Raw genomic sequence first — 50,964 nt, 5'->3', positions numbered from 1 at the left:
GGCCAGCGATTCGTTGCGATAGGCGGCCAGGCTCGCATGCATCTTGCCGAAATGCGGATTGCTCTTGGAAAGATCCGCGTAGATCTCGTTGGCCGCGTTGTAGCAGGCTTCCAGCACCTCCTGCGGGAATGGTCGCAACTGCGCGCCGGCCACGATCAGGCGCTTCAGCGCCGGCGGGTTGACCGCGTCATATTTGCCGGTCACCCAGGTGAAGGTGTCCTCGGAAGCCGCCTGGATCGCTGCCTGATAGTGCTTCGGCAGCGCGTTCCACTTGTCCTTGTTCATCACATTGTGGCCCTGGCCGGTGCCTTCCCACCAGCCGGGGTAGTAGTAGAACTTCGCGACCTTGACGAAGCCGAGCTTCTCGTCGTCATACGGCCCGACCCATTCGGCGGCGTCGATGGTGCCTTTTTCCAGCGCCGGATAGATGTCGCCGCCCGCGATCTGCTGCGGCACCCCGCCGACCTTGGCGATGATGGTGCCGGCGAAGCCGCCGACCCGGAATTTCAAGCCCTGGAAATCCGCCATCGACTTGATCTCCTTCCGGAACCAGCCGCCCATCTGGGCGCCGGTCGAGCCGGTCGGAATGCCGATGCAGTTGAATTCTGCGAGCAAATTGTTGAGCAGGTCGGTGCCGCCGCCCCATTGCAGCCAGGAAATGTGCTGGCGCGTGTTGAGGCCGAACGGCAGCGACGTGCCGAAGGTGAAGGCGGGATTCTTGCCCCAGTAGTAATACAGCGCGGTATTGCCCATCTCGACCGTGCCGTTGGAGACGGCGTCCAGCACCTGCAAGCCGGGCACGATCTCGCCGGCGGCGAACGGCTGGATCTGGAAGCGGTTGTCGGTGATCTCGGCGACGCGCTTGCAGAAGAATTCACACCCGCCATAGAGCGTATCGAGTGCCTTCGGCCAGCTCGCCGCGAGCCGCCACCTGACCTCCGGCATCGATTGCGCGACCGCGGGCGCGGCGACCGCCGTCGCAGCCAGGCCGACGCCGCCTGCCTTCAAGAATTCACGACGTTTCATGCGTATCCCTCCTGTGTGCCGATACCTCGACAAGGGGAACGATCTTGGTGTCGTCTTTCTTCGCCGATCGATCGACGTTCTGTGATGAATGTGTCCGGTGGCCCTCGACGGGCTCTTGTTGTGGAAATCCGAGTTTCCGGTTCCGCCGGTCAGGATGATCGTTTGCCGGAGGAAATCAAGCGCCTGCCTTCGTTGCAGGTGCGAAGGACAATCGGCGCTGTCGGTCTCATCCGATACCCGCCGCGATGGCTGCCGGCCCTGCTGCGATCTGCTACGCAGGGCGGGTGGGTTGATGGGAGTTCAAGGACATGGCCAACAAGAAAATCGTGGTTGCCGGCGCAACCGGCCTCGTGGGCAACGCCGCCTTGCGACACTTCGGCGCATCCGACGATTGCGAGCGCATTGCGCTGTCGCGCCGCAAGCCACGCGATCTCTACGGCGCACGGCATGTGCGAATCGATCTCACCAGCGCGGAGGATTGCCGTCGCGCCGCGGCCGAGCTCGCCGGCGCAACGCACCTGATCTACGCCGCGCTCTATGAGGCGCCCAGCCTGGTCGATGGCTGGCGCGATGCCGGGCAGATCGAAACCAACGACCGGATGCTGCGGAATTTGATGGGCGTGCTCGAACCCGTCGCGCCCGATCTTAAGCATGTCGCGCTGCTGCAGGGCACCAAGGCCTATGGCGTGCATGTCCGGCCGCTCACGGTGCCGGCGCGCGAGGGCCGTTCCGAGATGTACGAGCAGCCGAATTTCTATTGGGCACAGGAGAATTTCTTGCGCGAGCTGCAGCGGGGCAAGAACTGGCACTGGAGCATCCTGCGCCCGGTCCTGATCATCGGCGAAGCCATGGGCGGCGCGATGGACCTGATCCCGCCGCTCGGCGTCTATGCGGCGGTGCTGCGCGCGCAGGGCAGGCCGCTGGATTATCCGGGCGGCGCGCCGCGCGTCGCGCAAGCGGTCGATGTCGATCTGCTGGCACGCGCGATCGCCTGGTCGGGCGACGCCGAGGCTGCGCGCAATGAAGCGTTCAACGTCACCAATGGCGACGTCTTCACCTGGGAAAATATCTGGCCGGCGGTCTCGGACGCGCTCGAGATGACGCCGGGCCGGCACGTGCCGCTGTCGCTGGCGCAGGAATATCCGAAATGGATCGAGCAGTGGGACGAATTGCGCAGGATGCACGACCTGATCGCGCCCGGCCTGGAGGAGTTCGTCGGCCTGTCGTTCCAATATGCCGATTACAGCATGCGCTACGGACAGACTGAAGCTGGTCCGCCGTCGATCGTCTCGACGGTGAAGATCAACCAGGCCGGCTTCACCGAGATGATGGATACGGAAGCCATGTTCCGGAAGTGGTTCAGGCTGGCGAAGGCGAGCCGGCTGCTGCCGTAAGTCGTTCTGCCCGCGCTCTCTCTACTCCCTCTCCCCGTTCTTACGGGGAGAGGGTTGGGGTGAGGGGCTTCTATCCGGCAGGCAGAACAGAACTTGTTGAGCACCGCGCCTCGCCCCTCACCCGGATCGCATCTTCGATGCGATCCGACCTCTCCCCGCAAAGCGCGGGGAGAGGTGAAGAGCACAGCTCGCGCTGTGAGTTGGCCGACGAGTTAGCGAGAAGCGCTACCGCGAGAATGCTACTTCCATCGCCTTGCGCGTCTTGATCGTATCGTTGCTCTCGTCGACCTCGACATCGCTCCAGCGCACGACAGCGCCATGGGCGACGTCGTTCTTCAGCTTCACCCGATGCGCAAGCCCGATCGGCAATGCGCCGGCGGCGAGGCTGGCGGCGGCCGGCATCAGCTTGCCCCACACGGTGTAGCCGCCCTCGCCGTCGAGCATCTCGCCGGCGCGCAGATTGCGCTTGGCCACCGCTGCGACGTCGCCGCGGAAGCCGCGCGGCTGCCCGGTCGGCTCGTTGCGCAGCGCCGCCGACAGCACGGAAATGTTCAGCTCGAGTCCGATCAGATGATACGGCTTGTACATCGCCGCATAGCGGCCGGAGGCGTCGGTCTTGAGGCCGTACTGCTTGAAGCAATCGGCGGCATAATCGTTGGGCGCCTCCAGCACCACATAGACGCCCCAGCGCAGATCGCGAAACACCGGACGGCCGTCGCGCTCCAGCGACGACACCACTTCGACGATGCCGGATTTCTCAAGCACGCCGCCCTTGTCGCGCGGCCGCATCACATGCGGCAGGTCGTCGACGCCGCAGGGCGGAAACAGCAATCCCTCCGACGGCACGTCGAGGGTGCAGGCATTGGCGATCGCCGCCATCTCGATCGCGGATTTGGTGCCGTCGAGGAAGGAGTTGAACATCTGCGGATTCATGCCGGCGGATTGCGCCTCGCCGGCGGTGAGCCCGTAATGCTGCCACACACCGTCCGGGGTGACGTCGTGATAGGCCGGCAGGTACTTCGTGCCTTTGCCGGCAGCGACGACGCGGAAGCCTGTCGCGCGGGCCCAGTCGACCATCTCGGCCGTCAGCGCCGGCTGGTCGCCATAGGCCAGCGAATAGACCACGCCGGCCTTGCGTGCCTCCTCGGCGAGCAGCGGCCCCGCCAGCACATCGGCCTCGACATTGACCATCACGACATGCTTGCCGGCGGCAATCGCCGCGCGGGCATGGCGGATGCCGACGGCGGGATTGCCGGTCGCTTCCACCACGACATCGAATGCGCCGCCGGCGATCGCACGTGCACCGTCGTCGGTGAAGGTGGTGGCGCTGATCCGCGCGTCGTCCCAGCCGACCGTGCGGCACGCCTCGCGCGCGCGGTCACGGTCGAGATCGACGATCACGGGCACTTCAAGCCCCGGCGTGTGCGGCACCTGCGACAGGAACATCGAGCCGAATTTTCCGGCGCCGATCAGGACAACGCGCACCGGCTTGCCGGCGGCGGCGCGGGTTTTGAGGAGGTGATGCAGGTTCATGATGCTTTCCAATTAGAGAGTCATTCCGGGGCGACGCGTAGCGTCGAACCCGGAATCTCGAGATTCCCCGATGCGCAATTGCATCTGCGGTTCACGCTTCGCGTGCCCCGGAATGACGGTCGAAGACTTTACTCTGCCGCCTGCCGCGGTGCACGGGCGAGCCGCAGCAGCGCGTCGTCGGCAACCGTCTGGATCGGCGTGAAGTCGCGGTGCGCAATGTAGTCGGGCCGCGTCGGGGTGCGGATGTAATTCGAGACCGCGTTCAGCGTCAGGTAGACGATCTTGCGCGGGTAGGGCGTGATGTTGCCGCTCGATCCGTGCACCAGATTGCCGTGGAACATCAGCATGCCGCCGGGCTTGCCGGTCGGCGCGACGATGCCGCCCTGCTTCACGAGGCGGGTCACGGTTTCCTCGTCCAGCGTCCACAGCGGATAGGATGTGGTTTCGAGATCGTGCGAGGCTTTCAGATCGCCCGCGGTCTGGCTCTGCGGCACCAGCATCAAGGGGCCGTTGATCGGCATCACCTCGTCGAGGAAGATCGCGATGTTCATCGCGCGCGGCTCCGGCATGCCGTCATCGCGCTTCCAGGTGCCGTAGTCCTGGTGCCACTGCCAGACGTCGCCGGTGAAGGCCGCCTTCGCGTTGATCTTGAACTGATGCATGTAGACCTTCTCACCGAACAGCTGCTCGATGGGGTCGATCATGCGCGGATGCGCGCCGAGGGTGCCGAACGCCTCATTGTAGAGATGCGCGGCGAAGGCCGTGCGCGGCGCGCCGCTCTTCTCGCGCCACACCTCGGGGCGATTGGCGTCATAGATCGAGACTGCCTCGCGCGCGAGGAAATCGACCTCTTCCTGGCTGAACAGCTCGGGCAGGAACAGCCAGCCTTCGCGATGGAAAAATTCGACCTGCTCTTGGGTCAGTTTCATGGTGCTTTCCTCCTGTTGTTATTGTCATTCCGGGGCGATGCGTGAACGTCACGCCGCCACGTCGATTGCCCTCAGCTTCTCCTCGGTCATCCGTCCTGCCGTCTGCGCATGCGCCAGCGCCGCGGCTTCTGCCGCTGCGGCATTGCCGGAAAAAACATGTGCGGCGATGGCCTCGTGCTCGGTCCAGGCGCTGCCGCGGTAATCGAGCTCGGCGAGCACGGTCGCCATCGAGCGGCGCATATGCGGCCATTGCGGCGCGATCATCTCCTCGATCGCGGAATTGCCGGCGAGGCGATAGATCGCGCTGTGGAAATCGACGTCGAGTGCGATCAGGCGCGCCAGCGGCGTGCCGTCGTCAATCGCGCGTCCGGCTTCGAGCGCGGCTTCGAGCTGCGTACGTGCCGCGGCATCTTCCTTTACACGCGCAGCGGCAAGCCGCGCCGCCAGCGCATCGATGGCGCCGCGGACTTCATAGAGTTCGCGGATGCGCTGCGGATCGAGCTGCGTCACCTCGAAGCCGCGTCTGCCGCTCTCCGCGACGAGGCCCTGGCGATGCAACAGATGCAGCGCGTGCGAAATCGGCTGGCGCGAGACGCCGAGCCGATCGGCAAGTTCGTTCTGGGTGATGCGCTGACCAGGCAGCAGCGTGCGGTCGATGATCGCTTCGAGCAATCGCCCGTAAACCTGGTCGATGAGGTTTGGAAGCGGGTCCAACGGGATCATACCGACTGTCCAGTTTGGAATACGGAATTCCGTGTTCGAAAAGGAGGCTACTGCGGGTTGCAGGAGCGGTCAAGGCCCCGGTTTGCGACCACGATAAGCGATTGAGAATGGGGCGGTTTTGACCGGGCCGCGCTGCGGCAGCCGTCCCAACGTCGTGATGGCCAGCCGTCCGCGTCTTTTTTGATGTGGGACCAGAGACGCGGATGCCCGGGACAAGCCCGGGCATGACGAGTTTTTCGGAAACGCTACTTCGCCTTGCCCAGCTCCATCAGCGTCCGCATCATCAGATAGAGCCGCGGCACGATCGAGTTGGTGTCGATGTATTCGTCGCGGGCGTGATAGCCCCAGCCGGCGAGGCCGAAGCTTTCGACCACAACGGCCTTGCCGCTGCGCGCGGCGTAGCCGGCGTCGGTCGCGCCGCCGGTCATTTCCGCGATGTCGAGCGTGCGCCCGAGCTCGGTGTAGATCGCCTGTCCCTGTCTGGCGAGCGCGCGGCCGCGATCATCGGCGACGAAGGGCGGACGGCCCGCGACGACCTTCACGGTCACCTCGGTGTCCGCGATCAGTCTGTTCTTCGCCTTCTCGTCGAGCGCGGCCTGCAGCTTTTGCACGCCGTCGGGAATGGTGAGGCGGATGTCGGCGCCGGCGGTGGCGTGATCGGGGATCTGGTTGCGCACGGTGCCGGCCTTCGCGGTGGTCCAGTTCAGCTGCGTGCCCGGAATCGATTTCGCAACGTCCTGGGTCTGCAGCAATTGATGCGCGAGCTCGATCAGCGCGTTGCGGCCGAGCTGCGGCGCGGCGCCGGCATGCGAGGCCTTGCCCTTCACATCGATCGTGCCGGTGGCGGTGCCGCTGGCGCCGAGCAGCAGGCTTTCATTTTTCGCGACCGGCGGCGCCACCGTCGGCTCGAAGGACAGCACCACGTCGTGCTGGTCGGCGAGCTCGGCGATGATCTCGCCGGAGCCGATCGAGCCGACCTCCTCATCCGGATTGAACGACACCGTGAGCTTGGCGTAGTCGCGCCAGCCTGCATCGTTCAGGATCTTCAGTGAATGCAGGATGACGGCGATGCCGCCCTTGTCGTCGGCAATGCCGGGTCCATAGATCCTGTTGCCGTCGACCTTGTAGGGCTGGGTGTCGAGGATGCCGTGCTCATACACCGTATCCATATGCGCGATCAGCATCAGCTTCTTCGTGCCGGTGCCCTCAAAGGTGCCGATCACCATGTCGGCGCCGGCGCCCTTCGTGGTCTTGCGGCGTTCGGTCTTGGCGCCGAGCGCCTTCAGCCGTGCCTCGGTGTAGTCGGCCATCTTCTTCAGGCCTTCGACATCGCTGGAGCCCGATTCGATCAGCACCATGTCGTGCAGGCTCTCGATCACCGCCGGCTGGGCCTGCTCGGCGGCCGCACGTAGTTTTTCGTCTGCGGCGGCTAAAGCGGAGGAGGAGGCAAGGGCGAGCAGGCCGGCCGACGCGAGCAATTTGATGGATAGTTTCATGATCGTCCTCCCTGCGCAGATGCAGGGAGACACTAGCATTGCGACTTTGCTGCCTCCAGCTGTGTCAGCTGCGCTCGAGCACCTCGACATCGAAGGTCTCGATCTCCGAGGCGTCGGCGGTCGCGTCGATCGTTGCGATCCTGTCGCCTGAGATCGTGACCCGCAGCACAATGCGCAGCGCGCCGCCGAAGATGACGGCAACGCCGATCCCGCCGTCGACCAGAGCGGCTTTCGCCGCCTGCGCGCGTCCCTTGAAGCTTTCGGCAACCGCTGCGGCGCCGCGGATCACCGGCAGCGAGCCGAGCCGCTGTGCGGCCTGATCGGCGCGCACCACGACGTCGGGCGCCAGCACGGCCAGCAGCCCTTCGAAGTCGCCGTTGCGGGATGCGGCAAGAAAGGCCTCGACGATGCCGCGCTGCCGGCTGAGATCGGCATCCGGTGCGGGCGGCGTACCCTGCACGCGACGCCTGGCACGGCTGGCGAGCTGCCGCGCGGCGGCCGGCGTGCGCCCGACGATCGGCGCGATCTCCTCGAACGGCACCGCGAACATGTCGTGCAGCACGAAAGCCAGCCGCTCGGCCGGCGCCAGCGTTTCCAGCACCACGAGCAGCGCGGCGCCGACGGAATCGGCCATCTCGGTCTCGCGCTCGGACGGATTGTCCGCGATCGGCTCCGGCACATGTGGGCCGATCGGCTCCTCGCGGCGCGATTTGCGCGAGCGCAGCATGTCGAGACAGATGCGCGCGATCACCGTGGTCAGCCAGCCCCCGAGATTGTCGACCGCAGCAGCGTCGGTGCGGCCGAGCCGCAGCCAGGTTTCCTGCACGGCATCGTCGACTTCGGCGGTCGAGCCCAGCATGCGATAGGCCACCGCCCGCAAGCGCGGCCGGTTGGCCTCGAACTGCTCGGCCAGAAATTGTTTCTCGTCCATCGGTCACATTCCCTTTGTCCGCTCCGTCATGGCCATGACGAACGAAACTGCGCCGATGTGACAACAGATCGGCGCAGCGGCGTCAAAGGACAAATCAGGAGAATGACATGATGAAAGCCCGCATGAACCACCCGGTGATGGTTGTTCCCGAGGCCATGAAGGCGTTGCAGGCGCTGAGCGAGAGCACCAAGCCGGCATTGCCGGAAAAGCTGCTGGAACTGGTGCATCTGCGCGCCAGCCAGATCAATGGCTGTAGCGTCTGCGTCGATATGCATCCGAAGCTCGCCCGGCGTGCCGGCGAGACTGACGAGCGGCTGTTCGCGGTCGGTGCCTGGCGCGACGCGCCGTATTTCACCGAGGCCGAGCGCGCCGCGCTGGCGCTGACCGAAGCGGTGACCCGGCTCAGCGACCGCGAGGATCCGGTGACGGATGCGGTGTGGGACGAGGCGGCCAAGCATTTTGACGAGCAGCAGCTCGCGTCGCTGGTGCTGGGCATCGCAGCGATCAACGTCTGGAACCGGCTGAACGTCGCGGTGCGCCAGCCGGTCGGCGCCTGGAAGGTGTGAGAGAGTAGCTTTCTTACTTCGCCTCTCCCCTTGTGGGAGAGGTTTCGTGCCTAAAATACTATAAAAATCAATTAATTAGATTGGCGGCGTCCCTACAGTGTCCTTATCGTCTCCGGGCTTGGGCTCGGGAGTAGCGGGTGGCCGTTCAGCCGGTTGTTGGGCAGCCAGCGTTGACAAAACGCCGCCAAACATGTCCGCGATGGACTTTCGCGGCTTCTTCTTCTCCACCTGTCGCTCTTTAAATTCCTCATAGCGGTCAGTTAGATCATAGACGTACTCAGTAATCGCGTTGACGAACGCCTGCAAATCCTCAGCGTCATCGCGCGAAACAGTGATGTCTTCCGGATGAGCGACCAGGTTTCGAATTGCGTGAAGGCTCTGGCTCCACTCATACAGTCGCTCATCAATAATTTTCCGCTCGTGCAACTGCCGGATGCCCTCTCCAAGCATGAGGTACCTTTTCCGATTTGATGCAGCTCCCGCTGAAGCTGCAGCGGGTTTGCCTTCCTTCGGCTCAAGAACATCGCGGCACAGTGCTTCGAGAGCGCGGCCAAGCATCATGCAAGCAGCAATGTTTGCTCCCACTTGGAGGGATAGGTCAGCTTCGAGCAAGGATTGGCGGAGCGTCCTTGGTATGCGATAGCTCGTAAATGCTTTCGGCGGGCTGGGATACACCCTGACTACGTCGCCGTATACATCGTATTCGGACCCCTCGTATCCAATGAAACGGGACTGCTCCGAGCGGCCCACCAAGACAATCTTACAATGTGGGCACTTTCCGACCGAGATGCGATGGCCATACGGCTCTCCTGCGTCGTCGTCGTAGTACGAGCTATCGACGTGAACTCCCTGTTCGGCCCCCACCTTGGCTCTGCAACGCGGGCAATCGATGATGAAGGTTGTCATGTGGTCGGCGGTTCACTTTGCTTTGGCGGGTGCAGTCATCAAGTCGAACAAGGTGGGCTGACGCCTAGACAGAGGCTCTTCTGTCTTGGTCATCAAAGGCGAGCTACGAGCAGGACGTCGGGGTCTAGTCTTGCGTTCCAATTTAAGTGCCTTGGGATCGGCAGTCGATACTTTGCGCAACTTAGCCTTTTCGTGCCAGCTGAGCGGAATGTGCCAAAAGCCAGGAGCTTTCCCCCGCTTGATACGATTTGCGATGGCTGGCCAATGGTGGATCAATAGAGAGCACTTGCGGAAGAAGTCCCACTGACTCCATTTTCCATCGAAGAAGAAAACTAGCATTCCGGCTTGAATGAGTGCCAACCTTTCGTGCGGCACGTATCGCATTTCCGTATCACCGGAAATGATTACCTTGCCGCCCGCATCAGCAAACCTCTTGATCCATGGCGCATCGTTCTTCTTGAGGTAATCGCCGTCGGCCTGCTTCGGCGTGTACTGCTTGGCGCTCGTAATCTCAAACGCGCCGATCTTCCGCTTTAATTGGCGTTCGTTGGCGAAAGTCTGGAAGACTTTGACCATTGCAATTGGAACATTCTCGTCAAACGCTATTTTCAAGCAGCCTTGCGCAGTTCTTGCTCAAATTTCACAGCTTCACGGACTTGACGTTCGGGCACTTCAAAAATGTCAGCCACAAACGCCACGCTTCCTTCGACCTTCACGGATTGTGCCAACGTTGCGGTCGGAATTCGGCTAGCTCTCAGGACGGGGCGCCCGAACGAAAAATGCGGGTGTACGATGACATTCGGCGCTATCCTTGGCCGTGGTCTCCACGAAATTGCGTCGCCCTGTGGGTCATACGTGATGTCGTCCTTCAATGACTTCATCACGACTGCAAGCATTTCAAAGTTCTTGGTGCGAAGATCATAAATGCTCACGCCGTTGCGTTGAGCGATTTCAGCAACAATTTTCTTGCCGTCTGTCTTGAAGACCGTATGCGTGGCGAACGGGTGTGGATGTTCTAACGTTTCCTTCACTTCATCCATGATCTTGCGGATTTCGCGCAAGCCAACACCCGCATTTGCGAACGTCGCTACGAAACGCAATTCCATGAGATTGGTGAAACTCACAGCGACCTTGCCGCCGACCCGGCCGAGCTGATTGTCGATCACGGCAAGTTGCTTGCCGGTATGTCCCTCAACCCAGACCCGAACTGTGTCCTGCGGCGCTTGCACAAGCTCAGCGACCTCGGGGATTGTGTAAATCCCCGTCTCCAGCAGATCTGGCTTGGAGGTCTTTTCCATCTGGCGAGCCGTGCACCCGGTATGCGTGCAACTCTCTTATGCACTAAATCAGGACTTGTTGGCAAATCGGACTAAAGGCTAAGCTTTGCCAGGGATGACTTTTCTCACCCCGGCCGCGCGGTAACCTTCCAACGCCCCTATCTGGACGGTGACTGCCTGTCGGCGTTTCGATAAAAGCAAAGCAAATGGGGGACCAATACGTGTTCGAACAAACTTTTAAAAACATCGACGATGTTCTGTGGAAAGAGGCCGGTTGCGCCACGGAACTGGACTACACCGAGCAGACCTCGTGGATTTTGTTTCTCAAGTATCTTGATGATCTTGAGCGGGCCAATGAGCAGAAGGCCGAGTTGGAGGGCAAAACATACCAGCCGATTATCGACGCAAAACACCGCTGGTCCGTGTGGGCTGCGCCCAAGAAAAAAGACGGCACGTTCGACCACGACAAGGCGAGGACCGGCGATGACCTCATCGCGTATGTCGACGACAAGCTGTTTCCCTACCTGAAAGGCTTCCGCACCCGAGCGGAAGGCGCGAACACAATCGAATACAAGATTGGCGAAATCTTCTCCGAAATCGAAAACAAGTTTCGCAGTGGCTATTCGTTGCGCGATGCGCTTGAACTCGTCGATCAACTCAGCTTCCGATCGCAGCAGGAAAAACACGAGCTATCGCATCTATATGAGGCGAAGCTTCGCAACATGGGCAATGCGGGACGAAACGGCGGCGAGTACTACACGCCTCGTCCCCTGATCCGAGCGATGATCCAAGTAGTCGGGCCGCAGGTCGGCGAGCGCATCTATGATGGCGCGTGTGGCTCGGCTGGCTTCTTATGCGAGGCATTTGAATATCTGACCCACGAGCGCGCCAAGCTTTCGACCAAGGACCTCAAGACGCTTCAGGAGAAGACATTCTTCGGCAAGGAGAAGAAGAGCCTCGCCTACGTAATCGGCATCATGAACATGATCCTGCACGGCATCGAGGCGCCGAACGTCGTCCACGTCAACACCCTCGCTGAGAATATCAGCGACATCCAGAACAAGGAACGCTTTGACGTAGTGCTGGCTAATCCACCATTTGGTGGCAAGGAGCGCGCGGAGGTTCAGCAGAACTTCCCGATCAAGACCAGCGAGACGGCATCCCTATTTCTTCAACATTTCATTAAGTCTCTGAAGGCGGGAGGCCGAGCAGCTATCGTTATCAAGAACACGTTCTTGTCAAACACTGACAATGCGTCGGTTGGGCTACGCAAAGAGCTTTTGGAGAACTGCAGCCTTCACACAGTGCTGGACATGCCTGCGGGTACGTTTCACGGAGCGGGTGTCAAAACCGTGGTGCTGTTCTTCGCTAAGGGCGCTCCAACTCAGAGAATCTGGTTCTATAAGCTCGATCCAGGCCGCAATCTCGGAAAGACCAATCCGCTCAACGATGGCGACCTGAAGGATTTCGTCGCTCTGCAAGCGCAATTCAAAGATAGCGAAAATTCGTGGTCCGTTGAGATTAAGAGCATCAACAAGACGACCTACGACCTAACGGTGAAGAACCCGAACAAGTCCGACGTGGTAGTGCCGCGCGACCCCAAGGACATTATCGCCGAGATGGCGGCACTTGATGCGGAAAGTGCCAAAATCCTCGCGCGAATTGGGAGCGCGCTGTGACGGAGCGCTGGCGTCGAGCTACGATTGGGGAAGTCTGCGACGTAGTAAATGGCGGAACCCCGAAAACGGGAGTGGCGGCCAATTGGGGCGGGCCGCACATGTGGATTACGCCGGCAGAAATGGGCGGACGAAGTGATCCCTATATCGCAGAAACGGAAAGGCAGCTTACGGACGCGGGGTTGGCAGCCGCAAACTTGCTGCCGGTCCATTCTGTAATTTTATCGTCCCGCGCTCCCATAGGTCACTTGGTGATCAACACCGCGCCGATGGCTACCAATCAAGGCTGCAAAGGATTGGTGCCTAAACCCGACCTCGATTACAAATATCTTTTCTACTATCTCAAGAGCATTGTCGGATTGCTTAACGAGCTGGGAACCGGGGCAACATTTAAGGAGCTTTCAGGAGGCAAGCTGAAGGAAGTGCCTATTCCTCTTCCCCCACGCGACCAGCAACAAAGCATTGTTGATATTCTGGACGAGACCTTTGCGGGACTAACGGCCGCGACCGTCAATGCCGAAAAAAATCTGGAGAACGCCCGCGAGTTGTTCGAAGCCGCGTTGGTTGCCGATGTTTTCGGCAATGCCGATGAGCAGGACTGGCAAGTAACGACAGTTGCAGAGCTAGCGCTAGCTGAGAAGGGCTCAATAAGGACAGGGCCGTTCGGGAGCCAACTGTTGCACAGCGAATTTGTTGATAGCGGCATAGCCGTTCTCGGGATCGACAATGCGGTCATGAACGAATTCCGGTGGGGGAAACCACGTTTCATTACGAAAAAAAAGTTTGCGCAGCTTTCTCGATACCAGGTCCAGCCAGCCGACGTTCTGATCACTATAATGGGCACTTGCGGCCGTTGCGCCATCGTGCCTGACGATATTCCTGTAGCCATCAATACAAAGCATCTTTGCTGTATTTCTCTCGACCAGACGCGATGTCTCCCACAATTTTTACATGCCTATTTTCTGTATCACCCCGTTGCTCGGACATACCTGGCCGAACAAGCGAAAGGCGCAATCATGGCGGGCCTGAACATGGGCATTATCCAGAGGATGCCTGTTCGTTTGCCGCCGATACCGCAACAACGGCTAATAATTGAGAAGATGGATTTGCTGTTGCAGGAGACGCGGTGTCTAGAAGAGAATTACAAGGGTAGGATCAAGATTATTGAAGAGTTGAAGCGAGCCATCATGCACAGGGGGTTTTCTGGCAAGCTGACCTCATCGCTGTCACAGGCCATTGAAGAGGCTGCCGAGTGAACGAGGCCGAGACCCGCGCCGAGCTGATCGATCCTGCTTTGAAGGCAGCCGGTTGGGGTGTCGTTGCCGATAGCCGGGTCCGCCGCGAGGAAATCTGCCCCGGTCGGATCGAAGGGGCGGGGCGACGAGGTAAGGCCGAGATCGCAGACTACGTGCTGACGTTTCGCAATCACAAGCTGGCCGTTATCGAAGCCAAGGCGCGTGACAAGGGCGATACGGACGGTCTCGCGCAGGCGAAGGCATATGCTCAGCGCCTGCAGGCACGGTTTGCTTATTCGACCAATGGCCGCCGTATCTACCGCGTCGATATGGCGACCGGAGCCGAAGCCTACGTCGAAGGTTATCCGACGCCGGAGGAACTTTGGGCCGACGTTTTCAAGTCGAAGAACGAGTGGCGTGACCGCTTTGCCGCCGTGCCATTCGAGGAACGGGGCGGCGCCTGGCAGACGCGATATTACCAGCACAATGCCATCGAGAATGCACTGGAAGCGGTGGCCGTAGGCAAGCAGCGCATTCTCCTGACGCTTGCCACCGGCACCGGCAAGACAGCCATCGCATTTCAAATCGCTTGGGCATTGTTCCAAAGCCGCTGGAACTTGTCGCGGAAGCCGGAACGGCGTCCGCGCATCCTGTTTCTTGCCGACCGTAACATCCTGGCCGATCAAGCTTACAACGCGTTCTCAGCGTTCCCTGAGGATGCGCTGGCGCGCATTAAGCCGGACGAAATCCGCAAGAAGGGCCGCGTGCCGAAGAACGCCAGCATCTTCTTTACGATCTTCCAGACCTTCATGAGCGGCGCTGGCGAAGATGGTGAACCGGCACCCTATTTCGGTGACTACCCGAAGGATTTCTTTGACTTCATTATCATCGACGAGTGCCATCGCGGAGGCGCTAACGACGAGAGCAACTGGCGCGACATCCTGAACTATTTCTCACCAGCCGTACAGCTTGGCCTGACCGCTACGCCGAAGCGCCGGGACAATGTCGATACTTACGCCTACTTCGGCGAGCCGGTTTACACCTATTCACTGAAGGACGGCATTAATGATGGCTTTTTGACGCCGTTCAAGGTCAGGCAAATAGCGACCACCCTCGACGACTACATCTACACACCGGACGATACTGTCGTCGAGGGCCAAGTCGAAGAAGGCAAGCGTTACACCGAAGCGCAGTTCAACCGCATCATCGAAATATCGGAGCGGGAACGTCATCGTGTGAGACTATTCATAGAGCAGATAGACCAGCGCGAGAAGACGTTGGTCTTTTGCGCCACGCAGGAGCACGCTCGCGTGGTGCGCGATGCCATCAACCAGTTCAAGACCAGTAGCGATCCTAACTACTGCGTCCGCGTGACGGCGGAAGACGGTGCGTTGGGCGATCAATGGCTACGCACGTTTCAAGACAACGAGAAGACTATCCCGACGATCCTGACCACTTCGCAGAAGCTTTCAACCGGCGTCGATGCCCGCAACGTGCGCAACATCGTTTTGCTCCGGCCGGTCGGGACCATGATCGAGTTCAAGCAAATTATCGGGCGCGGCACGCGGCTGTTCGACGGCAAGGACTATTTCACGATCTACGACTTCGTGAAGGCATACGAGCACTTCAACGACCCGGAATGGGACGGAGAGCCGATTGCGCCGGAGGCCGGAAGCTTGCGACAAAAGGGAAAGGAGGAGCCCGACAAGAGGACGGGTGGCGACGACGAACCGCCGCGCGAACGTCCAGCACAAATCAAGATCAGGCTGGCGGACGGGAAGGAACGAACCATCCAGAACATGATGGCGACGAGCTATTGGAGCCCCGACGGCAAGCCGATATCTGCTAACCAGATGATCGAGAGGCTCTTTGGCGAGTTGCCGCGAATGTTCAAGGACGAGGACGAACTGCGAAGCCTGTGGAGCAAGCCAGACACCCGCAAGGCGCTGCTGCAAGGGCTCTCCGAGAAAGGCTTCGGTCCCGACCAGTTGGACGAGATAGGCCGGATAATCAACGCCGACAATAGCGACGTTTTCGATGTACTGGCCTACATCGCATTCGCGCTCCCGCCAATCACGCGGCTGGACCGGGTTCACGAACGTCGCGTAGCGATCATGCTCGGGCATGATCCTAAACTCCAAGTGTTCCTCGATTTTGTTCTGACGCAGTACGTTCAACAGGGCGTAAGCGAACTAGATCAGGGAAAACTCGGACGTCTGCTCGAACTTAAGTATCACACGATTGATGACGCCACCTCAGCGCTCGGCAACGTTGGAGTAATCCGGGACGCCTTCGTCGGCTTCCAACGGCACCTTTATGAACGCACAGCGAAACCAACGGGGTGACGAGCTATAATTTAGTTTGGAGTATTGGCGATGACCTTTAAGACTAAAACGTTTTCTGAGGCGAGATCAATATTGGACAATTTTTGTCAAAGGATAGACAACAAACCGGCGTCAACGAATAAGACCTCGAAAACGAAGCCAAACCCCTATGGAAACAGCGAAGCATGGTGGCTTGCTCATAAAGGAACGCCGTCTTTCGATGGCGATCGCAGCAGAGCGTATCTAAGTGCCTATGTTGAAATCGCGGGGCCGCATTTCTACGGCTCCGGAATTCCTCTCGAAGACGGGTACATGTATCCGGATCGAGGGGTGATGAAGGCAATGCTTCACGCAGGTTGCGTAACAATCGGGAAAAGTGAACAGGGTCTCTTCGAACTGACGCCCAGGGGACGAAAGTTGATTTCTGTAACTGAAATCGACCCACTTGCACGGCTTCGTCCAGATCGAAAGCGCTTGGTTTTTGATATTCTCAAGGAACTGAAGATCGATGTCAGTGATTGGGCAAACTATAAGGGGCAGCCCGCTGCAAATCCAAAGTACTGCTACGAATGGGCATTCGAAAAGCCGGATAAATTCGTAGTCTTGTGCTTGTGGCACGATGAACTGGAGGAAGAGAACGGAAGTATTCTTCAGATCAAGAATTATCGTCATCGTTCAAAGAACCCTCATCCGGTGCGAGTGAGGCGCGCCGAAAGAGCCGATGAATACGTAGCCAAGGCATACATCCGGGGCCTCCCGATCAGGGTCATTGTCGTTGACGGCGGTGACAGTGTGGTCAAAGACGGCGCAAAGGGACGCATTCTTGACGATGTTGCCTGGGCGGTTACGTCCTATGACTTTGATACAGGTGAACACCTTCTGGAGCGCGGGGCGACGCCGGAGAAGAACGAAGGCTATCAGGAGCTGGAGTACAGCACCCATGAAGGCGAGGCTTGGAAGCGCATAGCGCTAATTACACAGCGAAGGCGCGAGCACAAATTTCGAACAAAGAAGATCGAACAAGCTCTAGCCAAAAATCAAGGGCGTCTGATCTGCGAGGTCAAAGGCTGCGGCTTCGATTTCTTTCGTCGGTATGGTGACATCGGTCGCAACTACGCTCACGTGCACCATCGGGAGCCGCTGAGCAAAGTCCCCACGTCGGGGAAGAAACTAACACTTGCAGACCTTGCAATCGTCTGTGCGAACTGCCACGCCATGGTGCACATAGGCGGTGCCTGCCGCGAGCTCGATACGCTAATTCCACTGCCAAATAGTTCGCGACCAACCTGCATCTCAGGGTGATGGTCGACGCTTAGAGGGCGCTGCCAGCGAAGCGGCAGCACGGGGATACAAGAACTAGCGGCGATGTATGGACCGACTTGGAGGGCGAGGACTTGAAGTACGACGCAGTTACCGTCGACACAAACATATTCGATCAGAAGAAGCTAAACCTTGAACGAGGAATGCTCGCCCAACTCAAACAATTCAAAGAAGGCTCGGCAAAGTTCATTTTGTCGGAAATCGTGGTCCGAGAAGTGCATCGCCATTTGACAGTGCAAGCTGAAGCCGCGAAGCAAGAACTAAAATCGGCGATACGCAGAAGCGAATTAACGGGGCTCGTTGACGATACCTCGCTTAAGGCATTGAGCGAGATCAACGAAAAAGCTCTCCCACCTCGCGAGGCTGCAAAAAATGGCCTCAAGCGCTGGATTGAGGCGACCGGCTGCGAAATCGTGCCTGCAGAAAGCGCAAACATGAAGCGCTTAATAGCAATGTACTTCGCGCCAGAGGCGCCGTTCGAAATCGGCGAGAAGAAGAAAAACGAATTCCCTGACGCGATAGCGCTTATTACACTCGAAGATTGGGCGAAGAGGAGCCAAAAGAAGGTCCTTGCCATTACGCAGGACAAAGGTTGGATCGACTTTTCTGCTAAGTCTGATTGGATCGACACCGAAACAGACTTGTCGAAAGCACTTCAGCGCTTTCAAGAACAGACAGAGAGTGCGCGCCAGGTCGTCGCTAAGTTGCTCAGCGCATTCGATCAAGGCGTTAGAAACGATGAGCTTGATGAAGTGAAAAAGCGCGTCGCCGACGCGGTTGGAGAGTTGAACCCATACGCAGAGGCCACCTCAGCGTATCACTACGACTACGACTACGTCGAAATGAGTTTCAAGGACCTGCATCTGGTCAAATCTGACGACGACAATTTTGAGTTCCAGATCGTACAGACGGGCGAAGACGAAATTGTCGCTAGGCTAACTGTCGAGATATCTGCTGAAGCTCGAGCTGAGTTTAAGTATTACCTGTACGATGAAGGGGATCAGGTACGTCTTGGTGAGAGCAGCGACAGAGTGGAAATGACGTTCGAGGCTGGCGTTCTGATGACCCTGCAAGGGGAGTTTCCCGAGAATTATGAAGTTACCGATGTTGAACTGGTAGATGCGATCGATGGAGTGGATTTTGGCGACATCGGTCCTGACTACAGCGACGACCGCGATTATGAGGAATGAGGTATTGGCCGGTGCACGATATCTGCGCTCAACCGAATGCCTCGTAAGAAATGGCTCCGACGCCTGCACGTCGGAGCTATCCAAGATCATGGGACACGGGTACATCCGCCGCGCCTTCAGATCATTTCTGCCGCCTAATACACCATCTGATTATGAGCAAGCTGCGACAGCGGCACGGCGCTTGTGTGTTCACATTCCCCGCGAAACCAGCGCGCCGCCAACTCGCTCTTGCGCCAATCCGCCCGGCGCTGATGCTCAACTGCCAACGCCTTGCGCGTCTCCACGTCCAGGATGATCCGATCAATCTCGGCGCCATCCAACGTTCGCTTGGTCCGCAAAACGACCGACAACGCCATCAAGACATCGCCGTAAGGCGTCAGCGTGTCACGCGAAGCGAAGTCACAATGCGCGATGAATGCATCAATCGCGTCTTCGCTGGCGCAGATCAACATAGCCAACTCTCGCGCTTGCCGGAGATCATCGGTAGGCAATGGAGGCTCGCCTTCCAGCAGCATACGTTCCGCCGCCCGGCCTGCCATAAACTCGATGCACTGAGCGTAGATGCCTGCAAAAACATCGGCGACGGGCTGACGATCTTCGCCCGCTTGCGGCATGACCGAGCGAAGCGCATCCTGCACGTCGGAGACATCCCCGCGACCTTCCGCAAACGCCTCAGCGTGACCAACGCCCCAACACAAGCCCTCTGAACCACGAACCATGTCGGGGTTCACGGTAATGCCACCGACCTCATGCCCCAAGAGACGCGCGCAAACGGCGTGCCCAGCTTCGTGAACCGCGATCCGCTCGTCGTCCTCAAGCGTACGGCCGAGCGACGCAAGCAAGCGATCGTAGTCGTCATTCTCCACATCGAGGCCGCCGTCGAGATCGGCCACCAATCCGACCCCGACAGCGGCCTCCGCCTTGGCGAGAAAGGTCGCTGATCCCTCCTCAGCCGGAACATTTTCAGACATAGCCGAGCACCTTCTTGTGCCGCGCGATCATGCGCGAGCGGATAGCTGCGACAGCGCTGTCGCGCGAAGCTGGCGAAGCGCGAGCGATCACCTCGCGAACAGCCGCCGGGAGGCGGCCGCCGCTCTTCGGATCGACAATCCAGCCATCGATCCGCGTGACAATCTTATGAGGCTCCCAACCGGGAGGCGCAGATTTCATGTGCGCGGAACCTCAATCCGGATTGAACGCGCTTCGTCGCGGCGGTCGATCTCGGTGAAGTTCGCCGCGCGAAGCACCGGGTTGGGTTCGATCTGCGGCGCGACCGTGGGCTCGGCGAGAGCAATGCCCGGGATAGACATCGGCGCCCCCGGGATAGCCTGTCGACCCGCGCGGATCGCATCGGGCATCGCCGCCAACTCGGAAAGTGCGAAGTTGGCAGCCACCTCGATCTGAGCCGTCGTGTTCTGGGCAAACTTGGCCATTTGGTCGCTTTCAAAATGCCAATCAGCAATCTCAGACAGAGCATCAGCGAGCACCCGCGAGTTCTCAAGGTAACCCGGCAACGCCGCCTTGATGGCGGCAACCTGGTTAGTCAGCTTCTCTGCCGCCGCGGCGCGCCCGATACGCTCGCGCTCGGCAGCCAGCCGATGCTGGGCTTCTGCTTTCTGTTGCGCCAGCACGGTGATCGCATCATCGATCGCCGCCAAGTCCATGCTTGCCATCGCGGCGGCACTCTGCACCTTGTCGAGAGCCCGATGGTCGTCGAGATCGGCCGACAGCAAGGCATGCTGGCGGGCCTTGATCGCCGTGTCCGCCGCCCCCTGTGCCGCGATACGCTTGATGGCAAGCTGTTCGCCGCGCTTCGTGAGCGAGACGATGGTGGTTTCAAGTTCCTGCATGGGTGATTTTCGGAAAGGATTTCGCATCCCGTCAGTCTACGCGGCGGAGAGCTTATTTGGCAGGTCCGCTCCGTGGAGCACGCCACGTTCGATGCAATTCATTTTGGAGCGTTCCATACTATGGCGCCATTTCGAGCTTTAGCTAATCTGGCATTGCTCCGAACGGGTGGTGTCGCAGACACACGCAGGCATTGTCGTTAACGAGACGCTGGCCATTGTAAAAGGGCGGGGTCTTTCGCAACAGCTAAGTCGCCGCCGGGTGCGACAATTGGGCTAGAACAAGCGCACGTCAAATAAGTTGCATCCCTACAACTTTAGGTACAGTCTGGCCACGTAATTTAATTCGTCTGCTCAGGGAGGGTGCAATGGACCAGCTTGGACCCTTGGGATTGCTAGAGAGCGTGGATAAATCGATTTCACAACAGCTTCGCGACAAACTGACGTTGTTACAGGATGTCGATTTGAACGACGAAAAGACCTCGTATTTGAACGCTTATCCGGGCCGAGCCATTCAAGTCCACTTGATTGAAAAAGAGATGAAGCGCTTCTTGTCGCTTAATTTGCTGGTTCAAAGCCCCAGATATTCGTTTGTGCCGTCCCTTCCCGTCGACGACATGTGGCATTTCTTTATTTTGAACACGCCGAAGTATCGAAGGACGTGCAACAACGTTTTTGGTCAATATGTAGATCACGAACCAGCACCGGGAGGGAAAAGCCAGGGCCTCGCGGCGGCAGGCGGCGAAATAGCTGGCTACACCAAGGAGTGCCTAAAACAATTCTACGGGCACATTCCGGCACCAATTTGGGGCTACGCGGCAGGCTGTGACACTGTTGCACCTTGCGCCGCTTGGTGAAAACTTCGCCCACACCGACTAGGCCCTCCTCCTTTACCCAGTCGAACGCAGTTCCTGCGGTTCTGACCACATCGGCCAGAATTCGCGCAGTCGACGCTCCGCCTTGACACGCGCGGACGCGCCCCCGCGATGCTTGTCGACGTATGCGAGAAGCCGCGCCGTATCAATGATCCAGACGTTGGCGCGCTTTTCAGCGATTGGTCGACGCATCCGCGCGGCGTGATCGATCCAGTTGTAGATCGCTTGGTCGGTAACAGCGCATACGGTAGCCGCCTGAGCGACGGCCAGGAACAAGCCCTCGCGAAGATCGTCCATCGCGTCAGCGGTTCGGCCAAGCCGACGCACGCGGTCCGCAAGCCGCGCGGCTTCAGCGGACAACCGGTCAAGTTCGGCAGCGAGCGTCTTTTGGTCGTCCGTCATTGCTCGACCCCTTCATTCAGAATTGACCAGCATTCATCCAGCGTCCATTCACACGGCTTTTCGAAGTTCCGCATCGCAATCCGGAAGTGTTCGTCGCATCGTAACGAGGCCCGCAGTTCATCCTCACGGCGCGCGCGGGCATCGGCGCGCATAGCGGCGTCAAGCTCGACCAGCGCCGCCATCAACCGACGCGCCTCACGGCGCCGAACTTCGAGGTTAGGCAAGCCGTCGAGGCGCTTACAGCCGGTATCGAATGCCTCAAAGAGTGCGTCCAGGGCGGTGGTCGCAGTGGGCGCAACGGCGGCGCTATTCCGCCCGAAGTATCGATCGACGGCGTCGATAATCGTCTTCAGGCGCCAACGGGGCTGCTTGTTCTCGTGGCCGTCCGGCCTCACGTGGCGCAAGGCGCGGCGCACGGTTTGTCGGTCAAGTTCCAACGCGTCGGCGGCGCCGAACGCGGACATCAATTTCACGGCTAAACTCCCTGTCGTTGTTGTAGGCGTTAGAAATGCTGGGACTGGTCATCCTGGGGGCGCAAGCGCGAACCGCATTCGCCGGAGGACCAAGAGGGACCCCGGCGCCGATGCTCCGAAGTGTCGCCAGGGGTGATGCGTGACGTGAATGACGCGCAAAACGTCCTGTTTCGACAGATCACTTCTGCACCCATGCGGCCCCATAAAACTTCCGTTCAACCTCTATGTTCAATGCAATGCTTAGATATCGTGTCACTCGCGTCACCGGATCGAAAAGAACAAACTATGCCAGCCGGTTACGGCGGTGACGTGAGCGGTGACGCGCGATGCTCGTACCCCACCGTTCGCGTCACTCGTCACCTCGATCGGTGACGCGGGTCGTGGCAGTGACACGCTCGTGACACGCCCGCATTGCTTTAACGCTCTCCTTGTCGTCCCAACTCGCCGGGATCAGCGAATTCACCTCGCATTCCGCCGCCGTTGCCATGGCGGTTTTCCCTTCGAACAGGCGCCGCTCCAAGGCGGCTTTGCGGTATTCGAGCCCGAGCTTATTAAGTGCAACACCGCAATAGTATCGGTTGCGATTGTCCCGCATCTCCTTGTCCATGCCAATGCGACCGTCGCCGATCGCCTTCAACGCTTTGCCAATGCCGTCATTCGTCGGCATGCGCCGATCCTCGCCCTTCAACTCCATGAACCAGGCCGAATGCGCGAGACAGAAATCGGAGACCCGCACGCGCGCCATCGGATCGAACTCGACACATTCCTCCAAGAAGCCCGCAACGAGATTGCTGTCGCGGTGGATCGCGTCGGCGGTTTCCCGGATAGATTTGGTCTGCTCGATGGAACCACGGTCCAGTGCCCGCTTGAGCCCGGCAATCGCCCAATTGAGAACGCCCGGCAACTCGGTCGCAATGATGAGTTCGCCGGGCTTGCTGTAGCCCTGCCGGATCGCCTCAGCGGCGGCGCCGATCGGGTTCATCTCGTCAAATCGCCGCGACACCTCGATGACAATCATGCGGCTCACGATCGCGCGCGTCGCTTCTTTGAACTGCGGCTGGAAGTTCGTCGCCCAAAAGATCGGCGACCGCACCACCTGGCTGACCACGGGACCGTTCTTAATGTTGATATTCACCGGATCATGCGTGATGATCGATTTCACCGTGGAGGAGAGGTGCCACTTGTTATCGAAAGCCTCGTGCAGCACCCAAGGCCGACGCTTAACGAACGGCATGAGACCGTGGGCGGTCTCGACCGTCGCGATCGGAGCGCTGATCGGATCACCGCCGAAAAGGCCACCGACGACTTCGAGCGGGCCAGACTTCCCGATGTTCTCGACGCCCCAGAACACCAATCCCTTCGACAGCGCGCGCGACTTGCGATCGATAAGCGCAGCGCCCATGCACTCCTGGACGACGCGCACGAGCGCGGCTTGTTCGCCCGCCTTCCTGTCGCCGAAGACATCGGCGATCATGATCTCCCACCACGGGCACTTGGCGTCGGCGTCAAAGTCGACCTCGACGCGCCACGTGCAGTAGTGATCCGGACGCGCAGGCTCCAACTCGCCCGTGCGCGGATCGACGAGACCCGACCGCGTCGGCACCTTGCCGTGCTGATCCCAGGGGATGTCATCATCACGCCAAAGCTCAGGGCGCCGCAGAATCCGATTGCAGGCTTCTGATGTCAGCGCGTTCGTATTCGTGACGCCCATGCCTTCGCACGCTTCCTCGATGCGCACCCCCAACCACGCCTTAATGTCGGTGCGCATCTCCCAAATGCCGCCCGAGTAAAGCCAAGTACACTTCTCTGTGTTGATCAACGCCTCGCCGCTTGCGTGCATGCGCGCAAGCACCGCCCCGCCGATAACTACATGCAGTTCACCCTTGGCGACCCCAACAGCGCGCGGGAACTCCACCACGTTGTCAGAGGCCGCCGCGCTCCGATCCACGATCTTGTCCATCACCGGGCCTCCCGGCGCTTGTCGTTGCGGCGCGAGCGCTTCTTCAGCCAAGTCTCACACATCTGACGAACTTTGCGCTCTTCGCGACGCCAGTTCCACCGAGCGCCGTACTCGCCCGCAGCGGCCCGCGTCGCGACGAGCACGCGTTCGACCACGGCGTCGAGGTCCACGCCGCTATTCAGGAGCGATGCGGTCACCGAGCGCTGCGTGATGTGGATGGAATTGTCACCGCCGGCCATGTACATCATGTCGCGCAATCGCTGCCCGACATTGATGCGCGGCTTGAACCCTTCCCGCTTGGCGTACTCAGCAAAAAAGTCGATCTCGCCGGACACCGTCTGCGATTCCACCGCCATGTTCTCGCCCGCCGTCCTCGCGTACGCACGATTGCGGCGAAGCATGACGGGCGACTGCTCGCTGAGCCATTCCTCGATGTCGTCGAATTCGTACTGCCGCTCGGGGTGGAAGTCGGTGACCTTGACCTCCTTCCACCCGCCATCCTTCGTATTGTGCGAGCCAGGCAGGCGCATCACACGGGAGACTTCGCACACCGCGAGGTCGCCGGCGACGAGGTCCGCAAGCTGACGGAGCACCGCTTCGATGCGATCAATCTGATCCCGGGTGTCCATGGGTTCAGTGAGACGCCAATAGGCGTGCACGCCGCCGCCGGACGCCACAGTGATGCTCGGCAAGCAGCGCAGGCGGCCCAAATGGCGCAACACGTCGCCGAGCGGATCGGCGCCGAGGGGATCGACGTGCTTGAAATCGATATCGGCATGGAGAAAGCCGACTTCGTGGCAGTTCTCCTTGTTGCGCTTCTGCGCCGCATCCTTCTGCGTGGCGATGCAGAAGAAAAGGCCGCGTCCCGCCTTGTCCCACTTCTTGATGAAGGCAGTGATTTGCCGGGGCGTCCGGCTGATGACGTGGCGCTCGGCGCCGCGCTCGCGCTCGTTGGTGAACGTGCATGTGTAGATCGGTCCGCCAGTGTAGGCGAACAACGCCTTCAGAAACTCGATGGGGCCGACGACGGTCGCGTTGGTGGGGTAGTATTGCGCAGACGCGCCAGCGCTGCTATCGGTGAGATACATCGTAAAATTCCATGCTAGATGATGATTTGGAGAGGCGGCCTGTGGCGGGCCGCTTTTCTAGCGACTAGGCCGCCGCGTTCTCGGTCGCCTGAGGTGCATGCTCGCGTGCGCGACGCCAATCCGCCGCCGCTTCGAAGCTGATCGTCACGCGGCGCCCCGTGCGCATCTCGCGCGGCCCGAGACCGGCGTCACGCAGCTTGAAGTACATCGCCGGAGAAATGCGATGGGCTTCGCAGAATTCCTTGATAGTGAAGGCGGCGCGCGGCACCTCGGCTTCCGCCTCGTCGGACAGAACCTTGTTTTCGGCCTTGCCGCTAATAGCGATCGGTTTGACTACCATTGATGCTGACCTCCAATTTTCAGCATGGATGGCAGTAGAGTGTTATGGAGAAAGCGTGACGGGGGGTTTTGGACCGTCAGCTCTCCTTAACTTTGCGTCGCAAAGTTCGTGCTGGCTTTCGCTTTTTGGAAGCGCGGCGGTCACGCAGTTTCTTTGCTCTGTTGATGATGTCTCTGAGAGTATATGGACTGGGCGGCTCTCCCATTATCGCGGTGAGCGTCACCTCAAGAAATCGGATCAATGGACCGATTGGCTCGTCGAACTTATTCTTGGAAGACCCGAGTCGCCCATGCAGCTTGATCTCCCAGATGGATAATAGCTGGTCGCGCAAGGTGTCACGAATTTGGTTGTTTCTGCCGCTGAAGGGAGCGGACCAGATATTGTACTGAACACGTAGATGCTTTAGTCGAGCTTCGTATCGACCGGGATCGGGTAATCCATTCAAATCATCGCCCGATGGCGATAAAGATTCCAATCGAGATAACGCCGCCCGGAAGCTCCTGAGGTTTCGCTCTGCCGTATCCAGGGTCTCCTTGTATTCTCCTGATCGCCTCCTTTGCTCTCGCAGGTTCTCGATTTCCGAGTACTCATGACCAGCCGACTCTAGTGCGCGCCGGGCCTCCGTCCAGTCGATGTTGTCAGGCCACGTAGCACGAACCGCGCGAACGGCTTGCCATTGTTCTTCAGTGAACTTGGTGAAGACGATTGATTGTGAGTCGGGCATGCCACTGCTCCATCATGGGAAGATGCGTGGTCTGAGATATGTCGGACGGCATCCGGGCTTGAGCCCATGAATGAAGCGTGGCAGCGCTACGTCGGATTGATCGGCGCAGTATCGAAAAGCTGTCGGCGCGAGCTAATGACTATCGATGTAGTCCGTCGCGCTCAATGCGCTTGCGAACTAATGAGAACCTAAGCTGCCTTCGTCAGCCTAGACGATTTCTCGAAGTCAAGCAATGTTGCGCGCGTCAGCGCTTCGCTCGGATCGCCGATGATATATCGAGAGTAGTTCTTCTCGATCATCGCGACCGACGTGTCGTGATGTGCGGCGACAACGCGCGTCGGCACGCTCTTCAGCAATTGTCTAACGATCGACGAATGCCGCAGCGCGTAGGGCGTGATTTCCGCGCCGAGACCGAGCCGTTTTGCGATCGGATGAAATCGACCCGACAACTTCGGAATACGGTCAAGCAGTCGATCGTGCGGCGCCTTGTTCTTCGCCTGTTGTCGCAGCCGCCGCGCTAAGCGTGCGGAAATAGGCAACGGGCGTTGTTCGATCTTGCGGCTCTTAGCCTTACGGCTACTCGGCATCATGAGCCTGGGTGCACCGGGATTGACATCTTGGAGATCGTCCACCCGCAGCCTGAGCACTTGGCTCTCGCGCGCGCCAGTCTCGGCAAGTGTATCGATCAGCACGCCATAATCATGATCCTCCGCATAGGAGCCGCGCACCAAATCGGCGACGACATGATCCAGCAAGATCACATTCCGCGCGACGTCGCTGTCGGGAAGTTTCTTTAATCCGTTCTTCCACGCAGCAGCGTTGCCGATACGCTTGTCATTGCGCGCAGCGAGCGCCAACGCCGCCTTGAGAGAACGAGCGATGCGGTCGGCGCTGGAAGGCTTCAGACCATCCTTGATGAGACCGGCGCGCCAATCGCGTAATTCGCGCTCGGTGAGCAGGGCAACGGTTTTGCTTGCCAGTGAACCTAAATGGCGACGGACCCCGGTCGCGTTGTACTTGCTGCCGTCGCGGGTTCCGAGATCGGCCTCGTAGGCGTCCACGGCGTCGGCGACACTAATCGGCTGTTCGGTGTTGCCTTCACCAGCGCGCGCCAGCTTCTTGGCATGCTCCAACGCCTGCCAGTACGTCATGACGCTGTTGCCGTTGGCGTTCTCGTGATCATCGGCAAGCGAGAACCGCTTCAGCCAACCGCTGCACTTCACTGACCATGTCCCGGGGCCAGTGTTACGCCGATACGCCAGGAAGATGCCAGGCGCGATTAGCGCCGTGTAAGGCTTCTTGCGCACGGCGAGTTTCAACCGATTGGTACGGTTTTCGAGTGATGCAGAGCGAGTGCGGCGAGCCATGATCCCTCCCGAGTGTCCCCCAAAGTGTCCTCAGGATGGGGGTGGATGAGCATGGCGTCGAGTCTACCGCAGTAGACATAAAGTCAGCAACTGCAATGGGTTAATTGAGCTGCATGGAGCGCAGTAGAGTGCCATAGAGTTGGAATTCTCCCCTTGTGGGAGAGGCCGCCGCCGATGCGTCGCATCGGTGGCGGGTGAGGGGTCCGCCTCCGCGGAGAGAACCCCTCACCCGGCACGATGCCGCTGCGCGCCATCGCGCCACCCTCTCCCACAAGGGGAGAGGGTGCATCGCTTACGCGGAGAGAAACTCCAGCACGATCTCGCAATAGCGCTGCGGCGCCTGCTCGAACATCGGATGCGTGGTGCCCGGGATCATCTCGATGCGCGAACCCTTCACATTGGCGGCGAGCGCGTGCAGCGCCTTCGGCAGCACGCCCTTGGTGTTGGCGCCGCCGATGAACAGCGTCGGCGTCTTGATCGCCTCCGCGTCCGCCCTCGAGAACGGCGGGCGCTGGTCGCGGGTCTGGCCGATCAGCGTGGTCGCATTGTCGCGCAGCAGCTGCTTGGAGGTTGCCGGAATCCGTTTCCACGCGCCGGGGCCTTCGAGCGCGTCCATGAAGATCTGCAAGCCGCCGTCGATATCGCCCTTGGCGATTTCCGCCGCGCATGCCGCGAAGCGTGCCGCCAGCGGCGAGGGGCCCGGCTTGAAATCGGGGTCGAGGGTCTCGTCGAGCTCGCCGCCAGGCTCGGCAAGGATCAGCTTGCGTAACAGGTCCGGCCGGCGCTGTGCGGCGCGGAAGCAGATATGGCCGCCGCGGGAATGCCCCATCAGGTCGACCGGTCTGGTGTCGAATTTTTCGATAAAGGCGATCACGTCGTCGACGTGCTGCGCGATCGAATAGGTGTCGCCGATGCCGTCCCAATGCGCCGGGAAGAAATGCCGCAGGCTGACCGCGATGACGCGATGCGCCCGCGTCAGCGGGCCGAGCACCGCCGACCAGATTCGGAAGTCGCACAGCGAGCCGTGCACGCAGACCAGCGGCGGGCCCTCTCCGACATCGAGATAGGGCATGTCGAAACCGTTGACGTGGAGGCTGTGCATTTTGGGCTCGCGGAGGGGCAGGAGATGTTGTTGATTTGGCCGAAGTTCCCACGGAATTCGGGTGGATAGCAACATTCTCCAAGCCTAGATTCCGGATCAACAGCAAGCTCACGCGAGAGCTGAAGGGAACATCTGGAGCGAGCCATGACAGGCCAGCATTTTGCAATCTTCGAGACCATGATCGGCGCCTGCGGCGTCGTCTGGGGCGAGCACGGCGTCACCGGCGTGCAGCTGCCGATGGGCACCGAGGAGAAGACCCGCAAGCGGATTGCCCAGCGCAACGGCGAGGTCACCGAGGCGGCTCCGCCGGCCGAGGTGCAGCACGCGATCGACGGTATGATCGAGCTGCTCGCCGGCAAGCCGAACGACCTTGCCGACATCGTGCTCGATCTCGACGGCGTGCCGGAATTCAACCGCGGCGTCTACGACATCGCGCGGAAGATCCCGCCGGGCAAGACCGTGACCTATGGCGATATCGCCAAGCAGCTCGGCGGGGTCGAGCTGTCACGCGATGTCGGCCAGGCGCTCGGCCGCAACCCGTGCCCGATCGTGGTGCCTTGCCACCGCGTGCTGGCGGCGGGCAACAAGCCGGGCGGCTTCTCGGCCAATGGCGGCGTCGTCACCAAGCTGAAGATGCTGCAGATCGAAGGCGCGATCGTGAACCACACGCCGAGCTTGTTTGATTGAGGTGCACGCTCTTCTTATCCTCCCCTGGAGGGGGAGGATCGGTTCGCATGAAATGCGAACCGAAGTGGGGTGAAGGTCTCTCGTAACGGGCGCTGCCCGCGTTGAGAGATCACCCCACCCCGTCTCACATTGCGCTGCGCTTCATGTGAGCCGACCCAGAGAGCGAGCTACGCTCGTCTCGACCCCTCCAGGGGAGGGTGGCAGAGAGCGACTATCGCGAGTTTGGCTCACGCTACACCGTCTCGCACACAAACCCGCTGCCCTTCCGCCTGATCTTGCCAATCGACGGCGAGGGGAAATGCGCGGGGCAGCACAGCGTGTCGGTGTCGCAATAACGCTCCAGGAAACCGCGCCGCGTCTTCGCGGCTTGCGCCTGGTCGACATCGAACTTCGCCGACAGCTCCGGATAATGCGTCTGGATCGGCGAGTGCATCAGATCGCCCGAAAATACCGCAGCGTCCTTGCCGCGGCCGAAGGCGAAGGCGACGTGGCCCGGCGTGTGGCCGGGCGTCGGCAGGATGCGGGCATGGTCGCCGATCGCAAAGTCATGGCCGACGATCTCGGCCCGCTTGGCCTCGACCACCGGCAGCACGCTGTCCACGAAAGGCGGGACCTCCGCCTTCGCGTTGCTCTCGGTCCAGTAGTCGAACTCGGCCTTGTCGAACACGTAGCGCGCGTTTGGGAAGGTCGGCACCCAGCGGCCGTTCTCCAGCCGCGTGTTCCAGCCGACATGATCGACATGCAGATGCGTGCACATCACATAGTCGATGTCACCGACGGAGAAGCCTGCCGATGCGAGGCCGCGCAGATAGGTCTCGTCGGTCTTCATGTTCCATTTCGGCCGCGCCGGCCGCGGCTTGTCGTTGCCGATGCAGCTGTCGATCAGGATGGTGTGGTGCGGTGTCTTCACGACATAGGACTGGAACGCCAGGATCAAGGTGTCGCTGTCGTCGAGCGCACCCGTCGCTTTCATCCAGCCGCGGTTCTCGGCGAGCACGTCCGGCGTCAGTCCGGGCAGCATGTCGTGGGCGGGCAGGAACGTGGTCTCCTGCTCGACGATGCGATGAATGGTGAGATCGCCGGCGGCAAACTTCAGGCTCATGGTGATTCCTTGGCGTTAGCGCTTTCGAGCGAGGTGGAGTCCGGTTCGCGTGAGGAAAACGCGCAAGAAAGTTCCAGTGCGCGTCGCGCGCGGCGGGATGTTGGCAAGGATATCCATCGCCGCAAGGCCTTCCTTGGGCTCGCCGTACCGGGCTGCCGCCGCCATCATCACAAGGTCGAGATCGCGACAATGACGGCGGGATATTGTCCGGTCGTGGTTGAGCCCGGCCGGCGATGCACAAGACCTGCGCCGGGAGGTGAGAGGCGGGGAGGCATTCGCGCGTCACATGCTCCCCGCTGTTGCCGTGGTCACGCCGCCGGCGGCGCCGAGATCTTCACCGACGGCCGCTCCAGCATTTTCTGGTAGAAGGCGTCGAGCTTGGGATAGGCCTTGCGCCAGCCGCAATCGGCGAAGCGGAAATCGGCATAGCCGAGCACGCACACGAGGCCGATCTGCGCGATGTCGAACGACGCGCCATCGAGAACATCCGGCCGGTTCTCGAACCGCGCCATGCCGGCCCAGGCCCTGTTCCAGTGATCGTCATGCCAGGCCTGCCACAGCAAGCCCTGCGGCCGCACCATCTTCTCGTAGCGGCACAGCAGCATGGAATCGAGCATGCCGTTGAGCAGGGAGTGATCGGTCTTCAGCTTCCAGCGCCGCGGGCCGTAGCCCGGGATCAGCCGGCCGCCGCCGAGCTCGTTGAGATATTCGACGATGACGTAGGAATCCAGAATGACGTCGCCATGGTCGAGGATCAGCACCGGCAGTTTCTTCAGCGGCGAGATCTTCGAATATTCGTCGTTGGCCGTGCCGGGCGCGACGGTCGCCGGCACCAGCTCGATCTTGTCGATCAGGCCAAGCTCGATCGCCGCGATGCGCACCTTGCGGGCGAACGGGGAGGCGGGAGAGAAGGTGAGTTTCATGGAGAAGACCTCTGTCCGAGTACACCACCGTCATCCCCGCGCAACGGCTCTGCCGTTGTCGCTGGAGGAGCGCGCCATCGGCGCGCGTCTCGAAGGATGGGCAACGATCAATACTATCTCGTCACCCATCCGCGGGAATGACGGTGTGCTGGGCTCATCCTTCGAGACGCCGCTTCGCGGCTCCTCAGGATGACGATCCCGTAAGCTACGCCCCAACGATTTCTTGGCGCTGCTCGCCGAGGCCTTCGATGCCGAGCGTCACGACGTCGCCGACATTGAGATATTGCGGCGGCTTCATGCCGGTGCCGACGCCGGGCGGGGTGCCGGTCGTGACGATGTCACCGGGCAGCAGCGTCATGAACTGCGAGACGTAGGAGATGCACTTCGCCATCGTGAAGATCATGGTCGAGGTCGTGCCGGTCTGGCGGCGCTGGCCGTTGACGTCGAGCCACATCGACAGTTTCTGCACGTCGGCGATTTCATCCTTGGTGGCGAGCCACGGGCCGACCGGGCCGAACGTGTCGTGCGACTTGCCCTTGGTCCACTGTCCGAGGCGCTCGATCTGGAAGTTGCGCTCGGAGACGTCGTTGCAGATGCAGTAGCCGGCGACGTGGTTCAGCGCGTCGGCCTCCGAGACATATTTGGCGCGGGTGCCGATGATGGCGGCGATCTCGACTTCCCAGTCGAGCTTGGTCGAACCGCGCGGCTTCTCGACCGCGTCGTTCGGGCCCGACAGTGCGGTGTTGGCCTTCAGGAAGAAGATCGGCTCGGACGGGATCGGGTTGCCGGTTTCCTTGGCGTGGTCGGAATAATTCAGGCCGATCGCGACGAATTTGGAGATGCCGGTGACGGGAGCGCCAAAGCGGGGCTTGCCGGCGACGGCGGGCAGGGAGGCGGGATCGAGGGCAGCAAGCTTCCTCAGCGATTCCGGCGTGTAGGCATCGCCGGTCAGGTCCTTCAGATGGGCCGAGAGGTCGCGGAGCTGGCCGGATTTGTCGATCAGACCGGGCTTTTCCGCACCCTTTTCGCCATAACGAACAAGCTTCATGTTGATCACTCCCTACGATGTCCTGAGGATTGTTACTGGTATACCTCGACACGCTTCATGGAACAGCGCGCCGGGAAATTCAACCGCCCTGAGCGCGCTGCATTGCTGCCAAGCCTTATTTCAAGGCCATTTCGGTCCAATCAGCCCAGCGCGATAAACCTGAACGCGTCGCCGTCGCGCTTGATGTGGCCGGCGTTGAAATGCCCGCCGATCACCAGCGTCGGCGTGTCGGCAAAGCGCGAGAACAATTCGCGCCGCGTCGCGGCCGATTGCTTCTGGTCGGAGTCCGCGGTCGACGACCAGTCGAGGTGGTACATCTGGCAGGGATGATGCGCGACATCGCCGGTCAAGAGGCCTTCCGCGCCGCCGGACCTGATGTGGATGCTCATGTGCCCGGGGCTGTGGCCCGGCGTCGGGATCAGCGTGATCTCCTCGGTCAGGCGGTGGTCGCTCGGCACCAGCTCGGCCTTGCCGGCATCCGCGATCGGCTTCACCGAGTCGGCGAACACGGCCGCATGCGTGGGATCGTCGCTATGGTCGCGCCAGTGCTCGTATTCGGTCTTGCCGAACACGTAGCGCGCATTAGCGAAGGTCGGCACCCATTTGCCGCCGACGAGTTTGGTGTTCCAGCCGACATGGTCGACATGCAGATGCGTGCACAGCACGGTGTCGATGCTGTCTGGCGCAAATCCGGCTGCGGTCAGTTTTTCCAGGAACGGATCGCTGCGGTTGTTCCAGGTCGGCACATTGCGGCCCTGCTTGTCGTTGCCGAGCCCGGTGTCGACGATGATGCGGTGCTCCGGCGTCTCCACCAGCAGCGAATGAATCGACATTTTCAGCCGGCCGTCCTCGTTGGCGAAATGCGGGATCAGCCAGGGCAGGCTCTGGATCTCCTCCCGGCCGGCCAGCGGCAGGATGAAGCGGGTGCTGCCGACGGTCTCGAGCTCGACGACCTTGGTGATCCTGACCTTGCCAACGGTCCAGTGCATGCGGCGTGCCCTCTGTTTCTTGTTGCTCTTGCCGGACCATGCGGGTTTCCGCACGCCGACGCAATGGATCAAGTCGGCGCCTCCTGCGTTACCGCCTCGTTGGACGAAGGAGTGTGCAATGCCGGAACTCGCAATCTCCCCTGAAAAGGTCGGCTTCTTGATCGAGAAGGCGCGCGAATTCGACGTCAAGGAGGGGCTCGTCGATCCCGACTCCGGCTCGAACGGCGCCGACGACGACATGATCGATGTGCTGGAAGATGACGGCAGGGACCCGGTGGCACGCGAGATCACCGGCTTCATCAACGCGCTCAGCGAGGACGAGCAGGTCGACCTCGTCGCCCTGATGCGGCTCGGCCGCGGCGACGGCACGATCGAGGAATGGGCCGATCTCCGCCGCGAGGCGGCGCGCGGACGCACCGGCCATGTCGCCAACTATCTGTTGGGCGAGCCGATGCTCGGCGATCTCCTGGCTGAAGGACTCGACGAGTTTGGCTTGGGGCCGAGCGACGAACGCATCACGCCGATCCACTAAGGATGCGGCTCCTTGCTTACCTCGCCCCGCTTGCGGGGAGAGGTCGGAATTCAAGCGTAGCTTGAATTCCGGGTGAGGGGGGCCTCCGCAATCTTTGCCTTCACCGTCTTTGCGGTGACAGCCCCTCACCCCAACCCTCTCCCCGTAAGAACGGGGAGAGGGAGTAGGAAGGAGAAACCGTGCTATCGCGCGCAGTCGACGATCACGGTGCCGATCTTGTCGCCCTTCTCGACGGCGAGATGGGCGTCGGCGGTCTCGGCGAGTGCGAATTGCCCGGCGATATTGTGCACGCGGGTGCCCGACGCCAGCCATTGGGTGATGTCGGCCTGCGCGGCCGCGAGCAGCGGCGGCGGCAGCGCGAACAGCACCAGCGAGCGCACGGTGATGCATTTTTCCATCAATTCGCGCACCGGCAGCGTCGGCGTGCGGTTGCCGTTGGTGGCGTAGACTGCGATCGTCGAGTTCATCGCCATGATCTTCAGCGTGGTCGCGAGATTGCCGCCGAAATCGACGTCGATCACGCGGTCGACACCGCGGTTCTCGGTGAAGGCCATCACCTTCGAGACGACATCCTCGGTCCGGTAGTTGACGACCATGTCCGCGCCGGCGAGCCGCGCCTCGACGTCCTTGACTTGCGAGCTCACCGTCGCGATTACGCGCGCGCCGCCCCACTTTGCCAATTGCACGGCATAGTGGCCGACTGCGCCGGCGCCGCCGGTGACCAGCACCGTTTGTCCGGAGACCGGACCGTCGGCAAACAGCGCGCACCACGCCGTCATGCAGGGGATGCCGAGCGTAGCACCTGCCGCGAACGACACGTCCTGCGGCAGCGGCGTCACCAGATAGTCGGCGAGCGTGATGTATTCGGCCGCGGTGCCGAAGGCACGGCCGTTGCGCTGGCCGTTGAACAGCCAGACGCGATCACCGACCGCAAAGCGGGTGACGCCTTCGCCGACCTGGTCGACGATCCCGGCACCGTCGCTGTTCGGGATCACGCGCGGGAATTCCATCGCGCGATAGTTGCCGCTTCGGCGGCCGACATCGGCCGGGTTGACGCCGGACGCCTCGAGGCGAACCCGGACTTCACCGGGACCAGCCTCGGGCGTCGGCATCTCGCCGACGGTAAGCACCGTCGGCGCCGCGCCGGTCCGTTCGTACCAAACAGCTCTCACAACGTACCTGGGAAAGCACCGCCGTCGAGCAGCAGGTTCTGCCCGGTGATGAAGCCGGCCTTGGCGCCGCACAGGAATGCGCAGGCATAGCCGAATTCGTCGGGATCGCCGAAGCGGCCGGCGGGGTTCAGCTTGGCGCGCTCGGCCAGGACCTGCTCGGCCGAGATGCCGCGCTTCTCGGCCTCGGGCTTCGCGGTGCCGCGCAGGCGGTCGGTCTCGAACGGGCCCGGCAGCAGGCCGTTGATGGTGACGTTGTTGATCACGGTCTTGCGCGACAGGCCGGCGACGAAGCCGGTGAGGCCGGCGCGGGCGCCGTTGGACAGGCCGAGGATCTCGATCGGTGCCTTCACCGCGGCCGAAGTGATGTTGACGATGCGGCCGAACTTGCGCGCCATCATGCCGTCGACGGTCGCCTTGATCAGCTCGATCGGCGTCAGCATGTTGGCGTCGATCGCCTTGATCCAGTCGTCGCGGGTCCAGTTGCGGAAATCGCCCGGCGGCGGGCCGCCGGCATTGTTGATCAGGATGTCCGGATCGGGGCAGGCCTTGAGCACGGCTTCTCGTCCCGCCGCCGTCGTGATGTCGCCGACGATCTCGGTGACGGTGACGCCGGGATGGGCCTTGCGGATTTCGTCGGCGGTCTGCTTCAGCGCCTCGGCGCCGCGCGCCGTCAGGGTAACATGCACGCCCTCATTGGCGAGCGCGATCGCGCAGGCGCGGCCCAGTCCCTTGCTCGATGCGCAGACGATGGCACGGCGGCCTTTGATTCCAAGATCCACGGTTCACTCCCTGTGATGTCGGTCGGTTTGTAAAGGTTTGATGGCACCAGTCTAGCGAAGCTCGGCGGCGCCGATAAGGGACGTGCAATGCATATGTGCATGCCGGACAGGAACAGTGCGGTGGGCCGGCGCCCTAGATGCGTTGCTCGCGCCGCAGCCGCTCGATCGCCATGGTGGCTTCGGGCGGCAGCGAGCGGAATCCGGCCTGTCCGGCCGCGGAGAACAACGGTCGCAATTGCGATCCGTTGAGGAATTGCGGCTGCCTGGTGAGCGGCACCAGCTGATCGAACACCAGCACCAGCGTGGTCACGACGAGACCGACCCTGATGGCGCCGAGCAGCGCGCCGCCGAGGCGGTCGCCGATCCCGATCTCCGAGCCGATGGTGTCGTCGAGCATCGTCCGCGCCATCTTTCCGAAGATGACGCCAATCAGGAGAAAGAGGCCGAACAGCAGCACGCCATTGGGCGGAAACGGCGACGACGGCAGCGTCGCGATGTGGGGCCCGATCATCGCCAGCGCGGCGACCGCAAGCGGCATGGCGACGAGATAGGCCAGGATGGTGACCGCGCTGCGCAGCAGGCCGGTCGTGAAGCCGGTCACCACCGCGAACACCAATCCGAGGATGACGGCAAGGTCGAAGAGATTCATGGATGAGGAATTCCTGCCCCAATCTCCTACTGTCCCCTGGTTGATCAAACCTGCTTACATCAGGGACAATTGTCGCTATCACTCGTCCGCTTCAATCCGGGAACCTGTCGATGTCCGACCTATTCGATGTCAGTAAAGAAATGATCCTCATCACCGGCGCCTCGCAGGGGCTCGGGCGGCAGTTCGCCCGCGTGCTGGCGGCACATGGCGCCGCGGTGGTGCTGGCCGCGCGCCAGACCGCGAAGCTGAAAAGCCTCGAGGAGGAGATCAAGGCCAAGGGCGGCCGCGCTGCCGCGGTGCAGATGGACGTCGCGGATATTTCCGGCATCGCGAAAGCACTCGACGTCGCCGAAGCTGCGCTCGGTCCGGTCACGGTGCTGATCAACAATGCCGGCATCGCGATCGAGAAGCTGTCGACGGAGCAGACCGAGGCGGATTGGGACGCCGTGATTGGCGCTAATCTGAAGGGCGCCTACTTCCTCGCGACCGAACTTGCGCGGCGCATGATGGCGCGCAAGCAGCCGGGCAATATCATCAACGTCGCGTCCGTGCTCGGACAGGGCGTGCTCAAGGCGGTGTCGCCCTATGCGATCTCCAAGGCCGGCATGATCCAGGGCACCAAGGCGATGGCGCTGGAGCTCGCCGGCAACAACATCCGGGTCAACGCGCTGGCCCCGGGCTATATCGACACCGAGATGAACCATGATTTCTGGTCGACGCCGGCAGGCGAGCGGTTGGCAAGACGGATTCCACAGCGCCGGGTCGGTGCCGAGTCCGATCTCGACGGCGCGATCATGCTGCTCGCCTCCAACGCCTCGCGCTACATGACCGGGACGGTGGTGACGGTGGATGGCGGGTTCTTGCTGAACTAGCTTTGTAGCCCGGATGAAGCGCAGCGAAATCCGGGAAGCATGCGTGAAGGTCCCGGATTACGCTCCGCTTCATCCGGGCTACGATTCCAACGCATCAGGTCACGAGCACGGCCCGAGGCAGTCGGCGCGGTTTCTGGATAATAGAAGAATGCCGCTGTTTGCCCGACGAGTCAAGTCGCCGTGTCGAAGTGTGTCAGTAGCTCGTGATCTGTCGCCTGTTTGTAGCTCGTGAAGTGTCGTGTTTTCGGTGCTCCGGAACAAGGGGGGCACGATGGGCACGGCATCCATTCACGAGGGTGTACGAAGGATGCGGTTTTCAGATTTGCTGGATCGGACGGAGGCGAAGGAACTGACGCAGGAGGCAGCTTCGGAGGTTCTTGGGATCAGTGTTCGGACGTTTCAACGCTGGGCGGAGCGCTATGAGGCGGAGGGCGACGACGGGCTTGTCGACCGCCGGCTGGGGCGTCGTTCGCCACGGCGGGCGCCGGAGGAGGAGCTGGAACGGATGCTTGCGCTGTACCGGGACAAGTACGCGGACTTCACGGTGAAGCACTTCCACGAGCAGATGCAAAAGCGGCACGACTATGTGCTGGGCTATACGGTGACGAAGCTGGCGCTGCACGCGGCAGGGCTGGTGCGGAAGGCTCCGAAGCGTTCGGCGCACCGCAAGAAGCGGCCGCGGCGGCCGCTTCGGGGCATGCTGCTGCACCAGGACGGATCGCGCCACGTTTGGATCGAAGGCCTGCCCGCGAGGGACCTGATCGTCACGATGGACGATGCGACGAGCGAGATCTACTCGATGGTGCTGGTCGAGGAAGAAGGAACGGCCTCGACCTTCCAGGCCTTGCGCGAAGTGATTGGCGAGCATGGCCTGTTCTGCGCGCTCTACACCGACCGCGGCAGCCATTATTTCCTGACCCCAAAAGCTGGCGAGAAGATCTCGAAGACGCAACAAACCCAGGTGGGACGGGCTTTGTCGCATCTTGGGATCGAGCATATCGCAGCCTATTCGCCGCAGGCGCGCGGGCGCTCCGAGCGGGTATTCGGCACCTTGCAGGATCGGCTGCCGAAGGAGCTGCGGCTTGCCGGGATCACGACGCTCGAAGCTGCCAACGCGTGGCTGAAGGCGCATTACATCCCCGGGCACAACGCCGCGTTTGCGATCAAGCCCGAACAGGAAGGCTCGGCATTCGTAGCCGACCGGCATGAGGCCTGGCGCGAGGCGCTGTGCGTGATCGAGGAGCGAACCGTCGCCAACGACAATACCGTTGCATGGAACGGTCGGCGGCTGCAGTTGCCGGAGAGCCGGCTAAGACCTCACTTCGTCAAGGCCTTGGTGCGGCTACATGAGTATCCCGATGGCACCGTCAGCGTGTTCCTTGGACCGCATCGATTGGCGAGGTTTGCGCCTGACGGACAGCAGATCAGCCCCGACGCGCTTCAGCCTGGCGGCGTGCTCGGAGCCGTCAACGACAAGCCCTGGCGGGCGCGCAAGCGCGCGTCCTTGACCGCTCCTGCGCGCGCCGCCGTCGAGAAAGCGCGGGTCGGGACGGAGAAACAGGCTTCAAGTCGAACAAAGAAACTCACCCACAGGGCTAAAACCGCCACAACAGCCGTGGCATGATCAATCAGGGAAAGCCGTCCCCGCCTTCCGGCTCCCCTGCAAATCAGAAACGAAGGCGACAGATCACGAGCTACAAAAACACGACATCTTCACCCGCTACGGACAGTTGCCGTGTCGAAGCCGGCAGCCCCCCGGCTCCTTTGCATGGGGTTGTTTTCGATATTTTGGCAGTGCGGCCCTGCGACGGTAGCCTCATAGGGTGGGCAAAGGCGCTCTTGCGCCGTGGCCACCCTACGCATTTGGTTACCCCGCCCGCATCTCCGCCCTGATCATGTCGGCGGCCTTCTCGCCGATCATGATGGTCGGTGCATTGGTGTTGCCGCCGATCAGGGTCGGCATGATCGAGGCGTCGACTACGCGCAGGCCTTCGAGCCCGTGCACGCGCAGCTTCGGATCGACCACCACGAGCGGATCGGCGGTACCCATCTTGCAGGTGCCGACCGGGTGATAGACGGTGTCGACGCGCTCGCGTAGGATGCTGCGGATGTCGTCGTCGCTGCGGACGTCGGATGTGAATACATCCTTCTGCTGCAGGGCGCGCAGCGCCGGCGCCTCCATCAGCCGTCGTGTGGTCTTGTAGCCCGCGACCATCGATTCCAGATCGGCCTCCTCGCCGAGGAAGTTCGGGTCGATCAGCGGCGCCTGCATCGGGTCGCTGCCGGCCAGCGCGACGCTGCCACGGCTCTTCGGCCGGAGCAGGCAGACATGGCAGGAGAAGCCGGTGCCGCCGTGGCGCTTGCGGCCGTGGTCGTCGACCATCGCCATGCCGAAATGCAGCTGGATGTCGGGGATGTCGAGATCGGGCCGCGTCTTCAGGAAGCCGCCGCATTCGGCGAAGTTCGAGGTGAGGGGGCCGCGGCGCTCGCGCCGATATTGCATGATGGCGCGGACGAGCCGCGGCATGCCCTTCAGCGAGATGCCGGCGAAGTTCGGATTGTCGGACATGTAGCCGAAGATGAAATCGGGATGGTCCTGCAGGTTTTGGCCGACGCCGGGCAGATGATGCACGCTGGCGAGGCCGTGCTTGCCGAGCGCTGCGGCATCGCCGACGCCCGACAGCATCAACAGCTGCGGCGACTGGAACGCGCCGGCGGCAAGCAGGACTTCGCGCCGCGCGCGGATTTGCTTCAGCTCCTTGCCCTGCCGGTATTCGACGCCGACCGCGCGCTTGCCCTCGAACAGGATGCGCGTCGCGTGCGCATTGGTCTCGACGCGAAGGTTGGGACGCCTGCCGATATGCGGATGTACATAGGCGCGTGCCGCGCTCCAGCGCTCGCCGTTGCGTTGCGTCACCTGGTAGATGCCGAGGCCCTCATGGTCCTCGGCATTGAAATCCTCGCGGATGCGGAATTGCGCCTCCTGCGCCGCCTGCAGGAAGGTCTGCTGGATCGGATTGCCGGAGCGCAGCTTGTTGACGGCGAGCGGGCCACCCTTGCCGTGAAACTCACCGTCGAAATCGGAATTGTCTTCCGAGCGCTTGAAATAGGGTAGCACGTCGGCGAACGCCCAGCCGGCATTGCCGAGCGCGGCCCAGTGGTCGTAATCGGCGCGATGGCCGCGAATGTAGACCATGGCGTTGATCGCCGAGGAGCCGCCGAGCCCCTTGCCGCGCGGCTGATAGCCGATGCGGCCGTTGAGGCCTTTCTGCGGCACGGTGTTGAAGGCCCAGTTGTTGACGGTGCCCGCGACCATCAGCACCAGCGCGCCGGGCGTGGTGACGACCCAATTGTCGTTGGTGCCGCCGGCATCGAGCAGCGCCACCGACGTCGCCGGATCCTCCGACAGCCGCCCCGCCACCGCGCAGCCGCCGGAGCCTGCGCCTATCACGACGAAATCGAATGTGTCAGTCACGTTTCCCCCATTTCCTATTTGTCATTCCGGGGCGATGCGTCAGCATCGAACCCGGAATCTCGAGGTTCCCCGATGCGCAATTGCGCATCTGTGGTTCGCTTCGCGCCCCGGAACGACAGCACTTTCTACGACAACATCCGCATCAGCTTCTCCAGCCGCGCGACCTTCGCGCCATAAGGCGGATAGAGATCGGCAAGCCGGTTGAAGCGCGAGCGGTAGAGCACCGGCTTGAACTTGGTCAGCGTCTTGAATCCCCACTCGCCGTGATAGGCGCCCGTGCCGGAGGCGCCGACGCCGCCCATCGGTTGATAGGCCTGCGCGAAGTGGAACAGGCAGTCATTGACGGTGACGCCGCCGGACACCGTGCGCGCCAGCACCGCATCGCGGGCGGCGCTGTCGGTGCCGAACCAGTATAGCGCCAGCGGGCGTTCGCGGCTGTTGACGAAGGCGATCGCCTCCGCCGCATCGCGCACGCCGATGACCGGCAACAGCGGCCCGAAGATCTCCTCCTGCATCACCGTCATGTCCGGCGTCGCGTCAACGATCACGGTCGGCGGAAATTTGCGCCTCGCCTTCCGCTCGCGGTCGTTCGGCGCTGCCGGCTGCATGATGGTCGCGCCTTTCGCGGCGGCGTCGGCGACCAGCCCCTCGAGCCGTGCATAGTGCCGATCCGAGACGATCGACGTGTAATCGGCGTTATCGGGATCGGTACCGAACATGTGCTGCATGTGACCCTGTAGCCGCATCGCGAAGGGTTGCACCGAGGCCTGCGGCACCAGCGCGTAATCGGGCGCGATGCAGGTCTGGCCGGCATTGAGCAGCTTGCCATAGGCGATGCGCTGCGCGGCTTCGTCGATGTCGGCGGAGCCGTCGACGATCGCGGGCGACTTGCCGCCGAGCTCGAGCGTCACCGGCGTCAAATTGCGGCCACAGGCTTCGGCCACCAGCTGGCCGACGCGGGTCGAGCCGGTGAAAATCAGATGATCGAACGGCAGCGCGGCAAACGCCCTTGCGATTTCGTCGTCGATATCGGTGACCGCGAGCTCGGTGACATCGAATTTTTTTGCGATCGTCTCCATCAGCAACCCGGCAAAGCGCGGCACCAGCTCGCTCGGCTTGATGATGGCACGGTTGCCGGCCGCGATCGCGGCGACCGCGGGCGCCAGGGTCAGCTGCAGCGGATAATTCCACGGCGCGATGATGCCGACCACGCCGAGCGGCTGCGGCATCAGCCGGTTTCTGGCGGGCGCGAACTGGACCGTGGTCGGGACCTTCCGCGGCGCCATCCAGCCCTTGAGGTGCTTGGCCGCGTGCTTGATCTCGCCGAGCACCAGCATGGTCTCGGCGATCGCGGTCTCGACGGTGGAGCGGTGGCCGAAATCGGCCGAGATCGCCGCCTCGAATCGCGCCTCATTCTCGGTCAGCGCAGCGCGCAGGCGACGCAGCCGGTCGAGCCGTGCCTGCAATGTCGGCGCCGGCTCGCTGCGCGACAGCTCGAACTGGCGATGAAAGGCCTCCTCAAGCCCATGCAGCCCCGGGCTCTTCAATGGCCGGTCCATGGCATTTCCCCCTGGGATGACGTTCTCTTGACGTATTTGTTGCGCGCCAAGCTCCGCTTTTGCGCGCGGTCTGGCAAGGCCCGGTTCCCGGCGGTAAATCCTGCCGGGACAGCCGGCGATTTCGACGTCACAAAATCCTCAAAAACCCGCATCCGGGGCTTTCCAAACCGGGCTCACGTTGATACATACGCCCCGCACCCGATGGCCTCGGCCCGGGTCGCCTTCTCAGGAAGCCCCCCGGACGGATCGATCGGCGCCGTTGAAAAGCGTTGGCCGGCCGGCTCAGGCACCCTTTCTGCAAGGCACGCAACGGTTTAACGCGGGGTGGAGCAGCCCGGTAGCTCGTCAGGCTCATAACCTGAAGGTCATAGGTTCAAATCCTATCCCCGCAACCAAAGTCCGGACCAACCGGTTCCGATAAAATGGCCCGCATTTCGCGGGCCATTTTTGCTTTGGGAGGACAATCGGGCCTCGTGTCGTCGACCGATTGGGCGCAGATCACGGCGTTTCCGCAACGCGGGCCGCTCCCTAGACGATGAAATGGAATTCGTGCCACGCACTCCAGCTGATGCCATCGCTGGCGCGAACCCAGAGGTCGTCAGGCACGGTACCGCCCTGGAATGTCGTGCTCGCAATTTGGGCCGCGCTGACGTTGATGGCGGTGCCGGTGGGCTGCGTATTCCCGCTAATGCTCCAGTGGCCGCTGCTTGCCGACGGCGTCGAATCCCAGAGTTGATATTGTGCGATACTGTCGCCGTCGGCATCCGAGACTGAAAACAGGGTTAAGGCGGCCACGCTCTGGTTGGCCGTCGCGTGGAAGTCGGACGCGGTCACTAACGGAGCGCTGTCAACCGGCGCGGTGACGTGAAATTCCTTCCACGCCCCCCAGGCAAAGCCGTCGTAAGCCCTCACCCAGAGATCGTCCGAACCCGAGCCGCTTTGAAAGCTTGTGCTCGAAAGTTGAGCTGCCGTGACATTGATGGCGGCATTGGTGCCTTGGGCGACTCCTCCGACCACCCAGTGCCCACTGCTCGCATCCGCCGTCGAATCCCACACCTGATAGTTTGTGATGGTGTCGGGAGTGATACCATCACCCAGTACGCCTTCTGGGACACCGGTGGGAACGGCCACTGGGTGGTGAATGGTGTCGCCCAATCCGCCGGCGTCGAGATCGACGTTGCGGCGGCGAACCTGTCGCAGGTGAGCTACGTGTTCGGACCGGGCGGTTCGACGCCCGATACGCTCTATGTGCGCGCCAATGACGGCTCGAAGTGGAGCACCTGGACAGCGTTCACGGCGACGCCGGGACCCGACGTTGCTCCGGTCGTCACGGCATCGAACGTGACCGCGCTTCATGGGCAGACGTCGGCTCTCGCCTCGAGCCTGTTCTCGGTCTCGGACAACGAGAGTGATACCATCACCCAATACGCCTTCTGGGATACCGGTGGAAACGGCCACTGGGTGGTGAATGGCGTGGCCCAAGCCGCCAACACCGAGATCGATGTAAACGCGGCGAACCTGTCGCAGGTGAGCTACGTGTTCGGCCCCGGCGGTTCGACGCCCGATACGCTCTGGGTCAAGGCCAATGACGGCAGCATGTGGAGTGCGTGGAAGAGCTTCACGGCAACGCCGGGACCCGACATTGCTCCGGTCGTTACCGCATCGAACGTGACCGGAATTCACGGCCATTCGATCGCGGCCACGAGCCTGTTCGGGGTCTCGGACAGCGAAAGCGACACGATCACCCAGTACGCCTTCTGGGACACCGGAGGAAACGGCCATTGGGTTGTGAACGGTGTCGCCCAGGCCGCCAACTCCGAGATCGATGTGAGCGCGGCGAACCTGTCACAGGTGAGCTACGTCTTCGGCCCCGGTGGCTCGCCATCGGATACGCTCTGGGTTAAGGCCAATGACGGCAGCATGTGGAGCGCGTGGAAGAGCTTCACGGCCACCGCAACGAACCAGGCGCCAACAGTCGCGGTCTCGAACGTAACGACGGTCTCGGGGCAGGTCTTCGCGGCTTCGAGCCTGGTCAGCGCGACGGACGCGGATGGCGATACCATAACGAAATATGCGTTGTGGGATTCCAACACGAACGGGCGTTGGAACGTCAACGGAGTGAACCAGTCTGCGAATACGGAGATCGACGTCACTCCGGCACAACTTGCCCTGACGACCTATCAGGCCGGCTCTGGCACCGACCAGCTCTCGATCCGGGCCTATGATGGCAGTGCGTGGGGTGCCTGGCAGCCTTTCAACGTAACGGGAGAGAGCCCCAGCAGCGCCACCATCGCAGCAGGCGCGACGCTGGAATTGACGGGTGCTTCGAACGCGGCCGTAACGTTCCTCGGCAGCACGGGGACGCTGAAGCTCGACAATTCCGCGAGCTTCACCGGAACTGTCGCCGGGATGTCCGGTTCGGACACGATCGATTTCGCGAATATCAATTTCGCGACCGTTCAGACGCCGACCTTCAGCGGTGACAGTACGCACGGAACGCTCACGGTGACGGACGGCACTGTCACCGCCAGCATTGCGCTGCTGGGCAACTACATGGCTTCCACGTTCACGGCCTCGAGCGACGGCCATGGTGGTACCTCGGTCGTCGATCCGCCGGCGATGCAGGTCAGTCAGCTTGCGCAGCCGCAGCATGCGTAAGGGCTTGAGATAGGGCGGCTGTGGAGGGCCTGTTGCGGGGCCCTCGGCAACCAAGATCGCTCAACCGGCAAAGATGAAAGGGCCCGCCTCCTGGCGGGCCTTTTTCTTGTCTTGCAGCGCTTTCGCGATGCCGCTCAACACCTAACGCCTGCTCAGTACCTGATCACAGCGACGAGCCGTTACAGGCTGCTTCCGCCGCCTGGTCGTCCACATTCGGGTCGGCCGCGGCCGTGGCCCAGGCGAGCTCGACGAGGGTCACGATCCGCCGGCCGGCACCGTCGAGCTGGCAGACGATCAGGCCTTGTTCCTCGATGTAGGTCAGAAGATGCCGGGCGCGGCGCAGCGAATGCGTGCCGTAGGCGCGGGCGATCGCAGCATCGCTCGGGCACGGCCAGCCCTCTTTCGCGGCGCGGGCGATCATCATGAAGACGCCCTGCATGTCCTCGGGCAGCAACGCGGCGCGCAGCGAGACGTCCTGCCAGGCGTCGTCGTCCGCGACATCGGCGCCGAGCCCGGCGCGGGCGCGCGTCAGCATCCGGCGGAAGTCCGTCAGCTCCGGCACCACGGCACCGAGGCCCTCGATCCGGCAGCGGACCACGAACTCCTGATAGAGCACGCCGATGGCGCGGAAGCCGGCGTCGGGCTCGGCGAGGATGGCGCGCAGGATACGGTCCAGCCGTTCCCGCCGCTCGGCCATTTGCTCGGCGCTCGGCGGCGGCTCCGCAGCTTCGGGATCTGGCTCCGCTGCCGGCTGCTTGGCGGCCATCAACTGGCTGAGCAGGTCCGGCGACGGCGTCCGGCGCTGCGGCCGCACCGCTTCCGGCGGCGGAGCGGCGAGGATGATCGCGCGTGCGTCCTCCAGTGCCGCTTCAGGCAGCGGCATCAACCGCGGCGCCGCGGTGCGCGGCTGGGTGTCGGTCGGACCGATGCGCAAGCCCAGCGGACGCCGGGACAGTGCAGGTCCCAGCGCCATGAATTGTCCGCGCTCGAGGTCGCGGAAGGCTTCCGCCTGCCGCCGTTCCATGCCGAGCAGGTCGGCGGCGCGCGCCATGTCGATATCGAGGAAGGTGCGGCCCATCAGGAAGTTCGACGCCTCGGCCGCGACATTCTTGGCGAGCTTCGCCAGCCGCTGGGTTGCGATGATCCCGGCAAGCCCGCGCTTGCGGCCGCGGCACATCAAATTGGTCATCGCGCCGAGCGAAAGCTTGCGCGCCTCGTCGGACACCTCGCCCGCGACCGCCGGCGCGAACAGCTGCGCCTCGTCCACCACCACCAGCATCGGATACCAGTGGTCGCGGGCGACGTCGAACAGCCCGCCGAGGAAGGCCGCGGCGCGCCGCATCTGGTTCTCGGCGTCGAGTCCTTCGAGATTGAGCACCGTGGAGACGCGATGGATGCGCACGCGCTCGCCGGCGACCTGCAGGCTGCGCTCGGTGTGGTCCTCGGCGTCGATGACGAGGTGGCCGAATCGTTCCGCCAGGGTGACGAAATCACCTTCGGGATCGATGATGGTCTGCTGCACCCAGGGTGCGCTCTGTTCCAGCAGCCGGCGCAGCAGATGGGATTTGCCGGAACCCGAGTTGCCCTGCACCAGGAGGCGTGTCGCCAATAGCTCCTCGAGGTCGATGGCCGCCGAAGTGCCGGCCGTCGTTTGTCCCATCTCGATCGCTACGGTCATGTCCCGACTCAAATTGCCCTTGCGGAGAGGCGGCTTAACAAGCTGATCGCGCCGCGTCGAGCGAACCGCACCATCATCCCCAGGCACGGCCGGGAGGCGGACAATGCTGATGCTCGCCACGCGAGATGAAGTTTGATCAAGCCACTACAACGTGTTTAGCTCGCGTGTCTGATGTAGATTTTTTCGAACCAGTTCCTGTTCAGCTGCGCGATCCGGCCCGGTTCGGACCCGCTCTTATTCAATCAGCCCGTCGAACTCTCAGCCCGTCGAACTCAATGTCTGAGTTCAACTACGACGCATTCATTTCCTACATTCTTCCTGATCCAAACGGGATTGATCCCTGCTTGCAAGGCTCGCGTTGTCGAAGGCATCCGCCAAAAATCGAAGGTTTCACGGATCTTATCCCCGCTCACGCGTGCATGCGGCGGAGCGATCCTGATGTCGGCAGCGAGATGGTCGATCGCGCAAATCTTCCTGGTGCCGGTGCTGAACTTCGCCGTTATCGCGTTCGGGCTGGTCTCGGCGCTGCTTGGCGACGGGATCTGGGACCAGGCCCTCCTGGATCGCACTTGCCGTGCCGCTTGTCGTCATCGCTTTCTACATATTCCGGCGTTCCGCGCGTCCTTCGTAGAATGAGCGAGCGTTCGCGGTGACGCCGATGTGATCGGCGTCGCTATTCTTGTGCCGGATACCTCCGTCCCGTTTGCCGGTGGTGTCTCGGCGCGCAAACCTCGGCATAGTCCGCCGCACAAAAGAAACGTGCGAGGAAACATGACTGAGAGCATCGTTGATGCCGTAGCGCCGTCGGTCGCGGCGCCTGGCGCAGTGTCGCCGCGAAAAGTGTTTTGGGCGACCTGGTTCGGCTGGATGCTCGATGGCTTCGATTCGTCGATGTACGCCTACATCCTGGTCGGCGCGTTGAGCGAATTGCTGCCGGCCAGCGGCATCGAGCCGAGCAAGGCCAATATCGGCATCTATGGCGGGCTGTTGTTCTCGATCTTCATGCTGGGCTGGGCCTGCTCGATGGTCTGGGGCTGGGCTGCGGATCGTTACGGGCGGGTCCGGATCATGTGCTGGACAGTGCTGGTCTACTCGCTGTTCACGGCGCTATGCGGGCTTGCGACCGGTATCGTGATGTTCGCATTGTTTCGCTTTGTTGCCGGCTTCGGCATCGGCGGCGAATGGGCCGCGGGCACGCCGCTGCTGCAGGAATCCGTGCCGGAGAATACGCGGGTGCGGCTCGCCGCATGGCTGCACACGGCAACGCCGACCGGGCTGTTCCTCGCTGCCGCCGTCACGCTTGCGATCGGCAGCACGCTCGGCTGGCGCGGCATGTTCCTGCTCGGCATTCTGCCCGCGCTGCTGATCGCGTATCTGCGCAGCAACATTCCCGAACCCGAGCGCAGGGCTGCGCACGAGCAGCCGTCGGTCGCGGCCTTGTTTGCCGGCGACCAGGCGCGCACCACCTGGGCCGCGGCGCTGATGATGGCCTGCATCATCTTCGGCCTTTGGTCGTCGAACTTCTGGGCCCCGACCGTGATCTCGACCAAGCTGGTCGCCGCGGGCGCGACGCCGGCGCACGCGCAGGAGATGGGCGCGGTGGCCGGCCTGATCACCAATGTCGGCACGCTGATCGGCTGCCTCCTTGTACCGTGGCTCACCACCTGGCTCGGCAGCCGGCGCCGCACCGCGGTGCTGTTCTTCATCGGCGGGCTGATCTCCGTCGTGGTCTCCTATGAGGTCGCGATCGAATGGCTCGACAGCCTGACGCTGTTCATGGTGCTGCTGCCGGTGCTCGGCTTCTTCACCAATGGTGTGTTCGGCCTGTTCACGATCTGGCTGCCGGAGATGTTTCCTTCGGCGCTGCGCGGCTCGGGCTCCGGTTTCGCCTTCAGCATGGGCCGCGTGCTCGGCGCCGCCGGCCCGACCCTGATCGGCGCGCTCGCCGCCCGCACCGGCAGCTTCCCGCTGGCGATTTCGATGCTGTCGCTGATCTATGTAGTCGGCCTGCCGCTGATCGCCCTGGCGCCCGAGACGGCCGGCAAGCCGCTGGCGAGATAGCAGGTTACTTTGCACGTTGCGCGCGGCTTCGGCCGCGCGCCGTCACTTACTCCGCTGGCTTCGCGGTCGCTGGCGTCTGCGCGGCCACGGGCGTCTGCGCAGCTACGGGTACCTTCGCGGGCGCCTTGTCGACCTTCTTCGACCAGGAGCGGTAATAGGCGAGTGCGGTCATCAGCACGATGCCAACAATGCTGACCGCGATCTGCATCCAGATGCTGCCGGAGACCTCGACCAGCAGCACATGCGCGATGACCGCGAGGAAAACGCCGGTGCAGAACACTTCGAGCGACTGCTGGCCGCATTTGATGATCGGCTGGAAGATCGGCCATTCATATCCGGGCCATTCGCGCGGCAGGAAGCGGGTGACGAAGAAGGCGAGGACGATGAAGTGCAGCACGCGATAAGGCGCAAGGTTGGTCTTGTCGTTCGGATTGAAGGCGTCATAGAGCCAGGCCGGCATCGCCTGTCCGAGCTCCGGGAAGCGGCCCGCCAAGGTCATGACCAGCGCGAACAGCAGATAGGCGCCGCCGAGCCAAAGGAAGGCGCGCGAGCGGATGAACGTGATCGATTCGCTCGCGCCGCCGAGCGCGAACCAGCCGCCGAACACGAACAGGAACTGCCAGCAGAACGGATTGAAATACCATGAGCCGGACGGATAGGCCGGCAGGTTCCAGCCGAATTGCCGCGCCGCGAGATAGAGCAGGAACGAGGCCAGCAGCGTCAGATTGAGCTTGCGCAGCATCGCCCACAGCACCAGCGGATAGCACAGCATCAGCGCGATATAGAGCGGCAGCACATCCATGTTGACCGGCTTGAACGCCAGGATCAGGCCCTGATAGAGCGTCTCGGCCGGAGTGTGCATGAAGCCCGCGACGTTGAATTCGTCCTGCAGGTTCGGGTCGTGGTAGCGCTGGGAGAGATAGCCGATCTCGGCGATATAGATCACGAACAGCAGGACGTGGGCGACATAGATCTGCCAAGCGCGCTTGATCAGGCGGGTGGCGCCGATCACGGTGCCGCGCTCGAGCATCATGCGCGCATAGACGAAGGATGCGGTGTAGCCGGAGATGAACACGAACAGATCGGCCGCGTCGCTGAAGCCGAAATTCTTCTGCGTGATCCAGTTCACCGCGTTGTTCGGGATGTGATCGAGATAGATCGCCCAGTTGGCGAAGCCGCGCAGCAGATCGAGGCGATAGTCGCGGCCACGCGGCGGCAGAACAGCCTTGACGTCCATCGGTACGCTCCCATCCCGAGCGCCCGCGTGTCCGGTCGCGGGTCGCCCACGACGTCATACTAGAACAAGATTTCGACGGTTGTGTATTGGTTTTCCGGAAACGGATCGCCGCCACAGCCGGCCAAACAGCGATGAATTTGGATCAAATCGTTCGCGCCGCGAACCACGCGGTGCGTAGGATGGGGAGAGCGAAGCGAAACCCATCACTCCGTGTCGACCTGACGAATGATGGGTTTCGCTTCGCTCTACCCATTCTACGAGAGCCGGCCGTGCACCGGCGCGGCTAACGCTGCACAAACCCGTTATGCAGCGTGGTGAACAGCGCCTTACCCTTCTTCACCAGATCGTATTTGCGGCCGTAAAGCAGCCAGACCGCGGTGAGGTGGCACATCCCGCCCATCATCAGCGACATCGCGGTGTAGGGATCGAGATTGCGGCGATAGGTGCCGGCGCGGCTCGCCTGCTTGATCAGCTGCACATAGCGCAGCGCGTATCTGTCGACCGCCTTCTTGATCCGCGGCTCGGCGGCAAGCACGCTCGGCCAGATCTCGAGGAAGAACACCCGGCCCCAGCTCGGGTTGTCCTTGATGTACTGGAAGTTGGTGAGGAAGATGATGCGGAGCTGCTCGACGGGATCGCCACCCTTGACCAGCAGCGGCTCGGTCTTCTGATACAGCGCCTCGAAATTGCCCTCGGGCACATCGAGCACCAGCGCGCGCTTGTCCTCGAAATAATCATAGATGCTGGAGAGCGGTACTTTCGCCGCGGCGGCGACCTCGGTGAGCGAGGTTCCGTCGATGCCTTTTTGGCCGAACAGCTTGGTGGCCGCCGTGAGGATC

The 50,964-nt window shown here is 61.8% G+C and carries 48 protein-coding genes and 1 tRNA gene (2 of these 49 running past the window's edge); 16 read left to right on the top strand and 33 right to left on the bottom strand.

Features of this window, described 5'->3' with window-relative positions; all coding sequences use genetic code 11:
• Positions 1-1,026 carry the 5' portion of a TRAP transporter substrate-binding protein gene (locus ACVW1B_RS30435; protein ID WP_057017852.1) on the bottom strand. The gene continues 63 nt to the left of window position 1, outside the view, so 1,026 of the gene's 1,089 nt are visible here — the first part of the coding sequence; its start codon is at positions 1,024-1,026; its stop codon lies beyond the left edge, outside the window.
• A gap of 308 nt (positions 1,027-1,334) precedes the next feature.
• Between ACVW1B_RS30435 and ACVW1B_RS30430 the strand changes: the two genes are divergently transcribed.
• Entirely contained in the window at positions 1,335-2,420 is a 1,086-nt protein-coding gene (locus ACVW1B_RS30430) for an NAD-dependent epimerase/dehydratase family protein (protein WP_456822704.1), read from the top strand.
• A gap of 225 nt (positions 2,421-2,645) precedes the next feature.
• Here the strand turns inward: ACVW1B_RS30430 and ACVW1B_RS30425 are convergent, their stop codons facing one another.
• The 5 genes from ACVW1B_RS30425 to ACVW1B_RS30405 form a co-directional block, all read right to left on the bottom strand.
• The gene (locus tag ACVW1B_RS30425; protein WP_253606708.1) at positions 2,646-3,953 is read right to left on the bottom strand and encodes an NAD(P)H-dependent oxidoreductase; all 1,308 of its coding nucleotides are present in this window, start codon (positions 3,951-3,953) and stop codon (positions 2,646-2,648) included.
• A 128-nt stretch (positions 3,954-4,081) separates the two neighbouring features.
• Complete coding sequence (locus ACVW1B_RS30420) at positions 4,082-4,882, bottom strand: phytanoyl-CoA dioxygenase family protein (RefSeq protein WP_050425629.1); 801 nt, start codon at positions 4,880-4,882, stop codon at positions 4,082-4,084.
• Between the two features lie 48 nt (positions 4,883-4,930).
• Positions 4,931-5,605, bottom strand: coding sequence for a GntR family transcriptional regulator (locus ACVW1B_RS30415; RefSeq protein ID WP_253606710.1), 675 nt, complete (start codon positions 5,603-5,605; stop codon positions 4,931-4,933).
• A gap of 245 nt (positions 5,606-5,850) precedes the next feature.
• A complete protein-coding gene (locus ACVW1B_RS30410; RefSeq protein WP_253606712.1) occupies positions 5,851-7,101 on the bottom strand; it encodes a M20/M25/M40 family metallo-hydrolase in 1,251 nt (416 codons plus the stop codon).
• Between the two features lie 64 nt (positions 7,102-7,165).
• A complete protein-coding gene (locus tag ACVW1B_RS30405; RefSeq protein ID WP_253606713.1) occupies positions 7,166-8,032 on the bottom strand; it encodes a sigma-70 family RNA polymerase sigma factor in 867 nt (288 codons plus the stop codon).
• Positions 8,033-8,142: 110 nt separating this feature from the next.
• On the opposite strand from ACVW1B_RS30405, the gene ACVW1B_RS30400 reads away from it, so the two are divergent.
• Entirely contained in the window at positions 8,143-8,598 is a 456-nt protein-coding gene (locus ACVW1B_RS30400) for a carboxymuconolactone decarboxylase family protein (RefSeq protein WP_028341912.1), read from the top strand.
• 75 nt (positions 8,599-8,673) lie between these two features.
• Here the strand turns inward: ACVW1B_RS30400 and ACVW1B_RS30395 are convergent, their stop codons facing one another.
• From ACVW1B_RS30395 to ACVW1B_RS30385, 3 genes are all read right to left on the bottom strand, one after another.
• Positions 8,674-9,210, bottom strand: coding sequence for a DUF4145 domain-containing protein (locus ACVW1B_RS30395; RefSeq protein ID WP_456822703.1), 537 nt, complete (start codon positions 9,208-9,210; stop codon positions 8,674-8,676).
• Between the two features lie 306 nt (positions 9,211-9,516).
• On the bottom strand, positions 9,517-10,116 hold the full coding sequence (locus ACVW1B_RS30390; RefSeq protein WP_456822702.1) for a PIN-like domain-containing protein: 600 nt from the start codon (positions 10,114-10,116) through the stop codon (positions 9,517-9,519).
• A complete protein-coding gene (locus ACVW1B_RS30385) occupies positions 10,113-10,802 on the bottom strand; it encodes a hypothetical protein (RefSeq protein ID WP_456822701.1) in 690 nt (229 codons plus the stop codon). The genes ACVW1B_RS30390 and ACVW1B_RS30385 overlap by 4 nt, the downstream gene beginning before the upstream one ends.
• A gap of 200 nt (positions 10,803-11,002) precedes the next feature.
• Here ACVW1B_RS30385 and ACVW1B_RS30380 point away from each other — a divergent pair, with 200 nt between their 5' ends.
• From ACVW1B_RS30380 to ACVW1B_RS30360, 5 genes are all read left to right on the top strand, one after another.
• Positions 11,003-12,460 (top strand): N-6 DNA methylase, encoded by a 1,458-nt coding sequence (locus ACVW1B_RS30380; protein ID WP_456822700.1) that lies wholly within the window; start codon positions 11,003-11,005, stop codon positions 12,458-12,460.
• Positions 12,457-13,713 (top strand): restriction endonuclease subunit S, encoded by a 1,257-nt coding sequence (locus ACVW1B_RS30375; protein WP_456822699.1) that lies wholly within the window; start codon positions 12,457-12,459, stop codon positions 13,711-13,713. The genes ACVW1B_RS30380 and ACVW1B_RS30375 overlap by 4 nt, the downstream gene beginning before the upstream one ends.
• Positions 13,710-16,037: an EcoAI/FtnUII family type I restriction enzme subunit R gene (gene hsdR / locus ACVW1B_RS30370; RefSeq protein WP_456822698.1), complete on the top strand. Its 2,328-nt coding sequence runs from the start codon at positions 13,710-13,712 to the stop codon at positions 16,035-16,037. The genes ACVW1B_RS30375 and hsdR overlap by 4 nt, the downstream gene beginning before the upstream one ends.
• 30 nt (positions 16,038-16,067) lie before the next feature.
• A complete protein-coding gene (locus ACVW1B_RS30365) occupies positions 16,068-17,318 on the top strand; it encodes an HNH endonuclease (RefSeq protein WP_456822697.1) in 1,251 nt (416 codons plus the stop codon).
• Between the two features lie 92 nt (positions 17,319-17,410).
• Positions 17,411-18,526 (top strand): PIN domain-containing protein, encoded by a 1,116-nt coding sequence (locus ACVW1B_RS30360; protein WP_456822696.1) that lies wholly within the window; start codon positions 17,411-17,413, stop codon positions 18,524-18,526.
• Positions 18,527-18,660: 134 nt separating this feature from the next.
• Here the strand turns inward: ACVW1B_RS30360 and ACVW1B_RS30355 are convergent, their stop codons facing one another.
• The 3 genes from ACVW1B_RS30355 to ACVW1B_RS30345 are packed head-to-tail and all read right to left on the bottom strand — an operon-like array spanning position 18,661 to position 20,376.
• Positions 18,661-19,497 carry a hypothetical protein gene (locus ACVW1B_RS30355; protein ID WP_456822695.1) on the bottom strand — a complete coding sequence of 279 codons (837 nt, stop codon included), beginning with the start codon at positions 19,495-19,497 and terminating at the stop codon, positions 18,661-18,663.
• The gene (locus tag ACVW1B_RS30350; protein WP_456822694.1) at positions 19,490-19,696 is read right to left on the bottom strand and encodes a hypothetical protein; all 207 of its coding nucleotides are present in this window, start codon (positions 19,694-19,696) and stop codon (positions 19,490-19,492) included. Before ACVW1B_RS30350 ends, ACVW1B_RS30355 begins: the two co-directional genes overlap by 8 nt.
• On the bottom strand, positions 19,693-20,376 hold the full coding sequence (locus tag ACVW1B_RS30345) for a hypothetical protein (RefSeq protein WP_456822693.1): 684 nt from the start codon (positions 20,374-20,376) through the stop codon (positions 19,693-19,695). Before ACVW1B_RS30345 ends, ACVW1B_RS30350 begins: the two co-directional genes overlap by 4 nt.
• A 365-nt stretch (positions 20,377-20,741) precedes the next feature.
• Here ACVW1B_RS30345 and ACVW1B_RS30340 point away from each other — a divergent pair, with 365 nt between their 5' ends.
• Positions 20,742-21,230 carry a glycine-rich domain-containing protein gene (locus tag ACVW1B_RS30340; RefSeq protein ID WP_456822692.1) on the top strand — a complete coding sequence of 163 codons (489 nt, stop codon included), beginning with the start codon at positions 20,742-20,744 and terminating at the stop codon, positions 21,228-21,230.
• A 33-nt stretch (positions 21,231-21,263) separates the two neighbouring features.
• Here ACVW1B_RS30340 and ACVW1B_RS30335 read toward each other — a convergent pair whose 3' ends face one another.
• The 8 genes from ACVW1B_RS30335 to ACVW1B_RS30300 all read right to left on the bottom strand — a co-directional run bounded on the left by ACVW1B_RS30335 (position 21,264) and on the right by ACVW1B_RS30300 (position 28,704).
• A complete protein-coding gene (locus tag ACVW1B_RS30335) occupies positions 21,264-21,650 on the bottom strand; it encodes a hypothetical protein (RefSeq protein WP_456822691.1) in 387 nt (128 codons plus the stop codon).
• Positions 21,647-22,123, bottom strand: coding sequence for a hypothetical protein (locus ACVW1B_RS30330; RefSeq protein WP_456822690.1), 477 nt, complete (start codon positions 22,121-22,123; stop codon positions 21,647-21,649). The genes ACVW1B_RS30335 and ACVW1B_RS30330 overlap by 4 nt, the downstream gene beginning before the upstream one ends.
• A gap of 349 nt (positions 22,124-22,472) precedes the next feature.
• Positions 22,473-24,083, bottom strand: coding sequence for a hypothetical protein (locus tag ACVW1B_RS30325; protein ID WP_456822689.1), 1,611 nt, complete (start codon positions 24,081-24,083; stop codon positions 22,473-22,475).
• On the bottom strand, positions 24,083-25,171 hold the full coding sequence (locus ACVW1B_RS30320; RefSeq protein ID WP_456822688.1) for a hypothetical protein: 1,089 nt from the start codon (positions 25,169-25,171) through the stop codon (positions 24,083-24,085). Before ACVW1B_RS30320 ends, ACVW1B_RS30325 begins: the two co-directional genes overlap by 1 nt.
• A 64-nt stretch (positions 25,172-25,235) precedes the next feature.
• Complete coding sequence (locus tag ACVW1B_RS30315) at positions 25,236-25,511, bottom strand: hypothetical protein (protein ID WP_456822687.1); 276 nt, start codon at positions 25,509-25,511, stop codon at positions 25,236-25,238.
• 76 nt (positions 25,512-25,587) lie between these two features.
• On the bottom strand, positions 25,588-26,235 hold the full coding sequence (locus ACVW1B_RS30310; RefSeq protein ID WP_456822686.1) for a hypothetical protein: 648 nt from the start codon (positions 26,233-26,235) through the stop codon (positions 25,588-25,590).
• A gap of 188 nt (positions 26,236-26,423) precedes the next feature.
• Positions 26,424-27,602, bottom strand: a complete 1,179-nt coding sequence (locus ACVW1B_RS30305; RefSeq protein WP_456822685.1) for a site-specific integrase — start codon at positions 27,600-27,602, stop codon at positions 26,424-26,426.
• A 292-nt stretch (positions 27,603-27,894) separates the two neighbouring features.
• A complete protein-coding gene (locus tag ACVW1B_RS30300) occupies positions 27,895-28,704 on the bottom strand; it encodes an alpha/beta fold hydrolase (protein ID WP_253606715.1) in 810 nt (269 codons plus the stop codon).
• Between the two features lie 144 nt (positions 28,705-28,848).
• On the opposite strand from ACVW1B_RS30300, the gene ACVW1B_RS30295 reads away from it, so the two are divergent.
• Positions 28,849-29,391, top strand: coding sequence for a methylated-DNA--[protein]-cysteine S-methyltransferase (locus ACVW1B_RS30295; protein WP_253606717.1), 543 nt, complete (start codon positions 28,849-28,851; stop codon positions 29,389-29,391).
• Between the two features lie 232 nt (positions 29,392-29,623).
• On the opposite strand, the gene ACVW1B_RS30290 is transcribed toward ACVW1B_RS30295, so the two are convergent.
• From ACVW1B_RS30290 to ACVW1B_RS30275, 4 genes are all read right to left on the bottom strand, one after another.
• On the bottom strand, positions 29,624-30,493 hold the full coding sequence (locus tag ACVW1B_RS30290; RefSeq protein ID WP_253606718.1) for an MBL fold metallo-hydrolase: 870 nt from the start codon (positions 30,491-30,493) through the stop codon (positions 29,624-29,626).
• Between the two features lie 308 nt (positions 30,494-30,801).
• Positions 30,802-31,416: a glutathione S-transferase family protein gene (locus ACVW1B_RS30285; RefSeq protein ID WP_253606719.1), complete on the bottom strand. Its 615-nt coding sequence runs from the start codon at positions 31,414-31,416 to the stop codon at positions 30,802-30,804.
• 205 nt (positions 31,417-31,621) lie between these two features.
• On the bottom strand, positions 31,622-32,464 hold the full coding sequence (locus ACVW1B_RS30280; RefSeq protein WP_253606722.1) for a fumarylacetoacetate hydrolase family protein: 843 nt from the start codon (positions 32,462-32,464) through the stop codon (positions 31,622-31,624).
• A gap of 140 nt (positions 32,465-32,604) precedes the next feature.
• Entirely contained in the window at positions 32,605-33,453 is an 849-nt protein-coding gene (locus ACVW1B_RS30275; protein WP_253606724.1) for an MBL fold metallo-hydrolase, read from the bottom strand.
• A 118-nt stretch (positions 33,454-33,571) separates the two neighbouring features.
• Here ACVW1B_RS30275 and ACVW1B_RS30270 point away from each other — a divergent pair, with 118 nt between their 5' ends.
• Positions 33,572-33,985, top strand: coding sequence for a DUF3775 domain-containing protein (locus tag ACVW1B_RS30270; RefSeq protein ID WP_225645345.1), 414 nt, complete (start codon positions 33,572-33,574; stop codon positions 33,983-33,985).
• 182 nt (positions 33,986-34,167) lie between these two features.
• On the opposite strand, the gene ACVW1B_RS30265 is transcribed toward ACVW1B_RS30270, so the two are convergent.
• The 3 genes from ACVW1B_RS30265 to ACVW1B_RS30255 form a co-directional block, all read right to left on the bottom strand.
• Positions 34,168-35,157, bottom strand: a complete 990-nt coding sequence (locus ACVW1B_RS30265) for an NADPH:quinone reductase (protein ID WP_253606726.1) — start codon at positions 35,155-35,157, stop codon at positions 34,168-34,170.
• A complete protein-coding gene (locus ACVW1B_RS30260; protein WP_050385630.1) occupies positions 35,154-35,936 on the bottom strand; it encodes an SDR family oxidoreductase in 783 nt (260 codons plus the stop codon). The genes ACVW1B_RS30265 and ACVW1B_RS30260 overlap by 4 nt, the downstream gene beginning before the upstream one ends.
• 133 nt (positions 35,937-36,069) lie before the next feature.
• Positions 36,070-36,585, bottom strand: a complete 516-nt coding sequence (locus tag ACVW1B_RS30255) for a CvpA family protein (protein WP_253606728.1) — start codon at positions 36,583-36,585, stop codon at positions 36,070-36,072.
• A 110-nt stretch (positions 36,586-36,695) separates the two neighbouring features.
• Here ACVW1B_RS30255 and ACVW1B_RS30250 point away from each other — a divergent pair, with 110 nt between their 5' ends.
• Both ACVW1B_RS30250 and ACVW1B_RS30245 read left to right on the top strand, forming a co-directional pair.
• Positions 36,696-37,457 (top strand): SDR family NAD(P)-dependent oxidoreductase, encoded by a 762-nt coding sequence (locus ACVW1B_RS30250; protein ID WP_253606729.1) that lies wholly within the window; start codon positions 36,696-36,698, stop codon positions 37,455-37,457.
• Positions 37,458-37,764: 307 nt separating this feature from the next.
• Positions 37,765-39,081 carry an ISNCY family transposase gene (locus tag ACVW1B_RS30245; protein WP_456822684.1) on the top strand — a complete coding sequence of 439 codons (1,317 nt, stop codon included), beginning with the start codon at positions 37,765-37,767 and terminating at the stop codon, positions 39,079-39,081.
• A 243-nt stretch (positions 39,082-39,324) separates the two neighbouring features.
• On the opposite strand, the gene ACVW1B_RS30240 is transcribed toward ACVW1B_RS30245, so the two are convergent.
• Entirely contained in the window at positions 39,325-40,932 is a 1,608-nt protein-coding gene (locus ACVW1B_RS30240; protein WP_253606734.1) for a GMC family oxidoreductase, read from the bottom strand.
• Positions 40,933-41,057: 125 nt separating this feature from the next.
• Positions 41,058-42,491, bottom strand: coding sequence for a coniferyl aldehyde dehydrogenase (locus ACVW1B_RS30235; RefSeq protein ID WP_456822683.1), 1,434 nt, complete (start codon positions 42,489-42,491; stop codon positions 41,058-41,060).
• Between the two features lie 318 nt (positions 42,492-42,809).
• On the opposite strand from ACVW1B_RS30235, the gene ACVW1B_RS30230 reads away from it, so the two are divergent.
• Positions 42,810-42,886, top strand: a tRNA-Met gene (locus tag ACVW1B_RS30230).
• Between the two features lie 133 nt (positions 42,887-43,019).
• On the opposite strand, the gene ACVW1B_RS30225 is transcribed toward ACVW1B_RS30230, so the two are convergent.
• Positions 43,020-43,646, bottom strand: a complete 627-nt coding sequence (locus tag ACVW1B_RS30225) for a hypothetical protein (RefSeq protein WP_456822682.1) — start codon at positions 43,644-43,646, stop codon at positions 43,020-43,022.
• A gap of 45 nt (positions 43,647-43,691) precedes the next feature.
• Between ACVW1B_RS30225 and ACVW1B_RS30220 the strand changes: the two genes are divergently transcribed.
• Positions 43,692-45,149 (top strand): hypothetical protein, encoded by a 1,458-nt coding sequence (locus ACVW1B_RS30220; protein ID WP_456822681.1) that lies wholly within the window; start codon positions 43,692-43,694, stop codon positions 45,147-45,149.
• 163 nt (positions 45,150-45,312) lie between these two features.
• On the opposite strand, the gene ACVW1B_RS30215 is transcribed toward ACVW1B_RS30220, so the two are convergent.
• A complete protein-coding gene (locus ACVW1B_RS30215) occupies positions 45,313-46,827 on the bottom strand; it encodes an ATP-binding protein (protein ID WP_253606742.1) in 1,515 nt (504 codons plus the stop codon).
• Between the two features lie 438 nt (positions 46,828-47,265).
• Between ACVW1B_RS30215 and ACVW1B_RS30210 the strand changes: the two genes are divergently transcribed.
• Positions 47,266-47,463: a hypothetical protein gene (locus ACVW1B_RS30210; RefSeq protein WP_253606744.1), complete on the top strand. Its 198-nt coding sequence runs from the start codon at positions 47,266-47,268 to the stop codon at positions 47,461-47,463.
• 135 nt (positions 47,464-47,598) lie between these two features.
• Complete coding sequence (locus tag ACVW1B_RS30205) at positions 47,599-48,888, top strand: MFS transporter (protein WP_456822680.1); 1,290 nt, start codon at positions 47,599-47,601, stop codon at positions 48,886-48,888.
• Positions 48,889-48,934: 46 nt separating this feature from the next.
• Here ACVW1B_RS30205 and ACVW1B_RS30200 read toward each other — a convergent pair whose 3' ends face one another.
• Both ACVW1B_RS30200 and ACVW1B_RS30195 read right to left on the bottom strand, forming a co-directional pair.
• Entirely contained in the window at positions 48,935-50,125 is a 1,191-nt protein-coding gene (locus ACVW1B_RS30200) for an OpgC domain-containing protein (protein WP_456822679.1), read from the bottom strand.
• Between the two features lie 283 nt (positions 50,126-50,408).
• Positions 50,409-50,964: the 3' portion of a TetR/AcrR family transcriptional regulator gene (locus ACVW1B_RS30195; RefSeq protein WP_168858399.1), read on the bottom strand. Its footprint extends 59 nt past the window's final position; 556 of the gene's 615 nt are visible here — the last part of the coding sequence; the start codon falls outside the window, past its right edge; it ends in the stop codon at positions 50,409-50,411.

The organism is Bradyrhizobium sp. USDA 4502 (assembly GCF_054063355.1).
This window is presented reverse-complemented; position numbering and strand designations above follow the sequence as displayed.

Coding starts and splice junctions, on each gene's coding strand:
- ACVW1B_RS30315 (WP_456822687.1), bottom strand. CDS start 25,511: ATGGTAGTCAAACCGATCGCTATTAGCGGCAAGGCCGAAAACAAGGTT.
- ACVW1B_RS30410 (WP_253606712.1), bottom strand. CDS start 7,101: ATGAAACTATCCATCAAATTGCTCGCGTCGGCCGGCCTGCTCGCCCTT.
- ACVW1B_RS30205 (WP_456822680.1), top strand. CDS start 47,599: ATGACTGAGAGCATCGTTGATGCCGTAGCGCCGTCGGTCGCGGCGCCT.
- ACVW1B_RS30200 (WP_456822679.1), bottom strand. CDS start 50,125: ATGGACGTCAAGGCTGTTCTGCCGCCGCGTGGCCGCGACTATCGCCTC.
- ACVW1B_RS30415 (WP_253606710.1), bottom strand. CDS start 5,605: ATGATCCCGTTGGACCCGCTTCCAAACCTCATCGACCAGGTTTACGGG.
- ACVW1B_RS30275 (WP_253606724.1), bottom strand. CDS start 33,453: ATGCACTGGACCGTTGGCAAGGTCAGGATCACCAAGGTCGTCGAGCTC.
- ACVW1B_RS30295 (WP_253606717.1), top strand. CDS start 28,849: ATGACAGGCCAGCATTTTGCAATCTTCGAGACCATGATCGGCGCCTGC.
- ACVW1B_RS30310 (WP_456822686.1), bottom strand. CDS start 26,235: ATGCCCGACTCACAATCAATCGTCTTCACCAAGTTCACTGAAGAACAA.
- ACVW1B_RS30340 (WP_456822692.1), top strand. CDS start 20,742: ATGGACCAGCTTGGACCCTTGGGATTGCTAGAGAGCGTGGATAAATCG.
- ACVW1B_RS30280 (WP_253606722.1), bottom strand. CDS start 32,464: ATGAAGCTTGTTCGTTATGGCGAAAAGGGTGCGGAAAAGCCCGGTCTG.
- ACVW1B_RS30400 (WP_028341912.1), top strand. CDS start 8,143: ATGAAAGCCCGCATGAACCACCCGGTGATGGTTGTTCCCGAGGCCATG.
- ACVW1B_RS30420 (WP_050425629.1), bottom strand. CDS start 4,882: ATGAAACTGACCCAAGAGCAGGTCGAATTTTTCCATCGCGAAGGCTGG.
- ACVW1B_RS30215 (WP_253606742.1), bottom strand. CDS start 46,827: ATGACCGTAGCGATCGAGATGGGACAAACGACGGCCGGCACTTCGGCG.
- ACVW1B_RS30235 (WP_456822683.1), bottom strand. CDS start 42,491: ATGGACCGGCCATTGAAGAGCCCGGGGCTGCATGGGCTTGAGGAGGCC.
- ACVW1B_RS30430 (WP_456822704.1), top strand. CDS start 1,335: ATGGCCAACAAGAAAATCGTGGTTGCCGGCGCAACCGGCCTCGTGGGC.
- ACVW1B_RS30290 (WP_253606718.1), bottom strand. CDS start 30,493: ATGAGCCTGAAGTTTGCCGCCGGCGATCTCACCATTCATCGCATCGTC.
- ACVW1B_RS30335 (WP_456822691.1), bottom strand. CDS start 21,650: ATGACGGACGACCAAAAGACGCTCGCTGCCGAACTTGACCGGTTGTCC.
- ACVW1B_RS30285 (WP_253606719.1), bottom strand. CDS start 31,416: ATGAAACTCACCTTCTCTCCCGCCTCCCCGTTCGCCCGCAAGGTGCGC.
- ACVW1B_RS30385 (WP_456822701.1), bottom strand. CDS start 10,802: ATGGAAAAGACCTCCAAGCCAGATCTGCTGGAGACGGGGATTTACACA.
- ACVW1B_RS30345 (WP_456822693.1), bottom strand. CDS start 20,376: ATGCAGGAACTTGAAACCACCATCGTCTCGCTCACGAAGCGCGGCGAA.
- ACVW1B_RS30255 (WP_253606728.1), bottom strand. CDS start 36,585: ATGAATCTCTTCGACCTTGCCGTCATCCTCGGATTGGTGTTCGCGGTG.
- ACVW1B_RS30270 (WP_225645345.1), top strand. CDS start 33,572: ATGCCGGAACTCGCAATCTCCCCTGAAAAGGTCGGCTTCTTGATCGAG.
- ACVW1B_RS30365 (WP_456822697.1), top strand. CDS start 16,068: ATGACCTTTAAGACTAAAACGTTTTCTGAGGCGAGATCAATATTGGAC.
- ACVW1B_RS30305 (WP_456822685.1), bottom strand. CDS start 27,602: ATGGCTCGCCGCACTCGCTCTGCATCACTCGAAAACCGTACCAATCGG.
- ACVW1B_RS30355 (WP_456822695.1), bottom strand. CDS start 19,497: ATGTCTGAAAATGTTCCGGCTGAGGAGGGATCAGCGACCTTTCTCGCC.
- ACVW1B_RS30350 (WP_456822694.1), bottom strand. CDS start 19,696: ATGAAATCTGCGCCTCCCGGTTGGGAGCCTCATAAGATTGTCACGCGG.
- ACVW1B_RS30245 (WP_456822684.1), top strand. CDS start 37,765: ATGCGGTTTTCAGATTTGCTGGATCGGACGGAGGCGAAGGAACTGACG.
- ACVW1B_RS30320 (WP_456822688.1), bottom strand. CDS start 25,171: ATGTATCTCACCGATAGCAGCGCTGGCGCGTCTGCGCAATACTACCCC.
- ACVW1B_RS30325 (WP_456822689.1), bottom strand. CDS start 24,083: ATGGACAAGATCGTGGATCGGAGCGCGGCGGCCTCTGACAACGTGGTG.
- ACVW1B_RS30250 (WP_253606729.1), top strand. CDS start 36,696: ATGTCCGACCTATTCGATGTCAGTAAAGAAATGATCCTCATCACCGGC.
- ACVW1B_RS30405 (WP_253606713.1), bottom strand. CDS start 8,032: ATGGACGAGAAACAATTTCTGGCCGAGCAGTTCGAGGCCAACCGGCCG.
- ACVW1B_RS30300 (WP_253606715.1), bottom strand. CDS start 28,704: ATGCACAGCCTCCACGTCAACGGTTTCGACATGCCCTATCTCGATGTC.
- ACVW1B_RS30210 (WP_253606744.1), top strand. CDS start 47,266: ATGTCGGCAGCGAGATGGTCGATCGCGCAAATCTTCCTGGTGCCGGTG.
- ACVW1B_RS30425 (WP_253606708.1), bottom strand. CDS start 3,953: ATGAACCTGCATCACCTCCTCAAAACCCGCGCCGCCGCCGGCAAGCCG.